Origin of the sequence: Microseira wollei NIES-4236 (assembly GCF_020521235.1) — a bacterium.
GTDB classification, from domain to species: Bacteria; Cyanobacteriota; Cyanobacteriia; order Cyanobacteriales; family Aerosakkonemataceae; genus Microseira; species Microseira wollei.
Genome location: NZ_BLAY01000051.1, coordinates 1 through 56,138, shown reverse-complemented (window position 1 = coordinate 56,138; position 56,138 = coordinate 1). Strand labels below are relative to the sequence as shown.

Sequence of the window (56,138 nt, the reverse complement as noted above, 5' to 3'; positions counted from 1 at the left end):
AATTGCGCGCCGCCGAAGACCCAGAGTTTGAAACTTTCTACACGAAAAACATTTTGTTGAATGAGGGCATCCGCGCTTGGATGTCACCTCAGGATCAACCGCACGAAAACTTTATCTTCCCTGAGGAAGTTCTGCCTCGCGGAAACGCTCTCTAATCTTTAAGGGCGGGCAATACACGCCCCCAGACTGGAAGCATCTCGTGTAAAACACAACCCCTACCAGATGGTAGGGGTCTTTTTTTTGACTTCCTCTTCTCTCCATTTTTTAATCGGTGTGTTATCTTAACTGAAGGTGTACAACACCTGAAATGGAACAGACTCCCGTTTGAGAAAAAGACCGCTCAGGCAACAAGGAGGTGATGCCCATGATAGAAAGTAGTAAACGCATGGGTCATCAGATTGAAGTTATCCGGCTGTGTGCCGGGGCTGTTCTCTAGCAGTTAGCCTTAGTTCCTTCGGGAACTAAAACGCTGCAACTGCTGGTAATAACTGAAGAGTTCCTCCCGGCAGTCAGGTTCAATCTGAAGACCCGCTAGACCGCTCTCGCGTTGTTGGTTAAATTTTCCAACCAACCCGCGAGAGCGGATAGTTTTTTGGGGATTTATGAGAAGATTTGGCAAAAAATCTTTATATTATCGCAGAAACCAGCAATCCGAAGGTTAAAAATAAGGAAAATTCTGTTAATCTATAACTTGAGTCGGCGTTGCCAAGGCAATACGCCCGGTCGCCTTGATAGAAACCAAACATAGGTCTGGTTTGGGAGGAAACCTGGGGCTAAACCCAAGGAAACGGTTCAAATCATCAAATCAAGCCAGCGATATGCCTCCCAACGCTTCGCGAACGCAGCTCAACCAAGCTCTAAACCGTTAAAAGCCTGCTTTTGGCAGCTTGGTTTGTCCAAAAGTTGGCATAAAAAAGAATATCAGGGGTTAAAAAGCGGTTAAGGTGGTAAGGAAGAAGCGATCGCTTACTTGAAAAAGCGGCGAGTCAAAAGGCAAGCGATACCGCCTGGATGATGTAGGCTGTTAAATTCCCAAAAATTAGACCTGCGGTTGTGTAAGGTTTAGTACGGAAAGCCTACCTGCCGAAGAGTACCATTGCCCTCAGGCATGGGCGTATCAAGGGTCAGTAAGATGTAGAGCGTAGTGCCTTGACCCAAAATGAGCGATCGGATCAGCGGCGCTATTGAAGCAACGGGCATTACTAATTCTTGGGCGTTCCTCAGCCCAGAAATCTCCAGCTCTATTGTGTGGTGAGTGTAAACATTCGGTGTGAGGATAAGAGGAAAATGTCTAATATTTTGTGGAAATCTCTGCTAATTAACCCAGTTTTTCTGGGAACCACGCTGGTATTCGGTACTTCAGCAATTGCAGCCGAAAACCAAGCAACCAATTTAACAGGCAGCCACAGAACCGAAATAGCTGCTCTGGCGTTAAATTCTACGCCGCTGGCAACTGATAAAGCCGCTTCAGACTTTTCAACCAATTCTACAACCGAGTTAGAAAAGCTCGCTCTTGGTAAATCAGTTAAGCCGTTAGAGGATTCTATCACCTCCGGCAAGCAGGCTGAAGTATCTGGCGCGACCGTAGCACAGGCAGTACCGAATACGAGGAATGCACCCGCTGCCAATCCTGACAGAACGTTAAATCAAATTCTGCAATATGGCAGCGAAAACTCTGCCAACAGAAATTCACAGGGTCAGGTAACCTCAGTTTCCCAGCTGACGGACGTAGACCCCACTCACTGGGCATTCCAAGCATTGCAATCTCTAGTTGAGCGCTACGGTTGCATTGAAGGATATCCGGATCGCACCTATCGCGGCAACCGGGCGCTGACGCGCTACGAATTTGCGGCTGGTTTAAATGCTTGTTTAGACCGAATCAACGAGTTAATTGCCGCAGCAGTCGCCGATTTGCCCAGCAAAGAAGATTTGGCGACTATCAGGCGTCTGCAAGAAGAATTTGCCGCAGAACTTGCCACCTTGCGAGGACGGGTAGATGCATTAGAAGCGCGCACGGCGAGGCTAGAAGCTCAGCAGTTTTCTACGACTACGAAACTGAAGGGTGAAGTAATTTTTGCGGTCACCGACGCCTTTGGCGGAGCTAGTCCAGGTGGAAACGATGACGACACCAATACCGTGTTCCAAGACCGGGTGCGTTTAGAATTCCAAACCAGTTTTTCCGGAAGGGATTTGTTACACACCCGTCTGGCGGCTGGTAATGCTGGACAATTTAACTTCCCAAGCACGAACAACAACTTCACAAGGTTGACTACAGGTGAAGGCACCCAGCAATTTAACCTTGGTAACACTGGCAACAACGATATCATTTTAGACTGGTTGGCCTATCGATTCCCCTTATTTGGCAAGTCTCAGGCGTATGTAGCCGCGTTTAATGGGATTCACAGCGATTACGCTCCCACCGTCAACCCTTACTTTGAAGACTACGACGGTGGAAATGGCGCGCTTTCTGTCTTTGCTCAAGAAAGCCCGATTTATCGGATTGGCGGCGGTGCAGGTGCAGGGGTAAACTTAGCCTTTGGCGAGGGCGGTATCCTGGGACGAAGTTCGCTCACCTTGGGTTACCTGGCAGGGCCTGGTGCTAACGATCCCAGAGATAAAAATGGCCTGTTTAATGGTGAATATGCTGCGTTGGCTCAGCTGAACTTCAATGTCAGCAATACCTTTGGCTTGGCTTTAACCTATGTCCACGGTTACCACAACGCTGGTAATGCCATCTTCGATCTTGGTGGTGGTGGCACCAGGGGTTTTGTTGGTACTGGTTTAGCTAATACGCCAGCAACTGTTGCAGGATTTCCAGGACGACCTATCGTGACTAACTCCTACGGTGCATCGGCAGCGCTTCGCATCAGCAAGAATTTCTCCATCAGCGGTTATGCTGCTTTCACCGACGCGATTATCATTGGTCGGGGACATGCCGATATTTGGACTTGGGGCGGTGGTCTTGCCTTCCCAGACTTCGGTGGGAAGGGTAATGTGTTGGGTCTGTTCGCCGGTGTGGAACCATACTTAACCGAGATCGATGCGCCAGGAAATTCTAATTTCGAGGACGATCCTCCTTACCACATCGAAGGCTTCTACAAGATCCAGGTAACGAATAATATCTCATTCACCCCCGGCGTCATCTGGCTGATGTCTCCCAACCAAGATAACGACAACGACGACATCTTTATTGGCACCCTCAGAACTACCTTCAGCTTCTAGCAGTAGGGGAATTTTTCCCAGCTAAAGCAAGCCCCCTTCCCAGGGGGCTTGTGGGCTTGAACTAACGCGCGAGCGCATTTTTATCGGGACTCAGGCAAAGAAACCGGGTTTCTATGAAAAATGGTCGGTTTGGCAACTGGAGATTCCAGCAAGAAACCCGGTTTCTAGGACTGTCCTGGGTAAGCCCTGTTTATCAATGGTCGCACCGGGCAACAAGATCGATAACCTGCAAAACTACAGTGGAAAACCGGGGTATACTGGAGGGGATCGTATAATCTTTCTGTCATCTAAACCGTGGAACTCTCGTGTAAAAGTGAATACGCGCTTTTAGCTTTATTAGAACTGGCAATTTCTTACAATGAAGGCGAGCCATTGCAAATTCGGCAGATTGCCGCTAAACAAAATATTCCTGACCGATATTTAGAACAACTGCTGGCTAGTTTGAGGCGCTGCGGTTTGGTGCGTAGCCAACGCGGGGCAAAAGGTGGCTATCTTTTGGGTCGGGACCCCTGGAAAATTACCCTACTGGAGGTGGTGTCCTGTTTGGAAGGATTAGATCCGCAATCCTCTAAACTTGATACCAAACCAAAAACAGTAGAAAGTGCCGTACTGCGAGAAATATGGCATGAAGGGATGGAAGCTGCTTATTCAGTTTTGCAAAAATACACGCTACAAGATCTGCGCGAGAAGCGAGATTCAAGGCGTCAGCTGGATATTATGTATTACATCTAATGGGTAATGGGTAATTGGTCATTGGTAATTGGTTAAAATCTTACCGATGGCAGAGCATCTCAGGACTTAGCCATGACGAACTCAGAAACCGTTTTCCTAGAAACCCGGTTTCTTGGCGTAAGTCGTGGATCTATTACCGATTACCGATTACCGATTACCGATTACCGATTATGGGAATTGCCCGCGATATTAACTCAAGTTGCTAGTTATCTCTCTTGGAGCGGCTAATGGCTAATGGCTAATGGCGAGATTGGTAAAAATCCTATATTAGCAATTAGCAATTAGCAATTAGCAACGCCCTTGTTTATCACTAGCAACTTGCCTGATTACAGAATTAGTCGGTCGGACACCGCTGGTACAATTGAACCGCATCCCTCAATCAGAAGGCTGCATGTCACGAATTGTGGTGAAATTAGAGGGAAGGAACCTGACGGCTGCGGTTAAAGACCGCATTGGTGCGAGCACGATCGATGTAGCAGAGAAAGAAGGATCGATCGCACCGGGTAAAACCGTTTTGCTAGAACGAACTTGGGGAAATACGGGTATTGCGCTGGCAATGGTGGTGGCAGCGCCTGGTTATCGCTTAATTTTAACGATGCCGGAAACCATGAGCAGCGAAACAAGGGCGATGTTGCGCGCTTATGGTGCCGAATTGGAACTGACGCTTGGTATTGAGGGCATGACTGGGGCAATAAGACGGGCGCAGGAAATTTGGGAAACGATGCCCGATGCTTATATGTTGCAGCAGTTTCGCAACCCAGCCAAAGCCAAAATTCATTGCGAGACGACCGCTGAAAGTTGATTTAATTGATTGGGTAATCGCCGTGACCGATGAGGAAGCGATCGCTTACGGGCGCCGTCTCGCCCACGCAGAAGGACTGCTCTCCGGTATCTCCAGCGGTGCTGCTTTATTTGCCGCGATTTGGGTCGCTCAACGTCCTGAAAACCAGGATAAGTTGATTGTGATGGTTCAGCCCAGTTTTGCAGAACGCTATTTAAGCACCCCCCTGTTCCAAGATCCAGAATCCAAGTTTTCCGTTTTGCCTATAAAGCTTGACAATTTATCTAAAAAATGGTATTGCCCCGTGGTTTCAAAAGCTGTGTTTGCAGACTCGTGGGAAATTTTTACAATCGAAAATGTTGTTCGCGTTTAAGGGAAGCTGCTTTAGAGGCGGCTAAACTCCCGTCGATTTGTAAGGCAGCTAAAAATGAGAGATCAAAACTACTACGAAACGCTAAAAGTTAGTCAGAAAGCGACGCAAGCAGAAATCAAGCAAGCTTATCGCCGTTTGGCGAAGCAGTTTCACCCAGATACTCAAAAGGAAACGGCAGATAGCGATCGCATCGTTGAGATCAATGCTGCTTATGAGGTGTTGGGAGATCCGACGCGGCGACAGTTTTACGATCGGCAAATATCGGGCAACTCGGCAGTTGCATCGGCAACGGCGCAAAAACAACCCCAAAAGCGGCGACCAGCTGCGCCAGACATCGACGCTCAAATTCAGCTATGGCTGGCTCAAGTGTATCAGCCGGTGAATCGCTTGCTCTCTCGCATTCTCAATCCCCTACAATCGCAGATCGACGAACTCTCTGCCGATCCGTTTGATGATGAACTTTTGGAAGCTTTTCAGGATTATCTGAACAACTGCCGCCAGTTTTTAAGCGAAGCGCAGAAAATTTTTCGTTCCATGCCTAACCCCTCCCCAGTCGCTGGTGCGGCGGCAAACCTTTACTACTGCCTCGATCGCGTCGGGGATGGAATTGACGAGTTTGAGTTTTTTACCGCCAACTACGACGATAGCTACCTGCACGCGGGTCGCGAAATGTTTAGAATAGCCGCTGGACTGCGCCGGGAAGCCCAATATGCCTTGAGAAATGTGACTTGAGGGCTTCCTCTCGCCTGCATCCATGTCAGGGTAGAGACTAGCGATACCCAATCCCAAAGAAACTTATACCCATCCCATTGAAAGGATAATGGTAATTGAGGGGATCAACCCAGCTTAAATTTGGCGGAAATTAGTTTATTCTGAAAAAAGGGCTTTATCTAACTTAACAATTCCCACCCCGCGACTTTAGCGTACTCGCTCCAGTTGTTGACCCAGGAGGACAGGTGTTCTGTCGAAACTGGTTAGCTAAATTGGACAAAAAACTCGATTTTGATTATGAAATGCATCATTAATCGTCGCGCTCAGTTTTCAGCAAGTCACAGATACTGGTTACCAGAACTGAGTGAAGCCGAGAACATTCAGCAATTTGGTGCCTGCTCTCGTGCGCCAGGACACGGACATAACTACGTCCTATTTGTCTACATGGCTGGTGAATTGGATGAGTACGGTATGGTGCTGAACTTATCTGATGTCAAGCATGTAATCAAACGGGAAGTTACTAGCCAACTGGACTTTTCCTATCTCAACGATGTCTGGTCGGAATTTCAACAAACGCTGCCAACAACCGAAAATATCGCGCGGATAATTTGGCAGCGACTGGCACCCTACTTGCCAATTGTGCGAATTCAACTGTTTGAACATCCTGAACTTTGGGCAGATTATCTAGGAGATGGAATGGAAGCTTACCTCACACTTAGCACCCACTTTAGTGCGGCGCACCGACTGGCGCGTCCCGACCTCAGCTATGAGGAAAACTGCGAAATTTACGGCAAGTGCGCTCGTCCGAACGGTCACGGTCACAACTATCATTTAGAAGTAACCGTCAAAGGCGAAATGGACGAACGCACTGGCATGATAGTCGATTTGGGCGCATTACAGAAAGAGATCGAAGATCTTGTAGTCGAGCCTTTGGATCACACTTTCTTGAATAAAGATATCCCTTACTTCGCCAACGTTGTTCCTACGGCTGAAAATATTGCTGTCTATATTGGCAACGTACTAAATCAGCCAATTCGGGAATTAGGTTCTCAATTGTACAAGGTTAAGTTGATTGAAAGCCCGAATAACTTCTGCGAAGTTTACGCGGCTGATTTAGCTGAAAATGCAATTGGTAGCAAGAGAAGCGAACCCGTTTTAGTGCGCTTGTAACTTTTTGGGTCATAGGTAATGGGTAATGGGTAATGGAAAGTCGGCGGCTGACTTGTTCGCTAATTACCAATTACCAATTACCCTTTATCAGGTATTGTTCTTCTTGTTACGGGTTAACTAATGACAGTGAAATCGGCAGATCCAATGTTGGCGACTGGCACTCCAGTCAGGGACGCTAAAATTTCCTTGGTACTAGTCAGACTAATCAATGTCGCATTATCACCTTGACTAATCAATAACTGTCCGAATTACAGACCTCCAGCTAGTGCAATTAAATCTTGACCATCCTCAAAACCAACAATTGTTTCAGTTCCGCCACTCAAGGACAAGACAAAGCGATCGCTTCCACCTCCACCTGTGAGAGTATCGTTGCCTAAATCCCCCGCAAGCGTGTCGTTACCATTGCCTCGATTGAGGGCATCGTTGTCTATACCCAGATTGCCAAAGAGCAAATCGTTGCCCACGTCGCCCATCAGGCTATCATTGCCATTGTTGCCCGTCAGGTTATCGTTGTCTTTCCCACCGTAAAGGCGATCGTTACCCTCACCACCATCTAAGGTATCGATGCCTTGGTTACCGTAGAGTAAATCGTTACCTGCTTCACAGAACTTGGCTAAACTTGCTTAAAGTTCACCATTCAACCAGAAACAGTTTCTGGAGGGTCTGCTTCCTGCTTCAACCAAGGGAGTCGGCTCCTACTTGTCCACAGGCGTCAATTCCGCACGGGGCCGAGCGTACTCGGAAGATCAAGAAAAAATTGAGGTTGTGCGAAAAAGGTTTCGCGGTCTTTGTGCCTTGGTTTTCGGCAACCCGTCTAACTTACCAAAAAAATACCCGCTCGTTGCGAGTCGGTATGGTTAAGTTTAGTTAAATTTTTGGCTATTTAGTCAAGCTCCTTTACCGTTAATCAGGTCATTGCCTTCTGCGCCTTGGTCGTACACAGGTACGGGACGGTTGCTGCGATCCCCCCAACCGTATTTAATAACTCAAGTTGCTAGTTATCGAAAAAGAGCGGCTAATGGCTAATGCCAGGAAAAATTCTATATTAGCAATTAGCAATTAGCAATTAGCAACTTACGTTATTACTCTAGGGATTTCTCAGGTTAACCAAAGGCAAAACTGGTGTTACTGAGAACGCTGACTTGCACTCCATTGACGATTGCTAAGTCTTTGCTCAAGTAACTAATGACAACGTCACCACCTTTTTGGGTGATGGTGAGGGAACTGCTGTTATTGATTCCCAAACCATTGATTCCAATCACATCAGTACCGGCTTTAAAATCGGTGATGGTGCTGGCAGCGGTGGGAAGTACGGCATTGACGATCCAAAACTGATCCTTGCCCTCGCCGCCAGTGAGGGTGTTGGAACCAGTACCAGCGTACAGGACATCGTTGCCTTTGTCGCCGAAGATGCGATCGCCCGACCCTCCAATCATGGTGTCGCTATCCTGACCGCCGTACAGCACGTTGCCCCCCGCACCTGTAGAAGCATTGATATAGTCGCTACCCTGTCCTCCATAGAGGGTACAAGCTTTGCCAGCTAACAGCAGATCGTTGCCCTTATCGCCGGATATCAAATCCTTTGTACCGCCGATAATGGTATCGTTTCCTTGCCCGCCAAACAGCGTATTATTACCCGTCCCGCCCGAAGCATCGATCGAGTCGTTACCCCCGTAACCGAAAACCAATTCGTTTCCTTTAGCAGTTAGCCGATCCGGTCCCTGCCACATTGCCATAATTAACTGACCGCCCTCGACGTGGTTGCCTTTCATCGTCTCCCGGTCTGTAATGCTATGCGCCTGTACGTCAAACAGGTAAAAGTTTCGACCCTTGCCAACTTCCACAATGCCGGAGGTTTCCCATTGACCGGGTTCGCTAGTATTATCAAATTCTTCGCCAGCGGCGCTTTCGTCGAGTTCGGCAACAAAGGTAACTTTGTCGGTGCGGATGTCGTATAGCCACATACCAGCTTCCCGCGCCCTGGTTCTCATTACTTCAGCGCCAAAGGCAGTTTCGTCTTCCTGGATCATTATCTGACCTTTGGTATCGACGACGATATTGTCATAACTGACACCCGTATCCAGGCCGCCGATGAGGATTGTTTCAAAGTTAGATATTGGCCCAGTTGGATCGGTAGGATTGAGGCTGAAACGGTACATTCTACCGTAAGGGTTTTCTGCTTCAGCCGCAGTAGTAGCTTTACCGCCGCCTGCTTTATCGTTAGTTCCCGTTGTGACAAAGTAGAAAGTGCCGGGGTTGTTGGGGTCTTCGGCAATATCTTCCGGGCGGCGGAAGTTAGTAGAACGACCGGATGCATCAACCCAGTCGCTCAGAACTTTGCCTGTTGTATCTAAAGCTACATCTTTGGGGACGGGCGTCCAAGTGGCTTTGGTTCTGATCCCTTCTGGCAGAGTTTCGTTGTCGTATCCATCGACTTTCAGCACGTACAATTGACCGTCTTTAAACCCGTTCGGGTCTTGGGCAGTTTGCTGTCCCACGAACATATAAACTTCGCCGTTGCTGAAGTCTTCTGTGCTGAATAATACGGTTCTTTCGGAATTTGTTGCCCGATACTGGGAAGCGGAAATGGTATTTTCTCTCGCAAAGCGACCAAATCCATCAAGTCCTATGGCTACGCCATCGGGCAATACCGCCCAACTACGACTGGGAGACTCACCCGTCGTACTATTGGTTGTGGTTTCTTCAGGTATGAAATAGACGGGAATTGACTGACCTTTTGCATCAACGAAGCCACTTTCTGCTAAATAGGCAGAACACAAGCGAGTTAAACTAAACTCTCTGCCGTTGGCGGGGTTGACGTAGGTTCCCTTCGAGGTGTTTAAGACAAACTCGCCAGTATTATCTACTACCCTCTCGATTAAGTTCTTACCCCCGATAGGGTTCCAGTTTTTATCAAAAACAAATAAGGAAACTCTCGCTCCTTGGATTCTCCCGGGGACGGTGGGGGAAATATCTGAAGTAATGGGATTGCCTTGTGTATTAACCGCAGCAATTTCATGGTTTAAGAAAACATAATAGTTGTCTTTGGTTTCAAATAACCCCATGCCATCTGGAATCCCCGTCATGGCAAAAGTTCTACCCGGTACGACTCTATAGTTTCCTACCGTTCCTTCAATTAAAGGAACTTGATCGCCTACGGTCAGTAGAGGGATAAAGTTGAAACCAGGATTGCCGGGAACATTTCTGATGTAGGGATTAGCGTTGCTTACCATTGCTGGGTTATGCCTCTGTTTTAATGAAAATTTTTTGCACTCCCAAATATTTTAATTTGGCAAAGTCGTTTAGTAACTTTGAATAAACGTGCAAATATTAATATCTCGCCACATAGTTAAGGCTTGAATAGGGAAATGCTATGGGAAAATTAAGAAATTGCTATGATTAAATTAACTAAAATATGTTGAATATATATAATTTTTTATAAGCATTTTTAACAAAAATTAACTAAATAAATTAAAAAAGTTATTGAATTTATGCTATGAGTAATGAGGGGTTATAGGTGATATAATCTATGGTAGATAATACCGTTCGTAGTAAGTAATAAAGTCCTCATTCTCTTGTTGGTTAAGGACTGAAGTCCTTACTAGGAACCTGAAATTGCCGATGGCAGATAAAAATTAAATGGAAAATCTGCCATCAGCAAGGGTTAAATTGCTAGAAAATGGTAGGTTGATTTGGTGTCAAAGTAGCTACGCCGGGTAGAGAAGCAATCGCATCCCCTTCCTCATTAACCATCTGATTGAGGTCAAAATTGAACGCGCCTCTGGTTGACATGCTTGCAGGATGGGAAATCGGCAGGAACGAAAGAGGCGACGATGCAGGGAAAAAGGTTTTCGGCAGGATATCGGTATCGAGAGGATGGGGTGCGTTTCCCATATCCCCAGTCAGAATATCGCCAACATTGGCGACTCGCGTGGCAGTGCGACTAATCCCGGCAATTACAGTATCGCTGCGGGCGGCAAGGTTTTGAATACGGGTATCTTGCGCTACACCCACATCGGGGATGTTAAAGGGAGTTGCGTTAAAATTCGCACTCAAAAAGTCTCGCAACGCTTCCTGTTCGCCAATTCCCGTATCGACGCGGTTGGTTGCGGGGAAACTGGGAAACGGGTATCCATCGCCACCAGATGCCAAAAAGTTTAACGTGACGATGGGGAAAGTGCGGTTGGGGTCGCCAACGACTTGACCGTTTTGAACGATTGTATCGGTTGTTCTGCCATTGCTATCTTTAAGCGCAATCGAAACAACGCGATTGTTTGCCGGTCTATTTGGATCGAAGCTAAACGCCAATCCTCCCACTTGGGGGAACCTTCCGGGCGTCCGTCCAGGTGCGGTATCTGAGACTCCATGTTCGAGGACTTGCTTTAACTGCTGGGCGGTTAAAGTTAGTAGGGTTAGCTGGTTATTAAATCTGAGACTATTTTCGATATCTAATTGGGAAATTTGACCCGCTTCTTTTCCGGCGATGGGGTTAGCAACGGGAGGAATTCTTTGTCCTGCATTTGGGTCGTTACCGCCACCACCAACAACAGCACCGATAGACTCGCGAATACCGCCGCCATTTTTGATAGAAATAACCGCACTAGGGTCATTTTTTCTACCCGCAGCTAAGCTAGCATCTGCCGTCAAGTTGCCTAAGTTTGTTTCTTCAGTGCGGACAGAGTTTCGTTCGCCGTTGAGATAGACATTTGTTCGCCCAAAAAGCTGACTATCTTTGGTGACGATTACGTTACGCAATGCTTGCGTAACTTGGACAATTTTTGGCTCTGGGGCAAAGTTGCCGGTGTCAGCGACGCCGCGATCGTCGGTGGCGTAAGCACCGTTAATTATTGGATCGAAACTGGCGGGAACAATTCTGCCTTGGCGGTCAAATTCGGCAACTAAACGCCCGACATAGCGGTAGTTTGCGGCAGTATTTACTACTGCGATTGGTTCGCCACTTGCCGATGTTCTGATAATTGGATAAACGCCTCCGGGAGTGTCTCCAACTCGCAAGCGATCGCTTTCGTCTGCTAACAGGGTATGGGAACCTCCGGCGACGATAATATCGACATTTCGCAGACGACTGGCGAGGTTGACTTCAATATCCAATTGCTGCATGTGCGCCAGCAGGATAATTTTATTAATTCCTTGTGCCGCCAGAGCATCGACTGCAGGTTGGATGCTAGCTGCTAAAGCATCTAAATCTTGCGGGTTAGAGGGTGAAACTCTCACATCGCCCGCCGAGGAAATGCTACGCAAAGTTGGCGTTGTTGCGCCTACAATACCGAATCTTTCACCGCCAAGGTTAACTACAGTACTTTTGGCGATGCTATTAGGAATGGTATTTGCTTCTCTGCCATCAGCTACGACTAAATCGCGCAAGTTGGCATCGGGACTGAAATCCAGATTCGCGCCCAGAAAGGGGAAAGCTGTACCTGTGTATTCGCGATCGCGGGCAATTAAAACCCTAACTTGGTTCGTTCCTTGGTCAAATTCGTGGTTACCAAATGCACTCGCTTGAATTCCCAATGCATTGAGAATGGCAATATCGCCGCGTCCGATATTTTCCCTGCCCAAAACAGGTCTAAGACTGGGGTCGCTACTCGCGGCAAAAAAGGGACTGGGAATATAATTATCGCCGCTAGAAAGCGTTAAAGTTTGGTTGGGATATTGGGCGCGGAGTCCGTTTAAAACTGAGGAAAAACGCGGCGCGTCGTCTAACGCGGCAACGCCTGCTTCAAAGTCCGAAGCGTGTAAAAGTTGCAGGACAAAACTGCCCGGTCTTGTTCCCGGTGCGGCGATACGACCTTGGGTTGCTCCCACTTGTACGTAGTGTTGAAATGCACTCTTGCTTCTTCCTTGTGCTATTTCTTGTCTGACATCCGGGTATAGCTCTAAATAATAGTTGGGATTGAATAGGGTACTGGGTTGACGGTTTTGAAATTGTCCAATTTCAATGAAATGTTGAAAGGCGCTTCTAAATTTACCCTCGCGGATCGCTTGCCGGACATCTGGATGGCGCTGGAGATAAAAGTTAGTGTTAAATAAAGGACTGGGGTCGCGGTTTTCAAATTGCCCGAAATCGATGAAGTGTCGAAAAGCGCTTTTAATTTTGCCATCGTTTAACGCTTGTCGGACATCAGAATGTTGCTGCAAGTAAAAGTCGCTATTAAACAAGACGCTGGGATCGCGGTTTTCAAATTGCCCCAGGTTGCGGAAGTGTTGAAAGGCACTGTTATTGTTAAGGTTAAATATTTTAGTGAACTTGGCAACCTCCTTGTGGCGCTGGAGGTAAAAACTGCTGTCAAAGAAGTCTGCTAGGTTAAAGGTCATAGGCTAATTTGGGTCAGTGGTAATGCGGCATAGCCCAAGAGCGGCACGCTTGAGTCTACCGGCTCAAGGTTAATAATAAGGGATTATTGGCTCAAGAAATGGTTAAAAAACAAAAGCAACCCGGTTTCTGTTTAGAAACCGGGTTGCTTGGCAGATCTCTAGTTCTGTTGGCACGATTTTGCAGAGAAACCCGGTTTCTGTTTAGAAACCGGGTTTCCCAATCGACGATTTTTCAGAGAAACCTTCAGAGAAACCCGGTTTCTCTAAGAAACCGGGTTTCCCAATCACCAAAGTTTGTTTAGTTTGCTTGAGCAACTATCGTGCGGTGGCGGGGACTGTTGGCGGTAATGGTAGGGGCGCTAAAACCAGCTTCTACTATTGCCTGTTCGATATCTAATGTGAAATATTCGTCCAGATATGGCTCGGTACTCTTGAGCAAGGTGAGGATGTAAGGTGGCATTGTCGCAAAAGCTGGCGACTTGGGATTCATATCCATAATTCCCAAATAGCCATTTGGACGCAGCAGACGCCTCGCCTCGCGGAAAATTTGCCCTGTTGCTGACTGGGGTAGTTCGTGGCAGACCAAAAAGATGGAAACCAAGTCAAACGAAGCGGATGGAAGTCCGGTAGACTCGGCGGCGGCATGAACCCAGTTGATCGATGCTTGACGCTGCTGGGAACTGTAATCGGCAACTGCAAGAAAATACGGAGACAAGTCAACTCCCGTTACTCTCGCTTGGGGATAGGCATCTTGCAGTGCCAAGGTACTCATCCCGACGCTGCAACCCAGATCTACAATATCTTCAGGTGCTTCTACGATTTGCGCCCTCAGGATATCGCGGTAAGATTGGCGGAGTCTGGTGTCTCCTTGGGCACCCGCGTTAGGCCAAATACCGGCGTGGACGGCTAGAGCGGCAACTTCGACTTCAAAAGCCGCTTGCCAGCTGAGATTGCCATTATCGTAGGCGTGAAACGATCGCAGGTAATAATCTGGGTAAGTTAGCTGGGGATTTGTTACCCGTTTCCAATCGGGTTCCCAGTGGCGCGATTGCAACTCCTGCACCGTCTGACGCCAAGGCACGCCAATTTTTTCTGCCCGCTGAATCATCATGTTGCGTGCTTTTTGCTTGGCAAAGTCGGCTAATGGTTTGATAGCTAGGATGCCGTTGATTAAACGGGAAACAAATCCCGGTTCTGTGTTTACAACAGTCGTCATAGATTAATCCACTCAATGGCGATAAAGTCAAGCGGTAATTTAAGGAATTTTCACGGGTTTCGAGGCTGATGTGATCGGCATCACATCTGGCAAATGTCCTAGATTGCACAAGGGAACGCAGAAAATTTGTAAAAATAAGATTTTACCATCTGCTTTTATCCGCAAAATTACTTAGGATTATCAGCCCAATGTTACAGTATGAGTTGGATGGTGGTAACAACAAACACAGAGCGTTTCAGTTACCAGGTTCTCGCCCCCACTACAGTCCGGATCGTCCGGGGCAGGTAGAGCATATCTGCCTGGATTTAGTGCTGGATATCCCTAAAAAAAGCTATCACGGCACTTGCACGATTCAATTAGTGCCGGTACGCAGCGGCATCGCGAATCTGACGCTGGATGCAGTTAGCCTGGATATCCAATCGGTACAGGTGGATGGGACATCCGTTGGGTTTGACTACGATGGGGAACAGGTGCAGATTCAGTTGCAGAAATCTACAGAGGTTGGGAAGAAAATTGAGATAGCGATCGCCTACTCCAACCAAAACCCCCAACGCGGCATCTATTTTATTAGTCCTGAAACCCACTACCCCAACAAACCCGTCCAAGTCTGGACTCAGGGGGAAGATGAAGATTCTCGCTATTGGTTCCCCTGCTTTGACTATCCAGGACAACTAGCAACAAGTGAAATTCGCGTCCAAGTTCCCAAACCGTTTGTTGCTATCTCCAACGGCGAATTACTTTACGCCAAAGATGCGGGCGACGATACCATCTACCACTGGAAGCAACAGCAAGTCCATCCCACTTATTTAATGACCCTGGCAGTGGGCGACTTTGCCCAAATTCAAGATACTTGGCAGGATGTCGGGCAAGATGCCCAACCCACAAGAGATGCCCAACCCACAAGAGATGCCCAACCCACAAGAGATGCCCAACCCACAAGAGATGCCCAACCCACAAGAGATGCCCAACCCACAAGAGATGCCCAACCCACAAGAGATGCCCAACCCAGAAGAATAGTGCCTGTCACCTACTATGTCGAAAAAGGTAGAGAAGAAGACGCGCGACGAAGCATGGGCAAGACGCCCCGCATGATCGAGTTTTTCAGCCAAAAATACGGCTATCCTTACCCCTTCCCTAAATACGCCCAAGTTTGCGTCGATGATTTTATCTTTGGGGGAATGGAGAACACCTCGACGACGCTGCTAACCGATCGATGTCTACTCGATCAGCGGGCGGCGTTGGATAATCGGATTACGGAAAACTTGGTTGCTCACGAACTCGCCCACCAGTGGTTTGGCGATTTAGTTGTAATTAAACACTGGTCCCATGCCTGGATCAAAGAAGGTATGGCTTCCTATTCGGAAGTAATCTGGACAGAACAAGAATATGGTGCAGATGACGCTGCCTATTACCGATTGTCAGAAGCTAGAAGTTATTTTAGCGAAGACTCCTCCCGCTACCGCCGTCCCCTCGTCACCCACATCTATCGGGAACCGATCGAATTATACGACCGACACCTTTATGAAAAAGGTGCTTGCGTCTACCACATGATGCGCGCCGAGTTGGGCGAGGAATTATTTTGGCGGGCAATTCATACCTTTGTCCAAGATAATGCCCACAAAACTGTTGAAACTGTTGACCTGCTGCGGGCAATAGAAAAAGCCACCGGACGCAATCTTTTATTCTTGTTTGACCAGTACGTTTATCGCGGCGGTCATCCGGAGTACAAGGTTGCCTATTCCTGGGACGCCGATAGCAAGTTGGCGAAGGTAACCGTCACCCAATCTCAAGACGAAGATTTATTCGACCTGAAACTCCCCATCGCTTTCGGTTATACCCAACAATCAGCAGCAGAGGAGCAGAGGAGCAGAGGAGCAGAGGCGAGTGCAGAACCATCTCCCCTGCCCCCCTGCCCCCCTGCCCCCCCGCCTTCTTCTGTCCCCAGTTTGAAGACGTTTACTGTCAGAGTACACGAACGGGAACAAAGCTTTTACTTCCCGTTAGAAGAAAAACCCCAGTTTGTCAGTTTTGAGGTGGGGAATCATTACCTCAAGACCGTAACTTTGGAATACCCGCTACCGGAACTCAAAGCGCAACTGCAATGCGACCCCGACCCCGTGTCGCGCATTTACGCGGCGGAGGCGTTGGCGAAGAAAGGGGGACTCGAAGCAGTCAAGGCACTTGCCGATGCCTTACAAAATGACCCCTTCTGGGGAGTAAGGGTAGAAGTGGCGAAACAACTGGCTGAAGTTAAACTCGACTTTGCAGGCAGCGCTTTGGTAGTAGGGTTAAACGATGAAAGTGCTTATGTCCGCCGCGCCGTCGCAGAAGCGTTGGGCGATATCAAAACCCCCGAAAGCTACGATGCGCTGAAACAGTTAGTGGAAAAAGGCGACCCCAGTTACTACGTCGAGGCGGCAGCTGTCCGTTCCTTGGGCGGACTGGTGACATCGGCGACGCTTAAAACTATGGAAGAAGACGTTATCGATCTGCTGACCGATGTACTTAAACAAAGGGCGGGATGGAATGAGGTGGTGCGAATTGGTGCGCTCGCTGGTCTAAGTCAGATAAAAACATCACCCGTAGCGCTCAACTTAGTTGTGCAAACTACCTCCCCAGGTATCCCGCAAGCTTTGCGATTAGCTGCTATTCGCGCTTTAGGCACAATTTCTACTGGTCAAACACCCAACAATGTCGAGTTAATTTTGCAACAATTGCAAGATTTATCTAAGGAAACTTTCTTCTTAACTCAAGTCGCCGTCGTTGTAGCTTTGGGACAAATGGAAACACCGAAAGCGATTCCCATTTTACGTTCCTTAGCCGATCAAACACACGATGGTCGAGTCCGCCGCATCGCTGAGGAAGCAATTCCCAAGGTGCAGCAAAATTCCGGTTCCGATCTCGCCGTCAAGCAACTGCGGGAAGAATTTGACCAACTGAAAAAGGAAAATCAAGAGTTGAAGAGTCGCCTGGAAAATCTAGAAGCTAAGTCGAAACAATAGCACCAATCGGGAAAACCTGTACTCGCTACTTCTAGCCTTGGCGAGCGCTTAACTCTCCCCCTACAACCCAGGTTTTCCCGATTCTACTCGCTGGCAATTTAACCGATAAAATAATCAGTATAGCCAAACGCGATCGCAATCTCGACGCACCTCTGATAAATTTTTTTAACTGAGTTTTATTAAAATTTTAATATTTGTTTGTAGTTATATATACTATAATTAAGAAAAAGATAAGAAATAAATGCTCCAAGCAGTTAAAATCCACGATTGGACAGCTGCGAAGGGTTAACATGGGCATTTTTTGTAAAGAATCAGCAACAATTATTTTGCTGAAACCGGATAACAAGTCGCTGTAGACAATTACATAGATAGAGAGGCAGAAACGAGGCGTGAGTCAGCAACCTATTGCACAGTCGAGGCGTTACGATCCGATAGAGATCGCGCAGTACTACAAATACCGTCCCTGGCGAGCCATCTGGCGGGCAATAACGATAGTATCTTTATTTGCCTGGTTTGTAATTGGACTCAAGTGGGACTCTTGGCGCCAGCGAGAGGAAGAAAATAAGTTAAAACGCGCTGCCCAGTTGCGGGAAATGCTCACCCACCTGGGGCCGACATTTATTAAAGTAGGACAAGCGCTATCGACGCGCCCGGATTTGGTGCGGAAAGACTTTCTGGAAGAGTTGGTGAAGCTGCAAGACCAACTACCGCCGTTTGATAATGCGATCGCTTTCGCCAGAATAGAACAAGAATTGGGTCGTCCCATCGCCCAAATGTACGGGGAAATTTCGCCAAATCCCGTCGCCGCCGCCAGTTTGGGACAAGTATATCGGGCGAGATTGAAAACCGGCGAAGAAGTCGCAGTCAAAGTCCAAAGACCCAACTTGCGCCCGATTATTACCTTAGACCTTTACCTGATGCGGTGGGCAGCGAGTTGGTTAGCGCCGTGGCTTCCCCTGAATCTAGGTCACGACCTGACGCTGATTGTAGATGAATTCGGGACGAAGTTATTTGAAGAAATAGATTACCTCAACGAAGGACGAAACGCGGAAAAATTCGCCAGCAACTTCCAAAACGACCCCCGCGTCAAAGTTCCGGCAATATATTGGCGCTATTGTTCCAGCCGCGTCCTCACCCTAGAATGGATTAACGGCTTCAAACTCACCGATACAAAAGCAGTTAAAGCCGCCGGACTCGACACCGACACCCTAATTGAAATTGGCGTGACATCGGGACTGCAACAGTTATTAGAATACGGCTTTTTCCACGCCGACCCCCATCCGGGGAATTTATTCGCCATGCCCGATGGTCGCATGGCATACATCGACTTCGGTATGATGGATCAGCTGGAACAAAGTACCAAAGAAACCCTGGTCGATGCCGTAGTCCATTTAATTAATAAAGACTACGACGACCTAGCGGTTGACTTTGTTAATTTAGGCTTTCTAACGCCCCAAACCGATATCAAACCGATTGTACCGGCCTTAGAAGCGGTTTTGGGAGATGCCATCGGTCAAAACGTCGGGGACTTTAACTTTAAGACGATAACCGATAAGTTTTCGGAACTGATGTACGACTATCCGTTCCGCGTCCCCGCCAAGTTTGCTTTAATTATTCGTTCCCTCGTGACCCAGGAAGGGTTGGCGCTGTCGCTCAATCCTCAGTTTAAGATAGTCGAAGTCGCCTATCCTTACGTCGCGAAACGGTTATTAACTGGGGAAACGCCCCAACTGCGGCGACGGTTGATCGAAGTGCTGTTTAAAGATGGTAAATTCAAGTGGCAGCGATTGGAAAATATGATTGCGATCGCGCGTACCGACAACAACTTCGACCTCCTACCCACCGCCCAACTCGGATTGCAGTATCTTTTATCCCAAGAAGGTAGTTTTCTGCGACGCCAGTTGCTGTTAGCGTTAACAGAAGACGACCGACTCCACACCGCAGAAGTTCGCCGTCTTTGGGATTTGGTGAAAGATGACCTCAAACCCGCACAACTGTTTAACGTTGCTTTAAGCGTCGTAGCAGGTAACATCCTAGACGAAAGGGCAGCACTTTTTTAGCCGCATTCGCCTGTTTAGCAGCGTTTCAACCCCCGAATGAAGCGGGTAAGCGATTAATGTGGGAGCGGATTTTACCAATCATACCAAATCCGCTGCCATCACCCCCTCATATCATGTCCGGTTCTTCACCCATAGTGAAGAATGACACCCAGACACGGTGAAACGGTGACGGGTCGAGATTTTTATTCAGGGTAATTAGGCGGACATCATATCACCCCCCCACCCTTAAGGGTGGGGCGTGACAAACAAAGCCCGCCTGCGCGGGCTATAACTAATAATTAGCAATTAGCAATTAGCAATTAGCAATTACCAATTAGCAATTACCAATTACCCCATCCTGGTAATATTGAACATCAGGCTGTCAATCCTAAGGAGTTTTTGTGTATTTCTATTCCAACCCGCCCTATTTTTGGCTGTTAGCTGGGTTACTGATAGGGGCGACATCTGGTGCGGCTTTCGAGGCGACTCTCAAACAACTTGTCCGGGAATGGTCTAAAACTCGATCTACGCGCGCAATCGCTTATTTACAAGGAATGCCTTTACAGCTACCTTTCTGTGGTATTTGTGTAGGCATTTGTGTTTTTCTAGGTTCTGGTCTAGAAATTTTTGGCTTTCCTTCTGCGCTTTCCTATCTGATTTCCGTCCCGCTTACGGTGTTTATTGGTTGGTTAGTTTGGTCGCAACTCGGTAACCTGTTAATTCAACTGCAACGCGGCGGTTCTAAAGCACTAGATTTGGATTCATTCGGTTAGGCTAATTGCTAATGGCTAATTGCTAATGGTCAGGACTAGCAATTATATCTGTTTGTAGTGGGGACTTCAGTTTTCATAGGCGAGGATGAGGACTCTTGTCCTCACTACAAACTGACTCAGGACTTACGCAAGGGCGTTCCTATCACCAAAGTTTCTTGTTGCGATAGAAACCCGGTTTCTTTGCGTAAGTCCTGTTACTCTTTTTCCGCCCGAAGAATACTTATTGCGCTTCGCGTCTTCTAGAAGAGTAGGACGCTTTCCTCTAGCAATTAGCCATTAGCAATTAGCCATTAGCAATTAGCCATTAGCAATTAGCCATTAGCAATTAGCCATTAGCAATTAGCCATTAGCAATTAGCCATTGACTTTATCAATAATTCGTTGCCAAATGCTTTTACGAGTTTTAGTCTGAGGTGCTTGGGGCGGTTTTTCGGAGTTGAGATAGCGATAATGTTCCCAAATATCCCAATAGGGACAACCGGGTTCGATGCGAATGCCTGCCCAGTGCAAGTATTGTAATGGTTGGTTGACTTTGGGGTCAATGAGTCGGTAGCCATCGTATTTAAAATGCTTGCTTCCTGCCCAACTTCCAGGTCCTTTACCGGGTCGGCGGACGATGTTAAATCGGCGCTTAATTCGCTTCAAGATCATGTAGTTAATAATCGGTTGATCTGAAGTTTTTTGCGAAAAATCAAAATATTCGGGATGGGCGGCACATTCGGTAAAGGTTTCGTAGAGGTCGTTTTCTGAGAGAAAGTTCTTTTTAGAAGCCCAGAAACCGCCGTTAAACATATCTTTCAATTCGGTTTCTGTAAACACATTTTCTTCTAAAACTTTAGGGCTGAAGACATTCTTAATACCACCAGCATGTTGATAGTCGCAGCACAGGAAGTCGGAATCTGAAAAATAATTGAGGTTGTCGATTATTTTTTCAAATACGACGATATCGGTGTCGATGTACAAAAACTCATCAAAGGGACCAAACCAACAAGCTTGCTTGCGAAATTGATTCGGTCTGGCGAAGAATTGTTCGCCAAAGGTTTGCTGTAGTTTCTTTGAGAGACGGTCGATAAATTCTAAATCTTCGTAAACTTGAACGCCGTATTTTTCCTTCAACAAACTGGCGATTTGCTGGTAATTATCGTCATAGGGAATCATGACGATGGGGGTTTCGGTATCGTAGGCGCGAATGCTATTGAGTAGAGCGATCGCTTGTTCTGTAACTTTATCATTTGCTGTAATATAAATGCCGCGTTTCATGCTATAATCCTCAAGGATTTATTCCCAATTTTCGCAATACTTTTGTAGCCAAACTCACCGGGGGGTTATATGGGCGAGGTTTGGTGGTAAATTTAGGTCTGTTTTCTGGTTCGTGTAAATAGCGATAGTGCAAAAACAAATCTCGGTAGGGAAAGTCTATATTTTCTCCGGCGCAAACTTGGGCAAATAATTTAGAACTTAGACCGATGTAGTGAATATAAGTTAATCGGTTCCCTTTATCGTAAAGAAAGTGTTCTCTTTCCTCAAAATGGGGAGAAGTGACGCAGCACCCGGTTTTCTGATTTGGGGGCAAATGTAACGCCAAATTATAATTAGAAATGCCCGAACGCATGACCATGTAATTGAGGATTGTTTGGTCAGGTGCCATTGAGTATAGCACTTCTGCTTCTCCCTCGCGGAGTTTGGCTAAAAGCCAATCTCGTCTATCCCAATCAAATATCCCTTTTTTAGACCCATAAAATCCGGAACAAAATATTTCTGATTGGATGCGTTCTGGGGGAAATAATTCCGTTAGTTTGGGCGAAGATAATTCATAAACGTGGCTTGGATCGGTATACTGAAAATCGTAAACCACCCAATCATTGTGATTTAATCGCTCAAAAATCGGTGAAACTGGCCCCATTAATAGTGTATCCGCATCCATATAAATAAAGCGGTCAAACGGGCCGTCAAACGCACCATAGCGGCGATGAGTGCCAACGCGGTGGTAGGGTTCGTTAGTTACTTTACTCCATCGCTGGCGTGCCGTGGGGTGGGTATCCCAAACGTTGCGGACGAATTCATCCCATCGCTGAATCGACTCTTGATCTTGGTAGAGTTGGACGTTGGGACGCTTGGCAATTGCGGCGGCAATTTTTTCGGTTTTATCGTCGTAGGGATAAATGCAAACGGGCATGTCTGGCCCTAAAATAGCCTCAATGCTGTTGAGTAAAGCAATGAGTTGGTCGTAGACGTAATCGTTAGCGAGGGTACAAATTCCATCCATTGGAAATAGGGTTCTTACGAATGTTTTTCCACGAATTCAGACAGCCAGTTGAGTAAGTTTAGCTTGTGTAGGATAATTTGACGAGCTTCTGCAATCGCATCCTTCGCCGCATACCAAGCATCCGGTGTAGACGTCACTTCTTGAATATAGGCTAATCCTTTTTCATCCAAGCTGGGTAACCTGAGAAAGCTACCGGGAGGTAGCAGCTTGTCAGCCGCAGGGCCGCCGTAGTAAATTGGCAAACACCAGGCTAGTAAGGCATCCCATAATTTCTCGCTGACGTACCAGTTGTTTTCGGCGTAATTCTCAATCGATAGATTGTAATAGTAGGGCGCCATCGCGTACCATTTATTGAACAGTTGCCCATTTGTTTTCGCCCAATTGGGTAAGCCCCGACCGTATAAATCAAACTTCACTTCATTATTTTGCAGCAACCTGACAAATTCTAACCGCTGACGGTGATTCGCGGTACGGCTAATTCCAGAAGTAATCCAACTGCAAGTTTTTTCCTTGGGAGGGGATGGCAGTTCATTTAAATCGCTAAACGAGTTGTTGTGATACCAAATTGCTGGCATATAATCTGGCGTAGGTGCGAAGTCATCCGGGCCGGAAATATAGCCGCAATATTGTTTAGCTTTTTCGTAAACAGCTTGATTTATATGAATAATTTCCTCTAAAGGCGGTTCTCGCATTAAATAAATAATCCGTTCTTGACTCACGCCGCGAAATTGCGGTCTAAAATCTTCCTCTTGGGGGGGTTGAAACTTTTTCAGCAGTTTCTTCCAACCCTTTTCTTGGGTAGGCTTTGGTGCAAAATCGAACTGATACAGCAGCAAGAAATCTGGCTGATTTGCCGTCGCCTGCATTTCGATATTTCCCCATACTCCAAAAAAATTGGGGGTTTGTTGCCACAACCAATCAACTGGACCGGGATTTAACCCCACATAACTGCTAACCATTCCCACAATTTTTCTGCCCATGATCGTGATTAAACTAAGGTTGGACGCATCGAATCTTCTACATAACTAAGGATTTTCGCCAGTCTATTTTCGCAGGAAAATTGATTGACAAATTCCATACTATCTGCATAGCCTTCGGTTTTTCTGGGATGGGTTTGTAAAACTTGTTGCAAGCATTGAGCAAATTGATTTGGATCGTCTGGTTCGCACCACCCCGCTACTGCTTTGGTCGATTCAAATTCTTTCAACGGAGGTATTTTTGAAGATACAATTGGCGTTCCGGAAGCCATGTAATCAAACAGTTTTAAAGGCGAGGTAAACGTTGCCGCTTCTCCTGAAAGATGGGGATGGGCTAAAATATCGGCTGCTTGTAATAAGCTGGCTAGTTTATCTTGGGTTAAATGGCCTAAAAAGGCGATGTTTTCTACTGCTTTTTCCCGTGCTAATTTTTGGTAGCTTTGTACCTGGTCTTCGTTTCCACCTGCGAGGGCAAATTGAATCTCCGGTAATTCTTTTGCCACATCAATCAGTAAGTTTACGCCTTTAAATTCATGCAAAGCTCCCGAATAGACTACCAAATGTTGCCGGAGATTCCCCAACAGTTTTTGCCGCCATTCTGCGGCTTTTTCTGGTTGCCGTTCTAAAAATAAATGGTTAAATCCGTTATGCAGTTTAATAACTTTTTCTGGCGGCATCCCGTTTTGGATCATCGTTGAGCGAATTGTATCTGCGACGGTTACGGAAATTTGAAATAACGGGCTTTTAACGATTTCGGGTTCAAATTTTTTTTCTTCGTGGTGGTGGTGTTCGTAAATTGCGGGAATGCCTTGAGCGATCGCTGCCTTAACAAAGTTCCAGTCCCTTGTATGGACAATTTTAGTTTTGGGAAGGATATGCAGGGGAAAATAGTATTTTGTGGCGAGGGTGCTAGAATTTGCCAGCTTATTATTCACAAAGTCTATCGGCCAAGGCATGGGCAGGGGCGCTACTTTTAACTTATCCTGAATATTGTAAAATTTTGCCAGTTCTTCGTCTGGCTTGCGAGGGCGAAACGGGAAGATTAAATCGATGGGATTTAAAGCTTTTAATCCCTTTTGTAGGTAAACTAAAACCGCTGGGTAACCCAGGTTCGCTGCCGCGTTAGCCGTATGTGCGACTTGAACGAGGTGCGCTTGGGGTTGGGGTAAAACATTGCGGGTAAAAAAAATATAGTACTTGGTCATAGGATGGGATTTTAGTTACTTTCAACCTTGGCCTTTTCCTCAGCTTTGCGCGTATCTTCAAACAATTCCAGGGTATTGAGCAAGCCGATCGCCGAACTGTAGGATAGTTCCAGCAATTCGCTTTGCTCTTCGGGGGTGTCTATCATATCGTCAGCGAGTAAGCGCAACGAACCGATCATCGTATTTAAACGGCTGCGAAATTCGTAGGAAAAACGAGTTTTCAACGTGCCGTTGCCCTTGGCATTATTTTGGGGATTGTCGCTAAATTGCATCGAGTAAAGCCGAGCATAGTAGCCGCCTTTGCGTAACAATTCTGAGTGGGTTCCCACTTCTACGACCCTGCCTTGATCGAGGACGGCAATTTGATGCGCTTTTTGGACGGTGGAGAGGCGGTGAGCAATTACTAGAGTAGTGCGATCGCGACTCAGTTCTTCGATCGCTTGTTGTACCAGACGTTCGGAAACCGTATCTAAGGCGCTGGTAGCTTCATCCAGAATTAAGATATCCGGATCTTGTACCAGGGCGCGCGCGATCGCTAGCCGCTGTCGCTGTCCCCCGGATAATAATACGCCGCGATCGCCAATCAAGGTATCAAACCCCTTCGGCAGTCGCATAATAAACTCATAAGCATTGGCTCGCTTCGCCGCGTCGATTATTTCTTCCTCTGTCGCTTCGGGACGCCCATAGGAAATATTATTGCGAACCGTATTATTGAACAAAAACGTATCTTGGCTGACAATTCCCATTGACTTCCGCAGGGTTGTGAAATCGAATTGACGCAGATCGATTCCGTCTATGGTAATGCAACCACTCTTTGGGTCGTAAAATCGGGGTAACAAATCTGCCAAGGTAGATTTACCCGCACCCGAACCTCCCACCAACGCCAAGGTTGTGCCGCGCGGCAGGTACAAACTAATGTCCTTTAAAACCAATTCCTGACGATTGGGATAGGCGAAGCTGATGTTATTAAAATGAATCCCTTCGCACAATTGTTGATAAGGTAATGTCCCCCTACTCATGAAGGGTTTGTTATCCCGACGCAAGAAGTCGTATAAAATTTCTAAACTGGCATCGGTATTGGCTAAAGTGCTTCTGGCACTGTTTAACTGGTAAACAAATGGCAGTAAGCGGAACAGCAATAATAAGTAAGTCAGCAGTACCGTCGAGAGCGCCTCTAACTCGTTGCCAAAAAACGTGCGACCGAGAAACACAATCCCCATTAAACCAATAATGCCAGTTACCTCGCTCACAGGTCCGATCGCCCCCGCATTTGCCTGGGACTGAAAATCGGCTTTTTCCCGATCGCGGATCAATTTTTGCAGTCGGTGATATTCTCTCCCTTCGTTTCCCGTTGCCTTTACCAGTCGAATGCCGCTGAGGGTTTCCAATACCCCAATCGAATAAGCTTTAGACAAGTCTGAAAGTTGTTTGCCAAAATCTTTGGATCTGACTACCCAGTATTGATTGACTAGGGCGACTAAACCCAATAAAACCGTTGAAGCTACTGTTAGTTGCCAGGAAATTGCCAGCAGCAAACCGACAAACACCAAAACAGTTATGCCGATAATAATTAGCCGCAGCAGCGTCCCCATTGCCGTCGCTGTCCGACCTAATTCTCCACCCAAGCGGTTGATCACGTCTCCCACTTTTGTTTGGGTATAAAATCCCAAGTCCACTTCTAACAGCAACCGCAGTCCGGCGTCTCGCAGATCGGTTGTCAATCTCCGCGTCAGCGAACTCGCTACTAAACCTGCGATATATCCGGTCAGGTTCTTCAAAAAAATGATTGCTATAATTGCCCCTGCCATCACCAGCAGACGCGACGCTGGCGGAACGCTATCAAAGGGCGCCATAATACTTTTGAGAATTGGCGGGCCATCTTTTAACGTGACGTTTTGACCCAAAAAATTTAAAATAATTGGGACCATTAGGGCTGTACTGACGCCGTTAAACAAGCCCCCCGAAAAGCCCAAAATAATCGTTACTACAATCCAAAGTGGATATTTGCGAATAAAAGCTTGAAACAGCAGCTTACTGTAAGACATGCAGGACTTCCGGCTTAAAGTACTTGGATTTTAGTTGATGCGAGCGCCCTTCAATGAAAGACGGCTAAATCAATCATTTTAACCAAACTTCTTTTCAGAAGTCAGTCAAAATTTTAACATTTTTTCTTAGAGACTGGAAATCACCTCTGATAATATCCGTGACATCGCATCTATACTATAATACGATACGCATCTGTCCCTGGCTTGTTTGCCTTGCTGCAAGGCTGACTCAAAATTCTGGAAAATCGATTGAATTTGCTGGGCAATTTGCTCTGGACTACTCGGATCGACTAAATAACCAGTACCGCCTAAAATTTCTGGGATATCACCGACTCTTGTCGCCAAAATTGGCTTTGCCATAGCCATCCCGTCGGTTAGTTTCAGGGGAAACTGAGCTACGGCTGCGGGGATATCGCGCTGGGGAACAACTACAATATGGGCAGCCGCGACGACTTCCGGCATGGTAGTAACGGGTAACTTTGGCAGTTTGACTATCCAACGTCCCCATTGTTGAACCAGTTGCTCGTCATAGTCATCGTAAGGACTCCCACCTACAATAACGAGTCGTAAATCGGGTTCGGATAGCCGATCTAAAGCGATTAAAACATCTTCGATGCCCTTGTAGGGACGCGGCGCGCCTGGAAACATTAATATACGATATCCAGAAAGGCCGTAACGCTCTCGACTTTTTTCTGGATCGTACCGCGTCGGATCGAACAGGGAAGTATCTTTGCCGTTGGGGATGCAAACGCCGCCAAACCGCTTTTGCAGAAACTGGGTATGAACGGTAATGGCATCGGCACTTTTTACCCAACTTTCCATCCATTTTAAATAAAGAGGATGATCGGGAAATCTCAGCGCTCCATTTTGCTTTAAAATATCCCTCGCTAGTTGTTTAAACGAGGGGCGATATTGCAATTGGTCGCCTCCGAACCAGCCTACTTCCCAGTCGTCGATATCTAATATTACCGGACGACTGCGATTTAACTTTTTAATCAAAGGCAGACCAAAGCTTGTCGGCTTCGGTCTCATCGCATAAATAATATCTCCATCGAGTTTATCTAAAAGTTGCTTAGCCGAACTCAAAAACTTGGGATAGCCTTGAGCTGGAATGCAAGTTATGGGGATTTCGCTATTAAAATTTGCCTCTTGGTCTTTATCGAAAACAAATCCCACGATTTCCACATCGTAGTCTATTTTTCCCAGTGCTTGCGCCAGCAAAAACGAACGAACGCCGCCGCCTTCCCACCTGCCAGCACCGCTTTTTGATAGATCGCTAACAACCAAAGATACTTTTCTTTTCATGTTATAGTTCCCGCTTTAGCGTCGCCGCCAAGGATTTTCAACTTGATTGGGTAGAAACCATTTAGCCAAGCGATCGAAAATTCTCGTGTACAGCGATCGCGTAATATTTTTAGCATATTGGGGTCGATAGGGATAGGTACAGTGCAGCACTTTGATTTGTTCGTTGATGTTGTAACTTCCCTTCCATTTATCCAGGAAATTATAGGTTGGTGGCAAAACTTTCAAACTCGGTTTAACCGTTTCCATCGCCGCCGCAAATGCGCCTTGGTCTTTCAGCAGCAGCACATCTTGATTTTTTAGTATCACTGACTCAAAATAACTCCTCCACTTGCCAAACAATTCTTCATTTTTGGCACTTTTTCTATACCCCAAAACCCCCGTATTATATTGAATGGTTTTTTCTGTTACCGGCAATCCAACTTTTTGCAGCGTTGGCAGTATTTCTTCTTTGCCTCTCAGCAAATTAGAAGCTTTTGTGATGTCACGCTGAACATCTTCGGTGACTAAAAAATCTACTTCATCTAATGCTGCAAAAAGTTCCTCAATTTTATCTAACAAGCAAATATCGCAATCGAGGAATATTGTTTTTTCAAAAGGGGATGCTTCATACAAGGCAACCTTTGCCAGTCGAGAAGCTAAAACCGGATTTTCATTAGCCGGTGCTGGTTTAAGGATGACATTGGGAAAAGCTTTGAGCAAAGTTTGCAGATAAAAAGGAACCCGGTCGATTAAAATGACAATCGGTTCAGTATGGAACTTCCTGATTGCTGCTAAAAAATGCACGCAGTCTTGGAACGAGTAAAGACCTGTCAAAATTGTGATAAATCCTTTTGATTCTTTCATTCTTTCCCCCTTTTTTTTAACTTACAAAAAAATTATACTCTTCTAATTCCCAAAATCCTTCTGGCAATTCCACTTGTTTCCGTACTACTCTCTTTCCCTTATATGTGTACATTGATTCGCTGATTTTCCTCAGCTTGGGAATTTTATTTATTTGCAACTTTAGCGCGCTCTTTCTAGTCAAGCTGGGTGACCAATTTAGTTTTTCTCGCATCGCAGCTAGTGACTTTTCAGATTCTGTCACGTACTTCTTATAGTTTTGACTATTTCGCGAGTTAAATTGACGACGAAATCCACTGATTGGTGACTTTGTTCCATATAAATCTGCGTGGAAAAAAAAGCGCGCCCACAGGTCAAAATCGCCCGCGAGTGAATATTCGGTGCGAATGTGGCCTCCTACTTTTTCCCACAAACTCCGCTTCCAGAAGGTAGACTCCTGCTGTATCCAACCGAATGCTTTCCCACCCGAAGGTAAGTAACAACCATCCAGAAATGCCTCTTTTGAGTAGCCAGGTATTGACCGCAGTCCCTTAAAAAAGCCATGATAATCCCAAGCACCTGGATAGAGGGTTGTTAACCATTCAATTTGAGGAAATGCAGACATAATGCTGGATACAGTTTTAAAAGCCCAAGGATAGTACATGTCATCGCTGTTTATCCAAGCAAGGATTTCGCCAGTAGCACGAGCAAATCCTTTATTAATTGCATCATATTGACCCTGGTCTGGTTCGCTACACCAGTAATGCAGATACTTGTCGTATTTTTTAATAATTTCCAAACTCCCGTCTGTAGAACCCCCATCAATAATTATATATTCAAGGTTAGGATATTCCTGTGACAATACGCTCTTGATGGTTGCCTCAAGAAAATTAGCTTGGTTGAAAGAAGGAGTTATTACTGAAATTTTGTTGAAATGTTTATCCATTGCACCCGGTTTTCACTAATCTTGTTTCTTTTTTTACTTGAAAACATTAATCAATTATAAATGTTTTCGCTAATTTTTTTATTTCATCTGAATAATCCCCCGCAAATACATGCCCCCGACTCCCACTTCTGCCTATGATGTCGTACTTTGTCTCCATTGAAGTAAAATATTTGCCAATTAAATCATCATAATATGCGTGTTCAAGATAATAACCATATCGATCGTTAACTCGCTTGTACGAATTCATCATATTTTTTTTAAAAAAAGCCACATTTGACTTAAAGAAGGCTGCATTTACATAAACAGGGTTATGTGGCGCTTTAAAACCTCTTGTTTTCAGGGAAAATAAGTAGGCTTTAAAATCCTTATAAAGGCTTATCCTTGATTCAAATACCTTTTTTTTTGCAGCACTCTGGTGGATTTTGAATACATTAGAAAATTGAGCATACTGCTGCTGTATTTGAAAAAAATCCGGGACAAACAATCTTCCTGTAATTTTATAAAAGTTAAGAGCGTCATTTAGATGATAGCTTTGCTCGATCGCATATTTAATTATTTTTCCTTCTCCATACCCTTTCCCATACCGTTGAGACTCCCGATTGCCATCGAAAACTAATACTTCCAAAGTTTTTCCTTCATCTTTGGCAAATTGCTGAATTTTGTGAAAATCATAATCTGTCTGACTGTTTTCACAAAATATAATTGGATTAACTGGAGTCAGCTTGATCCATGAAATCAGAGCGCACAAGTATTCTAACAACCTTTCCTCTGAATTATTTATTTTAACGTAAGGAGTATTTCCAACGTTAATGGTTGCTGTCATTACCAGAGGTTCTACCGAGGGTAGCGTTTCCATGTTTAGTTCTCCGCGCGAGCTTTAATATTTGGTATTTAGTGAGTCCATTCCCAATAGCTTTGGCTCCAATCTTCCCGGTAATGGAAAGTACCTTGCCACTCATAAAAACGTACAAAGTCATTCAGGTTTGGAGTTTTGTTTAGATCTCTGATCATGTAAAGCGGTTTATCCCCGTAAAAAGATGCCCACATCGTATAACTGCTGGGAGGCCCCATAATATAGTCGCATTCCGCTAAGGAGTACATGTCTTCAATAATTTGGTTGTTGCCAAAATAGTAATCAAACTGAGCTAATAATTTTTGATCTTGCTTGGCGTTATAACATATTAAAATTTTGACCTTTTTATCGGCAAACAACTGTTTAACTGAGGCCATGACTTTGACATAGTCCTCGCTTTGGTAAAAGTATCTACCGTTTTGATGCTGCTGGTAATCTCCCTGACGGATATGGATTCCAATCAGGATATCAGCATCGTTCCTCCTCATAGTGGAAATTAACTTATCTACATTTTGTCTATACTTTTCTAAAGGTTTGAAGTATTCTCTAATTGCCTCCCTATGTTTGCGTAAATTTGCTAGATCTTGCACAAACCATCCATCTCTCAAGAGCCACCCTTGCATAAAGGCGATCGAGTTGGCTTTAACCTGTTCGGTTACTTTAGAGTCGCTCCAGTTAAATGGCTTTTCTCTGGTGATGTCGATTAATTTGAACAGTTTGCTTTCAGCCAAATAGCGATTAAATTGATAGTATTTTATGCGTAACCAACGGTTGCCTTTGATTTTGAGAGGGGGCGGTGGATAGGCACAAAATAGATCGTTGGCTGTGGCTTGGAAATATTCAGCATATTCATCAAAGGCCGGATTCAGCAACCACAGGTTATTCTCCCTTGCAAAAGCAATATAATGAGCAAAAAGTAGTAGTCTGTTACCTAGTTGTCCGGATTTAGCAGCTATTACCAACATTGATGCACTCCTCAAAGTCATTTACTGGAAACTAACGGAGGGGTAGAATCAGACCGTCAGGTTCTTCTGACAGTCCGATCGTTTTTAACACCTTAACCGTGACGTTTTTGATGCCACTGCCAAGCATGGGATAGGATATCTTTGATGTCTGGGTATTGCGGTTTCCAGCCCAAGATTGTCCGAGCTTTGTCGCTGCTACCGACTAAGGCGGGGGGATCGCCGGGGCGGCGATCGCTGACTTCTACCTTAATCTCTCGTCCGGTTATTTCCCTTGCAGCATCAATCACTTCTTTTACCGAGAAACCCAAGCCGTTACCTAAGTTAAACGCATCGCTGTTACCGCCTTGTAAAAGATATTCCAAGCCCAAAATGTGGGCATCTGCCAAATCGGAGACGTGGATGTAATCTCGAATACAAGTCCCATCTGGTGTAGGATAGTCCGTGCCGAAAATAGAAATAGAATCGCGCTTACCCAAAGCAGTCATCAGCACTAGGGGAATTAAGTGAGTTTCCGGATCGTGATCCTCACCCAACAACCCTTGGGGATCTGCACCGGCGGCGTTGAAGTAGCGGAAGCAAACCGACTTAAAGTCATATGCTGGAGCGAAATCGGCGAGAATTCGTTCCACCATTAATTTAGTAGCACCATAGGGATTGATCGGATCTTGGGGATGATCTTCGGGAATCGGCACGATTTTGGGCACGCCGTAGGTGGCACAAGTGGAAGAAAAGACAAATTTCTTCACAGATGCTGCCATCATAGCCTCTAGGAGCGTCAGAGTACCTATGACGTTATTACGGTAGTATTTAGCGGGATCGGTTACCGACTCGCCTACGTAAGCATAGGCGCTAAAGTGCATCACGGCGTCAATATGGTGAGTCGAGAAGAGGCGATCTAGGAATGGGCGATCGCTTGTATCTCCCACTACCAACTCCGCCTTTAACACATCAAGGACGATGTCGCGATGTCCGTAGACCAAGTTATCCAGAACGACGACGCCGTAACCTGTCTGTTGAAGTGCTTTAACCGCATGAGAGCCAATATAACCTGCGCCCCCGGTAACGAGAATGGTTGGTTTATCCTGTGACACTTTTAAACCTTCCTGCTGTGCTATGTTTTACGAACTTGGCGCTTGTTTGGCGCGAAGTCTACATTACTTCCAAGGCTATTGGGGGGCATCTATCCTGCTTCATAACTTCGATAATGCGTTACTAACCTAACACCGTGGAACCGTCGTCAGTCAACGATCTTCAGGCGACCGGTTTGAATGTAGTCAAATATACGATTAATTTGGCGGCGGTCTTCGTCGGTGAGCTCGTAGTCAGAGAGAACCGCAGATATGAGCTTGAGGTGATCCTGACGGCTGATTTGTTTGGCTGAAAAGATCTGCTCTATCATTTGCTTGACGGTTAAGTTGGATTTACGGGGAGCGCCTTTGGTCATCAGCAGTGGTTTCCTAATCGGCTTATATATTTTTCCCAGTCGATCGTCTTTCTTTATCATTCCGGATCCTATTTGGATTTAAGTATTATTTAGGTACGCCCAGGCAAAGCTCGGATCGGGAAACTTTAAACATTCGCTCTCAAGTATCCCCCTCTGCCTCAATACGCAAAGGAGACAGTTTACATGCAGGTTTACCGGCTTCAAGCCCTTTGGGACAATTACGTGTTTTTGCTGCACGATCCGGAACAAAATATCGCCGCTGCGGTCGATCCGGCAGAAGCTGAGCCTGTATTGCGGCAACTTCAAGCCTTGAAGGCGGAATTAGTCGCGATTTTCAATACCCACCATCACGGGGACCACGTCGGCGGCAATCAGCAGCTAATGCAGCATTTTCCCCAGGTTCGCGTTTATGGGGGAGCAGAGGATGCTGGTAGAATTCCGGGACAGCAGGTATTTTTGACCGAAGGCTCCCAGGTCGAGTTCGCTGGCAAAGTGGCTCTCGTGTTCTTCGTTCCCGGACATACCCGCGCCCATATCGCTTACTATTTTCCGCCAGATGCCCCCGATCAACCAGGGGATCTATTCTGCGGCGACACGTTGTTTGCGGGTGGGTGCGGCAGATTGTTTGAAGGCACCCCCGCCCAAATGGTTGCTTCCCTCACCAAATTGCGCGCTCTCCCAGATAATACTAGGGTATGGTGTGCCCACGAATACACGATGAAAAATCTGGAATTTGCCCTGACGGTGGATGGTGCAAACCCTGACTTACAAAAAAGATACGCCGAGGTTAAGCAAGCGCGCAGTCGGTTAGAAGCGACCGTACCATCGATGTTGGGGGTAGAAAAACGCACAAATCCCTTTTTGCGGTGGGATGTTCCGGAGTTACAAGCGGCGGCGAAAAGCAGCGATCCCGTGCAGACCTTTGGGCGAATACGGGGAATGAAGGATCAATTTTGAGGCAGACTTACCCGGTTGCGATCGCTCTCGGTATTTCGATACGATTGTATGTTTGGGCTGGGTACTCATTACCCACTAGAGGACAAGTCATGCCGAAACGCATTCAATTAGTTTTAACTCAGGATGTCAGCAAGCTGGGAAGATCCGGCGACCTGGTAGAAGTAGCTCCTGGCTACGCTCGCAATTATCTATTGCCGAGAGGGCTTGGGGTCAATGCAACTCCAGCCATTCTCAAGCAAGTAGAACGGCGTAGAGAGCAAGAAAAGCAACGCCTGTTGGAAGAAAAGAAAGTTGCCATTGAGCGCAAAGCTGCGATTGAAGCAGCCGGTAGCTTCACCATCAGCAAGCAGGTGGGGAAAGAAGATGCCATCTTCGGTACCGTCACCGAACAGGAACTGGCAGAGGCGATTGGCGCACGCACGGGTCAGGAAATCGATCGGCGCGGTATTACCATACCGGATATTCGCAAAGTTGGTACTTACAAAGCCGACATCAAGCTGCATCCCGAAGTTACCGCAACGGTAGAAGTTCAAGTAGTGGCAGGCTAGTTGCTAATTGCTAATTGCTAATTGCTAATTGTTCAGAACTTTTGATCGTTAGCCATTAGCCATTAGCCATTAGCTATTTTCAATTATGGCTGACGAATTAAATTTACCAGGGGCGAGCGATCGCTTACCTCCCCAAAATGTCGAAGCGGAGGAAGCGATCTTAGGCGGCATTCTCCTAGATCCAGAAGCGATCGGGCGCATTTGCGACCATCTGAGTGCTGAAGCCTTTTCCTTAGAAGCTCATAGAATTATTTATCGAGCCGCAACTACCCTCCACAGTCAAGGCAAGCCAACAGATTTAATGAGCGTTACCACCTGGCTTGCCGATCGTAATTGTTTGGAAAAAGTCGGCGGGACTAATAAATTAGTGCAATTGGTCGATCGCACGGTATCCGCAGTCAATATCGACCAGTATGCGGCACTGGTAATCGATAAATATCTGCGCCGCAAATTAATTAATGCCGGTTATAAAATTACCGATCTGGGTTTCAAAACAGCCGTCGAATTACCGATTATTCTCGACCAGGCAGAACAGGAAGTTTTTAGCATTACTCAAGAACGACCCGCCCAAGGTTTAGTTCCGATTTCCGAGACGCTGATTCATACATTTCAAGATATTGAAAATCGCCAAGAAGGCCAAGTGTTACCGGGTCTGTTGTGCGATTTTTACGATTTAGATGCGATGACGGGCGGTTTTCAGCGTTCCGATCTAATTATTGTCGCTGGCAGACCGTCAATGGGAAAATGCTGCTCCCTAGATACTGAAATTGTCCTTTCAGATGGTAGCGTAGCAACTATTCAAGAAATCTATAACCGCCGTCGAGCCGAATTACTAACTCTAGGAAATGATTGGAAATTTCACACCGCGAAAGCTTCGGCTTTTGTGGATGATGGGATCAAACCAGTATTCCGCGTTACGACCCGCTTGGGAAGATTTGTTGAAACAACAATTACCCATCCTTACTTAACAATTAATGGCTGGAAGCGTTTAGCAGAGCTTAAACCAGGGGAGAAAATTGCTATCCCTCGAAGAATAAATATTTTTGGGACAGAAACCCTGGGCGAGTGTGAAGTTAAATTATTGGCGGATTTGACTGATAAAGAAACTATACCAGAGATTATTTTTAAGCTAACTCGTACCCAAGTAGCGTTATTTTTAAATCGCCTCTTTTCTAAGGATGGATGGGCGACAGTATTGGCTAGCGGTCAAGCACAATTAGGTTATGGGACTGTGAGTGAGAAGCTAGCCAGACAAATTCAACATCTGTTATTAAGATTTGGGATTATTGCCGCGCTGAAAAAACGCTCGTTTAAATACAAAGATGCTAGACGACAAGCTTGGCAACTGGATATTACGGATGCAAAATCGCTCAAAAATTTTATTTCAGAAATTGGTATATTTGGTAAAGAAGAGGCGCTGCATAAGGTACAGTCAGCCTTGGCAAAGAAAAAATACCAAACCAATCGCGACCTGATTCCAGTTGAAATATGGGACAAAATAGCAGTAGCAAAAGGTAGCGAACCTTGGGCAACTTTAGCGAGACGTGCCGGAATTAAGGGACATAGTAATATTCATGTGGGCAAGCGATCGCTAACCAGAGATCGACTGATGATTCTGGCATCAGCACTAGATAATTTGCCGCTGCAACAGTTAGCGATGAGCGATGTTTATTGGGATGAAATTGTTTCTATCGAATCAGTTGGCTCCAAGCAAGTGTATGACTTGACTATCCCAGAGACACACAATTTTGTAGCCAATGATATTTGCGTTCACAATACTGCGATCTGCTTAAGTATTGCTCACAATATCGCTAATCGCTATCGACTACCCATTGCTATTTTTAGCTTAGAAATGTCAAAAGAGCAATTGGTACAGCGACTTCTAGCAAGTGAAGCCGGTATTGAAAGTAATTATTTGCGCTCGGGAAGAATTAGTCAAAATCAGTGGGAATCTTTGAGTCGCGCCATCGGCAATTTATCGGAATTGCCTATTTTTATTGATGATTCTGCAAATATTAGCGTCACAGAAATGCGGAGTCAAGCGCGTCGCCTCCAAGCAGAAAACGGTGGAGAATTGGGATTAGTTTTAATCGATTACTTGCAATTAATGGAAGGCGGCGGTAGCGATAACCGGGTGCAAGAACTGTCAAAAATTACCCGCAGTCTTAAAGGTTTAGCGCGCGAACTCAACGTACCCGTTATTGGTTTATCTCAGCTAAGTCGGAGTGTAGAAGCACGCACTAACAAGCGTCCGATGATGTCCGATCTAAGAGAATCGGGTTGCTTGACTGGTGATAGCCTTGTGACTTTAGCAGATAGTGGAGTACAAGTGCCGATTCGCGAATTGGTAGGAAAATCGGGTTTTGCAGTTTGGGCGCTAAATGAAGTCACCATGAAGTTAGAAAGGGCTATTGTCAGCAATGCCTTTGCGACGGGTGTAAAACCTGTGTGGCGGCTAACAACTCGCCTTGGACGTACTATTAGGGCGACTGGTAATCACAAGTTTCTCACTATTGACGGCTGGAAGCGTCTGGATGAGATGAGGGAAGGTTCGCGCATTGCTTTACCTCGGTGCTTACCAAGTCCATCTTTTCAATCGATGAGCAATGCTGAATTAGGGTTACTTGGTCATTTAATAGGAGACGGTTGTACTCTTCCTCGACACGCAATTCAATACACGACTAGAGAGCCAGATTTAGCTCAAATTGTTTCATCTTTAGCTGTCGAAGTTTTTGGCGATCGGGTTACACCTCGTATTGTTAAAGAGCGAGACTGGTATCAGGTCTATCTTGCTGCAAGTTATCGATTAACCCATAACGTCAGAAATCCAGTCGTTAAATGGCTAGATTCTAAACGAGCTTCAAAATTAGCTCTGGTTGTTAAATCAGATGAAATTGAGCGATTGGCTAATAGTGATGTTTACTGGGATGAAATTGTTTCAATAGAGCCTGATGGTGAAGCTGAAGTTTATGATTTAACAGTTCCTAAACTACACAACTTTATTGCGAATAATATAATTCTGCATAATTCTCTAGAGCAGGACGCCGACGTAGTTATCATGTTATATCGGGAAGAATATTATATGCCCGATACTCCTGACCGAGGAATTGCAGAAGTGATTATTTCTAAACATAGAAATGGCCCGACGGGGACGGTTAAGTTATTATTTGATTCCCAGTTTACGCGATTCCGAAATTTGGCTTCTCCCAAACGTTAATCTTCTTGGGAGAAACCAGAAAATTGCTATTTAACGCAAGTTGCTAGTTATAAACCCAGGCGTTGCTAATTGCTAATTGCTAATGGCTAATTGCTAATAAAGTATTTTTACTGATATTAGCCTTTAGCCATTAGGCGCTATCTATGAGGTAACTAGCAACTTGAGTTATTTAACGTAAGTAGGGGCGGATTTTACCAACAATTAAGTGGAACCAAGGAATATCTCGTTAAAGTGTGCTGCTACTGGTAATGGGTAAAGGGTAATCGGTAATTTTAACGATTCCACCACCAATTACCAATTACCAATTACCAATTACCTATTAACGCAAGTTGCTAGTTATAAACAAGGGCGTTGCTAATTGCAAGCTTGCTAATTGCTAATATAGGATTTTTACCAATCTCGCCATTAGCCATTAGCCATTAGCTGTTTTTTGAGAGATAACTAGCAACTTGAGTTATTATCAATCTCACAACTTATAACTAGGAACTGGCGTTATTTAACTTCTAGCAGTTCCACATCGAATATGAGAGTCGCATTGGGGGGAATGACTCCACCCGCACCGCGAGCGCCGTAACCCAAATCTGGGGGGATAATTAACTGACGCCGTCCGCCGACTTTCATCGTACCGACGCCTTCATCCCAACCTTTAATTACTTGTCCGACACCAATAGTGAAATCGAAGGGACGCTTGCGATCGCGCGAACTATCAAACTTGGTACCATCTTCCAAAGTGCCGGTATAGTGTACCCTCACCGTCTGACCTCTGTTTGGCGTCGCCCCAGTTCCTGCCTCGATCTCGATATACTTCAGTCCAGAAGGCGTGGTGATGACGGCACCCGCAGTTTCCTCATTCATAGTATTGCTCGCAATTAGGGTATTCTCGTTCGTCGCTTCGGCGATCGTCGGTTGAGTCAAAGGCGATGCGGTAGCGAAGTCAGCTGGCGTGTTAGACACTTGCGATCCGATCGCACCTTTAGGCCCCCCGCCAAGTTGAGCCACCACGATGACCAGAAAACAGACTACCACGACCCCAAAGCTAATTAAAATTCCTCTCATCTGTTTGCCCTCAGATCGGACGCCGTTAAACATATCACGCTTGGGAGTCGGATAGTCTATTTAAGATCGAGTTTTAACGCCAGAGTTTGTTTTCCAAGTCGCGTACTTGACGTTCTAGACGGTCTATGCGTCCCCGCAATTCATCTACTTCAGACTGGCGGGGAACCCCCAGATCCTGCAACATATTACGCATCTGGCGCTGCATCTGAGCTTCAAAGTTACCCTTATCCGACCCCAACTGATGCATCATATCATCTACGAATGCCTTAGCTTGGTCGGGATTGATTTTACCCTCTTTAACCCATTCATCGCTGACTTCGCGGATTTTATCGGCGACCAAGGTCGTCGTGCCAATACCAATCATCATTAATTGTTTCATCCAGTTGTTGTTATCCATGCTGCGTTCCTGTTATTTGGTGAAAAAGGCGGCGTCACCGATGCCATCAAATCATGCTCGCGCGCGATCGCATTCTGGCATCCAGTATCATTGTATGAACTCCTCAGTCCTGCTGTGTGAGGTGGATTTCCGCACCGGGTGGGAAAATGTTTAGGCTGTTTAGGATCTGCGTGCGATCGCTAGCTTGCTGTCCCCGCTTCATCTATCCGTTTTCGGTTCAACTTCGACCGCCGTATTTTTACGTATATTTGTTAAATTTTCACGCTATTTATCTTGGGTCAGGTTAACTTAGTATCATCGTCGAAAAATAAAAACAAAGTCTTTAACTCAAGCTGCAAACCTCGTAAACTTACCTAATTTTTTCCGGTTTCCCTATTTGGGTAATTGTTACAGCAATAGGGATTCAAACCTGTCTGAGATTGGTTGGTTGTTAGGTTCGTTTGTCTAGGCGAAATTGACTCAACATCAAACTGTTTGTAGACTCAGATATTGCACCGGATCATTAACCCGCCAGAGAATAAATTCACGGGCTTTTAGCTCAAGTCCTCTTTAGAGGACTAAACACTTATTCAAAAGGAATTTCAGTCCATTTTAATGGACTTGAGCTGTTAGCCCGGAAATTTATTTCCGGGCGGTTCGGTGGAAAGGTGCAACAGCTGAGTAGAGATACCTTGAATGGGTGAAACCTGACTCATTCAACGCTTGTTTAACTGTAAATAGCTCGATAGATATTGGCTCTGTAAACGGCTAATCGTGGCATTTTTAGCCGTAGGGTTCATCTATTTAACGCAAGTTGCTAGTTAGATCCAAGCGTACTGGTAATGGGTAATGGGTAATTGCCAATAGCAGACACCCTATAAATCCAATTAACAATTAGCAATTAGCAATTAGCAAGGGATATTTAATTGTTTTCGCAACCTGTTGAGGTGGGTTATTATGTCTAGTGGAAATTTGCTCGATAGCTTGAATAAATCTGAGGAAAGTGCCGACAAATTATTAACCGAATTTGCGGCAGATGAAGAGTTTGGGAAAAAAATAGCTCGCGCCTTCGGTAACGACTTCGACAACGCCGGAATAGAAGCATTCCGTCAGCTATGGATAACGGGCGATTTTACAGGATTGCCAGCAGTTGAAATTCGTTCAGCAGCCGATATCAATGGCGCGAATGGGGCTTTTTCTGTTGATACTAACAAGATTTATTTATCTGAGGAATACTTGGCACGGAATGGAGGGGATGGGGATGCGAGCGCGGATGTTTTATTAGAGGAAATCGGACATTTTGTCGATGCGCGAATTAACGTATTTGATTCTCCTGGAGACGAAGGAGCGATATTTTCAGCTTTAGTGCAAGGCAAATATTTAGATACACCAACACTGCAAGGATTAAAAGCAGAAAACGATACCGCAGTTCTCACGATTGATGGGAAAATTATTCAAATCGAAAAAGCTGACAGCTACACGGGCAATAATCTGAATGCTGTAATTGGCGGATTAGAAAATCTCCTAACTACAATTCAGTCTACTATCAACACCCAAGTTTTTAGCAAAAATTTACCAATTTTTGGCAACCAACTCAACAACGCTTTAGGAATACAGGACTTGTGGAAATCAAATGTCCTGAATGGAGTTACTTTAACGCTTGATAATATCGCGCAGAAACTCTCGGAAGCAACTGGAGGGTTAGTCAACATTGTCTCGCAAACAGCCGAGGAAATTAAGTTTAAATTGAATTTAAACAATCCGAAAAATTTACCCGCCAGCCAAATTGCTGCTAACTTTGGTATTCCCAACATTGGTTTAGAGGTTCAAGGCAGTGCCACGGCTAATCTTAACCTAAACTTCGGTTTAGATTTTGGTTTAAAAAAAGATAGCGGATTTTTTTTAGATACCTCAAACACAGATGAATTTAAAGTTGGCTTAAATTCATCTGTGACATCTTTAGATACGTCAGCAAATTTGGGCTTATTAAAGCTGAATGTCCAGAATAACAACACTCAATTTAACGGTAACTTTGCTTTAGATCTGCAAGACCAAAACTCCGACGGGCAAATTGCGGCTGCGGAGATTTTACCGAAGTTGAATGGCAATGCTAATATTGGCCTTAAAGCTAAAACAACTCTGGTTGACTCAGTTGTTTTGCCATCTTTTAACTTCAATTTTAACTTGGGTGTGCCGGATGTTTTTGCGAGTAATATTCAGCCGCAAGTAAGTTTTACCGATGTAAATGTGGGGCTGGGTTCGTTTTTTCAAAACTTTACCAAACCCGTTTTGCAAAACGTTGATAAGGTGATTGCACCGATTCGACCCGTGCTTCAAGGTCTAACGACTAACATTGCTTTTCTGACGGATGATATACCGAGTGGTTTGGGTCTTAAAAGTGTACTGGATGTTGAGCAAGTCGCCACGCCTGGTGATGTAACGATACTAGATATTCTCAAGTTTGTAGACACAGTTAAACCCATTCCTGGTTTAGATCAAAGCCTACAATTTATCAAATCGGCTCGCGATATCACTCAACTTTTGGACATTGCTTCAAGTATTGCTACTAGCAATCAAATTAATTTGGGTAGCTTTGAGTTCAATACAGGGAACCCTCAGAACGCTACTTTAAATCCAACTAACACTGATGTCATCAAGTCCCAACTCGCTAGTTTTGCCCCAAACTTTAGTAGTTCTCTGCAACAATTTGGTGGGCTTCAATTCCCGGTTATAACCAGTCCTCAAGAAGCTTTTAACTTGTTACAGCAAGCAGCATTGCCAGATATTGCCGCTATAAATCTGTTGCTGAAGCGACCGAGTAACCTGTTTATATACGACATGCCAGCATTGGAGTTTGACTTCGATCCGCCAGATATACCGATACCGATTTTGCCACCATTGTTTGCCAAAATTGGGATCGATAATATTAAAGCCAAAATGGATTTTGCTTTTGGCTACGATACAGCAGGAATTGCGGCGCTGGGTGGAAGCGGGAATGTTTTTAATGGTTTTTACGTGAGCGATCGCGCCAACCCAGACGGCACGGGCGAGGATATTCCGGAAGTCACGTTTGCTGGAGATATTGCTGCCAAACTCAGTCTAGATGTAGGGGTTTTAGACCTCTCTGGAGGTGGTTTTGTCAGGAACAAAGTTGGTTTTAATCTCGCCGATCCAAACGGTGATGGTAAAACTCGCATCAATGAAATTGAATCTCAAATTTTCGATCAAGTTGATGGCAGAATTTCCGCCGGTCTTGCAGCTCAAGTTACCATGCCAGTCGGTGCTGCGATCGTCAAAAAAGTTTTAACCGATCCGGTTTATTGGGTCAATCCTGTTTATGGCGTGTTCAAAGACTTAGCGAAGGAAGCTGGGTGGCTCGATGAGGCTGGAGAATTTATCGGTCGGGCAACTAAGGTGGTAGAGGATGTCATTGAAGAAATTCCGATTATTGGCTCTCTCTTCGGGGCAGTTAAAAAGATAGTCAAAAAAGTAGTCAAAATTGTTGATGACCCCAGTAAACCCCCAGATGTTCTGTTCAGATTAGAAAGTCCTGAAGTCATTCTCTGGGATTTTCAATTGGGTGCAGGCAGTGGTATTCCTCCCAAAACGGGATCTCTTACAGGTGATGACGGAAACAACCTCTTAAATGGCAGTGCCACTGATGACGAAATTTTTGGTCGCGGTGGTAACGATACGCTCAACGGTAACGACGGCAAAGACAAGCTCTACGGGGAAGCTGGAGACGATCTGCTCAATGGCGGTAACGGCGATGATTTCCTCGACGGTGGGGAAGGGAACGATACGCTCAATGGAGAAGCGGGAAACGATGCTCTCAACGGGGGTAATGGCAACGACCTGCTATCGGGCGGTGAAGGCAATGACCTACTCAATGGCAACGAGGGGAACGACCAGTTGTCTGGAGAGGCAGGTAACGATAACCTTTCCGGTGGCGCTGGGGAAGACAGTCTCAGCGGCGGTGACGGCAACGATAGCTTAGCGGGCGAAGCGGGGAACGACACCCTCGATGGAGGTGCGGGTAAAGACTTGTTAACTGGTGGAGATGGCAACGACTTGCTATCTGGTGGCAGCGAAAACGATGCGCTACAGGGTGATGGGGGTAACGATACCCTCAACGGTGGCGATGGTAACGACCTGCTTAACGGTGGTGACGGCAATGACCTACTGGCTGGCGAAGCGGGAGACGATATCCTTGACGGTGAGGCAAATAACGATCTCCTGCAAGGCGGCGACGGCAAAGATATTCTGTACGGACGCACCGGCGATGACACGCTGGTGGGCGAAAACGGTGACGACGTACTCTATGGCGGGGAAGGTAGCGACAGGCTCAAGGGTGACGACGGTAGCGATCGCTTATTTGGTGATGCGGGAAATGACATCCTAGATGGAGGTGCTGGTGCTGACCAATTAAACGGTGGGGATGGAGAAGACTCGCTTGTTGGCGGCATTGGTAGTGATGACCTGTACGGTGACGCCGGAAACGACAGCCTGTTTGGCGGCACCGACAACGACCAGCTAGTTGGCGGCGATGGCAACGACCTCCTGAATGGAGAAGCGGGAGATGATAACCTGTTTGGCGAAGCTGGTAACGACACCCTAGTAGGTGCAGATGGGAACGATAACCTGCTGGGCGGCGACGGTAGCGACCAGTTATCTGGGGATGCAGGTAACGATTTCTTAGCTGGGGGAGAAGGCGACGATACCCTGGCTGGTGGCGATGGTAACGATGAGTTATTCGGAGAAACAGGAAGCGATCGCATCGACGGCGGTTCTGGAAATGACCTGATCGGCGGCTTTGATGGCAACGATCAGCTTGCCGGTGGTTCTGGAGAAGACACAATTTATGGCGAGGCTGGGGATGATGAAATCGTTGGAGATGCTGGCAATGATTTGCTAATCGGGGCGGCTGGTAATGACTCGATTGATGGTGGACTCGATATCGATACCGTTAGTTATGACAATTCTCCTGAAGGCGTTGTTGTCAATATCGATGAAACCCAAAGTTACGGTAATAATGCCCTCGATTCGATCGATTTAGAACCGACGTTTACAATTAGCGGCGGTACTGCTTTAGATGGTTTTGGCAATACCGATAAACTGACCAATTTAGAAAATATCATCGGCTCAAACTTCGATGATATTCTGATTGGCAACAGCGTTGATAACCAAATCAAAGGGTTAGCAAAAAATGACCTGCTAATTGGCAATGCAGGCAACGATACCATTGATGGTGGTGAAGATACCGATACTGTCAGCTATCGCCGCGATCCAAGTAGCGTCATTGTCAACCTTGAACAGAACTTCGCTCAAGATGGTTTTGGCAATAACGACCAAATCTTTAACGTTGAAAATGTCATCGGTTCCGCCTTCAACGACAACATTACCGGCGATGCCAAAGCGAATATTATTACCTCCGGAGATGGCAACGATACGATTGCAGCAAGAGATGGAAACGATTCGCTTTATGGGGAAAACGGCAACGATGTCCTGATGGCAGAAGCAGGCGATGACTTGATTGTGGGCGGAAAAGGGGCAGATACCCTTGATGGCGGTACTGGCAACGATACTGCTTCCTATTTCAATTCCGCAACGGGCGTTGCTGTGAGTTTGAAAACGGGTAAAGGTTGGGCAGGAGATGCCAACGGCGATATTCTCACATTAATTGAAAACCTGATTGGTTCGGAATTCATCGATACTTTAATTGGCGATGATGGCAATAATTTTATCGATGGGTTAGGTGGCAACGACTTTATCGATAGCGGTGCTGGGGATGATACCGTCGAAGGAGGAGAAGGACGCGATCGGATTATCGGTTCTGCTGGCAACGACTCGTTAGCGGGTGAAGCGGGAATTGACTACATCACCGGCGGCGACGGCAACGACTATCTCAACGGCGGCACCGATAACGACCAACTCTATGGCGAAGCGGGTAATGACTCCCTTGACGGTGGCGAAGGCAACGACTACCTCGAAGGCGGCGAAGGCAATGACTCTCTCGCTGGTAGCGGCGGTAACGACCAACTTTACGGTCAACTCGGCAACGATATCCTTGATGGCGGCACTGGCAACGACTACCTCGAAGGCGGCGACGGCGATGACTCGTTAGTTGGTAACGATGGCAACGATTATCTATACGGTCAAATAGGCAACGATACCCTCGATGGCAGCGCTGGTAACGATAACCTCGATGGCGGTGCTGGCAACGACCTAATGTTCGGCGGCGAGGGCAACGACCGACTAGACGGTCAAGCGGGTAGCGACACGTTACAAGGCGGCGAGGGCAACGACCAACTCAATGGCGGCGACGATGCCGATCTTCTCTTGGGACAAGCGGGAGTAGACCTCCTGGAAGGCGGCAACGGCAACGACTCCCTCGATGGCGGCGATGACGATGACCGACTCTACGGTAACCAAGGTACTGACACCCTCGATGGCGGCAACGGCAACGACTTGCTTGATGGTGACAAAGGCGACGACCTTCTCAATGGCAATGCGGGCGATGACCGACTCTTCGGTCAAATTGGCAACGACACCCTGTTTGGCGGTACTGGCAACGATTTCCTCGATGGTGGCAACGATGGCGATACGCTTTCCGGGCAAGCGGGTGACGACACCCTGTTTGGCAACAACGGCGACGACTCGCTTACGGGTGGCGATGGCAACGACTCCCTTGTAGGTGGGAATGGCGATGACCTGCTAACCGGCGACGCGGGGAATGACGAAATCTACGGCAGTGCCGGACGAGACTCCCTCGATGGCGGTACTGGCAATGACTCCCTCGATGGCGGTACTGGGGACGACGAATTGTATGGTCGCACTGGTAATGATTCTCTCGTGGGCGGCGACGGCAATGACTACCTGGATGGCGGTGCAGATGCCGATACCTTATTCGGGCAAGCGGGGAATGATTACCTCGATGGCGGCGACGCTAACGACCAATTATCGGGTGGCGATGGCAACGACCAATTGTTCGGTCAAGCGGGAAACGATACCCTGGCAGGCGATGGGGGAAATGACTACCTGGAAGGCGGTAGCGGCGATGACTCCCTAACAGGCGGCAATGCCAACGACCAACTCTACGGTCAAGTTGGTAATGACGTCATCGATGGTGGAGTGGGCGACGATTACCTGGAAGGCGGAGATGGCAATGACTCCTTGACAGGTGGAGATGGTCGCGATCAACTCTACGGTCAAGCTGGTAATGATAGCCTCAATGGTGGTGCTAGCGATGACTATCTGGAAGGCGGGGATGGCAACGACACCCTGTTTGGTGGCAATCACAACGACCAACTTTACGGTCAAGCTGGCGACGATTACCTCGATGGCGGCGATGGCATTGACTTACTCGCTGGTGGAGAAGGTAACGATACCTTGATTGGGCAAGCAGGAGATGATTCTGTTTCAGGGAATGCCGGAAATGACTTGCTCAACGGTGGTGCTGGCAATGATATCGTCGAAGGTGGAGAGGGTGATGATGTGCTGTTTGGCGGTGCGGGGTTTGATAGTCTTTATGGCGGTAGCGGTCAAGACCGATTCGCTTTAGTTGCCGGGGCGGGTGCGGATGTTATCTTCAACTTTATCAAGGGGAGCGATCGCTTGGGCTTAACCAACTCTCTCACCTTCGCTCAGCTTAAAATTGTCCAAGGCACCGGCAATAACGCTAGCAATACTTTGATTCTGTGGCAAAACAACAACGAACTCTTAGCTACCATTTTGGGAGTACCAGCAAATACCCTGACCAACGCTGATTTTGCCCTCTTATAAACTATTGCAGGGTGCGTTAGCCACTAGCCATAATGCACCCTAGAAATAGCGGATTGCAGCCATAAAAAAAGGTATACCTTTGTTTGTATAGCGGCAGCATTAATGCTGCCGCTATACAAACGAAGCCTTTTGGCTGTACTTCACAGGTAAAGCAATCCGCTGTAAGTGCGATCGCGCAGCGTGCGGTCGGCATATTGCTCCTTAAATATCCCTCATAATCAATGCCAAATTGCCCCCGTTGTCACCAACCCGTTAAATCCCAAGCAATCATCTGTCCCCATTGCCAGATGGAGTTAAAAGCCTACGGTCATCCCGGTATTACTTTACACCGGACGACTGGGGAAGAAGCCTCTTTATGCGACAGTTGCACCTACCACGAAGACGATACCTGTACTTTCCCCAAACGCCCCTATGCTAAGGAGTGTACCCTTTACCAAAACCGCGCTTTAAAAGATTTGTATCAAAAGCCGCAGCAAAAATCCAGCCCGTCGATTAGGCTGTGGTTGCAGCGAAACCTGATTTGGCTTGTCCTGGTAGGTCTAATCGTTGTCAGTTTTATCCTGGCCTTGATGCGGTAGGCTCAAGCACGCTCACTGTTGATGAATGGGTTGCGTCCGATGGATGATCCAGGTGGGTCGGTTTTTCTTGAAATACTGCCAGGTCAAACCAGAAAGTTGTACCAACGCCCACTTCGCTGACTAGGTGAATTTTAGTGTGATGCTTATCGATGATATTTCTGACAATTGAAAGTCCTAGTCCAGTTCCTTCCTTGGTATGAACCCGGTTTTCTACGCGGAAAAAACGATCGAAAATTGCCTGTTGATCCTCTAGCGCAATGCCAATCCCCGTATCCGAAACTTCCAGGCGCACTGGCCCGATTTTTGGTTCGATAGTATAAGCCCGAATTGCTACTCGTCCCCCTGCTTCGGTGAACTTCAGTGCATTTCCTACTAAATTGGTTAGTACTTGCAGCAACAAATCGTAGTTACCCAAAACTAGGGGCAAATTGGCGTCAATTTCTTGAATTAGCTCAATGCCTTGATCTCTGGCATTCAACTGATAGGTTCGCAGGGTTTGGTCAACGATTTGAGCGATATCTAACCCATCAAAATGATAAATTCGGCAGGAAGTTTCCAGTCGCGATAAATCCAGCACGTCATTGACGAGGCGGGTGAGGCGGTCTGTTTCGCGATTGGCTGTTTGGAGAAAGTCGCGGCGTTGGTCTTCGTTGAGGTCTTCGCCGTACTCGTGCAGGGTTTCGATGAAGGATTTGATATTAAATAACGGGGTTCTAAGTTCGTGGGAAACGTTGCTGATAAATTGACTTTTGGCTTCGTTTAGTTCTACTTCGCGAGTGATATCTTGTACCGTCATGGCAATGCCTTTGATGCTATCTCGGTATTGGTCGAGGACGGTAGTCAGGAGAATGCGGACGGTGCGGTTTGTCGGGTGGGTGAGGGTGATGCGAAACTCGGCTTCGCGATCGCCTTCCCCTGCGGTCATTTTATACAACGGTCGCGTCAACTCTGCCGAAACGGGCGCTGGCAGGCTATACAGCAAGTTCGACCCCACCAAATCGCTGCTTTCCCAACCAAACATCTGCCGCGCTGTGGTATTGACTAAAATCACCTGCAAGTTAGTATCCAGCAGCACTGCCCCATCGGCAATCGTCGAAACCAGGGTTTCCAGCTTGGCTTTTTCCGCCGTTAATTCTTCTATATTTTGCTCTTCATAACGCTCTAGCTTTTCCGCCATTTCGTTGAAGCTTTCGATCAACTCGCCGAGTTCGCCGCCGTGAGGGAGGTCTATTCGCTGCTTGAAGTTCCCCGTAGCGATATTTTTCACCCCCGTCACGAGTTCTTTAATCGGTCTAGTGATTGTCAAGGCGTTAATCACGCCGCCCAAAATCACCATTGCCCAGATCGAGATAAAAACGGCAATTGTGACATCCCGCGTTAGGTTTGAGGAAGTGACGACGGTGGGATTGGGATTAATTCCAATTGCCAGAATGCCCAGATACTTTCCTTCGTGATAGACGGGAACAAACACATCGGTGACTTCGCCGTCGGGGGTGCGATGCTGCCGCACCATTGGCAAGTCGGCATTGGTCGCGTAATCTGCTGGTAGTTGAATGCGACGCTCGAGGGTAAGTGAGGTTTGCACTTCCGATTCCGTAAACGGAATCCCAAAGAAAATTTTCCCTTCACTGTCGGCGTAAAGCATGTAGCGCACGCTGGAGGTGCTGGCGTAGAAGCGTTGGGAAAAGCGGGCGACTAGAGTCAGATCGTTTTCTGCAATCAAAGGCGCAACGTTCGTCGCCAGCAGGATACCCAGGTCGCGACCGAACCGGGTATCGTTAAGACGCGCATCTTGCTGAATTGAGTTGACTGCCCAGAAGGTGAGGCCACTCATAAATAGGGAAACAACTAAAGTCGCCGCTGCCATTAGCCTTGTCTGGAGGGTAAATTCAGACCACCAATGGGCGATCGCATCTCGGATTGTTTTCAAGAGGGCCAGCATTTGGGGGATCTTTGGGTTTTGGTTTGCTGTGAAGTACGATAGCGCGTAACAGGTATTTGTGCTGTTACATTAATCATTACCAGTTTGGACAAATTCAGCAAGGAACCATCGATAAAGATTCCCGATAACGAGGTCAGCTTATCCCTTGATGCGCCAGCCAATATCGCGCCGATAGTACTTGCCTTCAAACTCGATACAATCTACGCCAGCGTAAGCTTGTGCGATCGCTTGCTCAAAATTGGCGGCAACAGCTGTCACCCCCAGCACTCGTCCCCCATCGGTTAATATCTGGTTCTGCCGCAATTGCGTTCCGGCGTGAAACACAATCGCTCCCTTTGCTTCGGCAGGTTCTATCCCGGTAATAACTTTCCCTTTTTCGTAGTCTCCCGGATAACCCCCACTCGCCATCACCACGGACACGCAAGCTCCCTGCTTCCAGCATATTGGTGGCATTTTGTCAAGTCTTTGTTCGACACAAGCCAGCATTAATTCTTCCAGGGGAGTTTCGAGCAAGGGTAGAATGGCTTGGGTTTCCGGATCGCCAAAGCGACAGTTAAATTCCAGGACTTTGGGTTCGCCTTGGGGGGTAATCATTAATCCGGCGTAGAGGACGCCGCGATAGTCGATCTTGCGCTTTTGGAGATGGGCGATCGCATTCTGCAAAACTTCCTGCTCAATCCGTGCCATCAACTGGGGCGTCACCAGGGGGGCAGGGGCATAAGCGCCCATGCCGCCGGTATTTGGGCCCGTATCCCCCTCCCCGATGCGCTTGTGATCCTGGGCGGGTAACAAGGGGCGAATCGTCACGCCATCGGTTAAAGCTAAAACCGAGACTTCTTCACCCGTCAAACATTCTTCAATCACCACTATGCCGAAAGAACTGTTAAACACCTCCTCAATCGCAGCTTGAGCTTCCGCAACAGTTTGCGCCACGGTTACCCCCTTCCCAGCCGCCAAACCATCGGCTTTGATCACGATCGGGGCACCCTGCGCCTTGACGTAGGCTTTTGCCGACGAGGCATCGGCAAACACAACCGCTTTCGCCGTGGGCATTTTAGCTTCTTGCATCAAAGCTTTTGCCCAAGCTTTACTCGCTTCAATTTGGGCACCCGCTTTCGTGGGGCCAAAAACGGGGATGTGTTGCGAGCGCAGATAATCTGTAATTCCCCTGGACAGAGGCAGTTCTGGCCCTACCACCACCAGAGAAATATCATTTTCGCTAGCAAAGCGTGCCATTCCCTCAAAATCATCTACCCGCAGCGGGAGATTCTGACAGCGCTGCATTACCGCCGTACCGCCATTACCCGGAACGCAGAACACCTGTTGAATTGCCTCGGATTGTAGGAGTTTCCAAGCTAAGGCGTGTTCCCGTCCCCCATTCCCAACAACCAAAACCTTCACGTTATCTTCGCACTCCAGCTATCGAATTTTTAAGGATAAAATGTTACTCTTCAGTCCAGGTATCGCTCTTCAGTATAGAAAGTTTATGGCTAAAAGTATCGTTACAGGGGTCGCCGGTTTTATTGGTTCTCACTTGGTGGAAGCCCTGTTAAACCAAGGGGAACAGGTGATCGGGGTCGATCAGTTCAACGATTATTATGACCCAGCCCTGAAACGCCAGAATATTTCCAGCTTTGAAAATCACCCTAATTTTAAATTAATCGAAGCAGATATCCAGTCTCTCGATTGGGCGGCACTGTTGGCTGATGTGGAAATAGTTTATCACCTAGCGGCGCAAGCGGGAGTCCGTGCTAGCTGGGGCGATGGCTTCCGCGCTTATACAGAAAGGAATATCAACGCCACGCAAATTATGCTGGAAGCGGCGAAGGACGCCAAACACCTGAAGCGGTTTGTTTATGCTTCAACTTCTTCTGTCTACGGCAATGCCGAAACTTTACCGACTTCTGAATCTATTTGTCCTGTCCCCGTATCTCCTTACGGCATTACCAAGCTGGCAGCTGAGCGTTTATGTGGATTGTATTACAAAAACTTCAAAGTTCCGTTTACGGCATTGCGATATTTTAGCGTCTACGGCCCCCGCCAACGCCCGGATATGGCATTTCATAAGTTTTTTAAGTCGGTTTTAATCGAGCAACCAATTCCTATTTACGGGGATGGACAGCAAACGCGAGATTTCACCTTTGTCGGCGATGTTGTTGCTGCGAATTTAGCCGCTGCTCTAGTGCCAGAAGCGGTGGGAGAAATTTTTAATATTGGCGGCGGGAGTCGGGTGGGATTAATGCAAATTATCGACACGATGGAACAAATTGTCTCTCGTCCCATTCGCAAAAATTATCTCGCAGCAGCGATGGGAGATGCGCGTCACACGGCGGCAGATGTGTCAAAAGCAAGGAAAATCCTGGGTTATGAGCCTAAAGTATCGCTCCGGGAGGGTTTAACCCAGGAGTGGAATTGGATTCAGTCTTTGTACGGTTAATTGCAAGGCCATCACCTTTGTTTCTTCCTAGCTCTCCAGTTGAGAAACCAACGATTTTTTATATAAACAAAGGTGATTTGCCGCCATCACCTTTGTTTCTTCCTAGCTCTCCAGTTGAGAAAGCAACGATTTTTTATATAAACAAAGGTGATTTGCGTAATATCGTTGACCGTTGCATCGGAATTACGACCTGTAGGGAAAATTAGCAATTAGCAATTAGCAATTAGCAATTGGCAAGAAAGGCCGATCATTCCGATGCAACCGGATTTGATATAAGTCCTGAATTCTTTCAATATTCGTTAGCATCAAACTCCCAAAGTTCGTGGTCGGCAGGATAGGGAGTTTGTACTCTTTTTCCTAGTAGTTTTTCCCACCAGCGAAAGGGATGAGGCAGCGTGGCTACTTGGATGCTAGGACAGCCTACAAGCCACGCTCCTAGTATGTCTGTGTGGCGGCTGTCTCCAATCGCTACAACTTGTTTGGGTTTCAGTTGCATGTAATTTAAGGCTTTAATAAAGGCAAAAGGAAAGGGTTTCCTGGCTGGATTTATGGCTGTAATTCCTAGCCGATGCTCCCAAAATTTCACCCGATATCGCCGCTTACCATTTGAGAGGATATAAAATTTAAACCCTTCTAATTTTGCTTGTTTGAGCCATGCTTCAGCCCCTGGAGATAAGTAACGATCATCTTCAGAAACAATCGTGTTATCGAGGTCGAGTATTACTCCCCGAATTCCAGATTTTTTCAGTTCATCAATCTCTATAGAAGCGAGTCGATAAGCTTGATGAGGAAAATATCGAAACATTTTGTTTGACATAGGAAAATATCGCGCTGGTTGAGCAACTGGTTTCAAAGAATATCGATTGGAAAATCTATTGGATTAAACCCTGAGATTTAAGCCAGAGAATGCCAAAGCTTGCGATCGCCCAAGCAATCACAGTCATCAGGAGTGGAAAATCCTTTAATAAAACTTCTTCAGGTCGCTCAGTTTGTCCTCCTTTCTCAATACTGGCGTCACTTTTACGAGCGATTTCTTGGGGGTCGCTGAGTAATTGATAGCGAAAAATGCCGTATAAAACAAAGGGCAATGTTAACATCATCCAGGGGGTTGATGCTCCATTGAGTTGAGGGCCGGAACTCCAAAGGGCATAAGTTAAAACGGCTCCCGTTGTGACTGTACTTTCCATGCGGATTAATAGAGGCAAGGAGTAGCGTTTGAGGACGGCGCGAGTTTTACCGCCTTTAATTTGTAACCACCGCAGTTCCGCTTTGCGTTTCTCAATGCCCAAAAACAGAGCCAGCATGGCAGTACACAGCAAAAACCAGGGAGATAGAACAATTCCAGTTGCTGCGGCGCCTGCAAAAGCGCGCAAAATAAATCCCGTTGCGATCGCCACTACATCCAAAATTACCGTGCGCTTTAGTCGCAAATTATACGCAACTTGCAGTATGCCGTAGGCGATGATAGTTACTCCCAAGTTGGGACTTCGCCACCAACCGACGCCTATGGCACCACCCAACAAAACTATTGCCATCAATATCGCGACTGGGATAGCGATCTCTCCCGCTGCAATCGGGCGCTTGCATTTGACCGGATGTTGCCGGTCTGATTCTACATCGGCAATATCGTTGAATAAATAAAAACTACTGGAAGCGCAACAAAACAAAACAAATGCTAGCAAGCTCCCCAGCCAAGATTGCCCATTAAGACTAAAAGCAAACAAAGGGGCGGCAAACACAATCAAGTTTTTTGTCCACTGGCGAGGTCTGAGCGCCTGCAAATAAGCCGCTGCTTTATTACCAACTTTTTCTGGTTGCAAAGTTGTATTGCCTTTGAATTCAGTTTTTTTCGGTCTAAACATATGTTCCAATTTTATCAACTGCGATCGCTAGTATTTTGGAGATTTTCCGAAACGCGGAAGCTGCCCACAAAAGGGGTGGAAGCCTCAGTCGGGCGCTGCTGCATCTGCTTGATTACTTGCTTGGGGGGCTGTGCTTGACTATTCATCACCTCTTTTGCTTTGAGCAATTGCAAACCATTATTTACACCCGCAGTCAACACCAACATCCCTGCCAATACCAAGGCGATGGACCGTGCAGGCGTCTGGGTGCTGAATGCTGCCAAAACTATTAACAACGGCAAGAAATGTAACGAGTAAAGAAATGTTTCCTCGCCGTATACGGTGTGAAGTGCTAGCTGTCCCAAGATACTAAAACCAAGAACAATGCGGAGTTGGCGATGCTGTTTGGCAGCGAAAAATCCCCATATTCCTAAAGCTAATAGTGCCATCCACAAGATGACGGCAACGGTTCCCCAGACGCTGGCAGAACCGGGTATGGCGCGCTGTGTCAGCACCCTTAATAGCTCCAACTTTTTCCAATGAGGAATTACTCGCATATCCGGCATTACCATTGTGTGAGCCACAAAAGACTGGAGGACGTGCCAAAAACCTCCAGATGCTTGCCGCAACATGTAATTTTTTTCTTCGCTATCGTTGATAACGATAAAAAATCCAGCACTGGGAAAGATAGACTTCTGTACGCCCCATAGCAGAACTGTCAGACACAATGCATCGAGGGTAATCTTCCATGCCCACTTGCGGCGATATTTTGCCAAGGTTGCCAGAATTCCCACCATCCAGTTGGTGGTCGTGATGCTCAATGTCGCGGCACTTACAACGGCATACCATTGTGCCGACAGCTTGCGATATTGGGCGATGGCGACAAGACATAGTCCCGCCAGAATGCTTAAGGCTCCAAATGGGTAGGTTTCTGGCACGACAAACCAAAACATCGCGGCGGCGCTAGTTGCCCCAAGGATGCTAAATAGAGCCGCGTCAAATCGTCGGCAACCCATCAGTCTCAGTAAAATGAACAGCGCCATTATACATAGCGCTGCTACCGCAGCGATCGCTAGTCTTACCGCAGTCAGAGCTTCTTGACCCAATACTTTTTGCATTAAAAATACGGGTGGGAATGCTATCAGCGAAAATATTGGGTGTACTTTAGTGCGGGAATGGTTGCTGAATCGGTCGGTCATGTTGGCAAACACGCGGGGAATATCGGCTGAAAACCACAGATCGGCACCTCTATCGGTAAGTAGCCAGGGGTCAATCAGCTGCGACCCAAGATAGGATGCAATACCTGCAATAGCCGCGAGCGCAACTACCAGCAGAATCTCGCGCCAGTTTTCGCGAGCTTGGTTATTGAGCGCAGCTATTCTACTTTTAATCGATTGGGCGGCTACAGGCAATTTCCCTGCTTTGGCTGTTATACCAAGCCAGCCTTTTTTCATAGATCAAATCTCTCCCAATTCCATTAGTTTCGCGTTTCTTTCTGTTAAGCGAATCAGGTTAAATGCGAAAGCTTCGCGTCCGGTCGGCATATCGCACCATTGACTCTCGACTTGATCGGCATCCCCGATATTTGCCGATTACTCCTTATAGCTGCTTTTATCACCGATCGTACCTCCAACAACCTGTCGGACTTTGTCGCCCATTATACCCCCTGGCTACGGGGTGGGGAATGCCGAGCAATAAATAAATTGAGCCACAGCGAATCATTATTTTTGAAACTTATATTCGTAGGATTACTTACGTCTTTCAACAAATGTTGGTAAGGTTTGCCTAGCCTTTGATATCTCGGCTTTTTAGGTTCAACACACTGTTTGTAAACCCGTACTTACTGTTTAATGCTGAACAACAGTAGCTCAAACTGGCTTCATGCTGGTGGCTAGACAAGTATTTGTAGGTGTTATGACCGAGATATCGATTACCCGATGAATTGCCTTTTATCAAGGGAAGCTGGTCAACGTAGGACTCTTTCTTGCCCCCGCTATACCTTTAGGGGTTAGCGGCGGGTCGTTGACGGAAGTTCTAAGTATTCTTCGGAATACTTGAAAAGCCTACATCTAGCCGTTAGGGAGGTGTACGATCGTCACTTTTTTTATCTTCTGGGGGGTTCGGGGGGCGATAAGACCCGCGCTCAACCCAGAGGGTGAGCGACGGGATACATGGACACCCCGCGCTTGTCGAGTGGGGTTCGATGCCCCCGAGACAAGCATTTACTA

At 46.7% G+C, this 56,138-nt stretch carries 38 protein-coding genes and 3 pseudogenes; 17 read left to right on the top strand and 24 right to left on the bottom strand.

Features of this window, described 5'->3' with window-relative positions:
- From MiSe_RS18100 to MiSe_RS18070, 7 genes and pseudogenes are all read left to right on the top strand, one after another.
- A pseudogene (locus MiSe_RS18100) lies at positions 1 to 155 on the top strand (photosystem II D2 protein (photosystem q(a) protein)); the annotation flags it as partial.
- Positions 156 to 1,287: 1,132 nt separating this feature from the next.
- On the top strand, positions 1,288 to 3,222 hold the full coding sequence (locus MiSe_RS18095) for an iron uptake porin (protein WP_226583002.1): 1,935 nt from the start codon (positions 1,288 to 1,290) through the stop codon (positions 3,220 to 3,222).
- A gap of 294 nt (positions 3,223 to 3,516) precedes the next feature.
- The gene (locus tag MiSe_RS18090; RefSeq protein ID WP_226583000.1) at positions 3,517 to 3,954 is read left to right on the top strand and encodes an RrF2 family transcriptional regulator; all 438 of its coding nucleotides are present in this window, start codon (positions 3,517 to 3,519) and stop codon (positions 3,952 to 3,954) included.
- A gap of 72 nt (positions 3,955 to 4,026) precedes the next feature.
- A complete protein-coding gene (locus MiSe_RS18085; protein WP_226582997.1) occupies positions 4,027 to 4,182 on the top strand; it encodes a hypothetical protein in 156 nt (51 codons plus the stop codon).
- Between the two features lie 94 nt (positions 4,183 to 4,276).
- Positions 4,277 to 4,985 (top strand): annotated as a pseudogene (locus tag MiSe_RS18080) (pyridoxal-phosphate dependent enzyme); the annotation flags it as partial.
- A gap of 177 nt (positions 4,986 to 5,162) precedes the next feature.
- Positions 5,163 to 5,840 (top strand): J domain-containing protein, encoded by a 678-nt coding sequence (locus tag MiSe_RS18075; RefSeq protein ID WP_226582994.1) that lies wholly within the window; start codon positions 5,163 to 5,165, stop codon positions 5,838 to 5,840.
- 276 nt (positions 5,841 to 6,116) lie between these two features.
- A complete protein-coding gene (locus tag MiSe_RS18070) occupies positions 6,117 to 6,989 on the top strand; it encodes a 6-carboxytetrahydropterin synthase (protein WP_226582991.1) in 873 nt (290 codons plus the stop codon).
- A gap of 248 nt (positions 6,990 to 7,237) precedes the next feature.
- Here the strand turns inward: MiSe_RS18070 and MiSe_RS18065 are convergent, their stop codons facing one another.
- The 5 genes and pseudogenes from MiSe_RS18065 to MiSe_RS18045 form a co-directional block, all read right to left on the bottom strand.
- Positions 7,238 to 7,453: a calcium-binding protein gene (locus tag MiSe_RS18065; RefSeq protein WP_373872811.1), complete on the bottom strand. Its 216-nt coding sequence runs from the start codon at positions 7,451 to 7,453 to the stop codon at positions 7,238 to 7,240.
- Positions 7,427 to 7,576: pseudogene (locus MiSe_RS52740) on the bottom strand (calcium-binding protein); the annotation flags it as partial. The pseudogene MiSe_RS52740 and the gene MiSe_RS18065, both read right to left, overlap by 27 nt.
- A gap of 516 nt (positions 7,577 to 8,092) precedes the next feature.
- Complete coding sequence (locus tag MiSe_RS18060) at positions 8,093 to 10,222, bottom strand: alkaline phosphatase PhoX (RefSeq protein WP_226582988.1); 2,130 nt, start codon at positions 10,220 to 10,222, stop codon at positions 8,093 to 8,095.
- A 439-nt stretch (positions 10,223 to 10,661) separates the two neighbouring features.
- Positions 10,662 to 13,322, bottom strand: coding sequence for a bifunctional metallophosphatase/5'-nucleotidase (locus tag MiSe_RS18050; protein WP_226582985.1), 2,661 nt, complete (start codon positions 13,320 to 13,322; stop codon positions 10,662 to 10,664).
- A gap of 298 nt (positions 13,323 to 13,620) precedes the next feature.
- The gene (locus MiSe_RS18045; RefSeq protein ID WP_226582983.1) at positions 13,621 to 14,538 is read right to left on the bottom strand and encodes a class I SAM-dependent methyltransferase; all 918 of its coding nucleotides are present in this window, start codon (positions 14,536 to 14,538) and stop codon (positions 13,621 to 13,623) included.
- Positions 14,539 to 14,726: 188 nt separating this feature from the next.
- Here MiSe_RS18045 and MiSe_RS18040 point away from each other — a divergent pair, with 188 nt between their 5' ends.
- The 3 genes from MiSe_RS18040 to MiSe_RS18030 all read left to right on the top strand — a co-directional run bounded on the left by MiSe_RS18040 (position 14,727) and on the right by MiSe_RS18030 (position 20,352).
- Positions 14,727 to 17,540 carry a M1 family metallopeptidase gene (locus MiSe_RS18040; RefSeq protein WP_226582980.1) on the top strand — a complete coding sequence of 938 codons (2,814 nt, stop codon included), beginning with the start codon at positions 14,727 to 14,729 and terminating at the stop codon, positions 17,538 to 17,540.
- A gap of 389 nt (positions 17,541 to 17,929) precedes the next feature.
- The gene (locus MiSe_RS18035; protein WP_226582978.1) at positions 17,930 to 19,600 is read left to right on the top strand and encodes an ABC1 kinase family protein; all 1,671 of its coding nucleotides are present in this window, start codon (positions 17,930 to 17,932) and stop codon (positions 19,598 to 19,600) included.
- Positions 19,601 to 19,980: 380 nt separating this feature from the next.
- Positions 19,981 to 20,352 (top strand): hypothetical protein, encoded by a 372-nt coding sequence (locus MiSe_RS18030; RefSeq protein WP_226582975.1) that lies wholly within the window; start codon positions 19,981 to 19,983, stop codon positions 20,350 to 20,352.
- Between the two features lie 353 nt (positions 20,353 to 20,705).
- Here the strand turns inward: MiSe_RS18030 and MiSe_RS18025 are convergent, their stop codons facing one another.
- The 12 genes from MiSe_RS18025 to MiSe_RS17970 form a co-directional block, all read right to left on the bottom strand.
- Positions 20,706 to 21,611, bottom strand: coding sequence for an Npun_R2821/Npun_R2822 family protein (locus tag MiSe_RS18025; protein ID WP_226582972.1), 906 nt, complete (start codon positions 21,609 to 21,611; stop codon positions 20,706 to 20,708).
- 10 nt (positions 21,612 to 21,621) lie between these two features.
- A complete protein-coding gene (locus tag MiSe_RS18020; RefSeq protein ID WP_226582969.1) occupies positions 21,622 to 22,617 on the bottom strand; it encodes an Npun_R2821/Npun_R2822 family protein in 996 nt (331 codons plus the stop codon).
- Between the two features lie 14 nt (positions 22,618 to 22,631).
- Positions 22,632 to 23,597 (bottom strand): glycosyltransferase family 10 domain-containing protein, encoded by a 966-nt coding sequence (locus MiSe_RS18015; RefSeq protein WP_226582966.1) that lies wholly within the window; start codon positions 23,595 to 23,597, stop codon positions 22,632 to 22,634.
- Between the two features lie 8 nt (positions 23,598 to 23,605).
- Positions 23,606 to 24,799: a glycosyltransferase family 4 protein gene (locus MiSe_RS18010; protein ID WP_226582963.1), complete on the bottom strand. Its 1,194-nt coding sequence runs from the start codon at positions 24,797 to 24,799 to the stop codon at positions 23,606 to 23,608.
- A gap of 11 nt (positions 24,800 to 24,810) precedes the next feature.
- Positions 24,811 to 26,844, bottom strand: a complete 2,034-nt coding sequence (locus MiSe_RS18005; protein WP_226582961.1) for an ABC transporter ATP-binding protein — start codon at positions 26,842 to 26,844, stop codon at positions 24,811 to 24,813.
- A gap of 126 nt (positions 26,845 to 26,970) precedes the next feature.
- Positions 26,971 to 28,149 carry a glycosyltransferase family 4 protein gene (locus MiSe_RS18000; protein ID WP_226582958.1) on the bottom strand — a complete coding sequence of 393 codons (1,179 nt, stop codon included), beginning with the start codon at positions 28,147 to 28,149 and terminating at the stop codon, positions 26,971 to 26,973.
- A gap of 15 nt (positions 28,150 to 28,164) precedes the next feature.
- The gene (locus MiSe_RS17995; protein ID WP_226582955.1) at positions 28,165 to 28,992 is read right to left on the bottom strand and encodes a glycosyltransferase family protein; all 828 of its coding nucleotides are present in this window, start codon (positions 28,990 to 28,992) and stop codon (positions 28,165 to 28,167) included.
- Positions 28,993 to 29,008: 16 nt separating this feature from the next.
- Complete coding sequence (locus MiSe_RS17990; RefSeq protein ID WP_226582952.1) at positions 29,009 to 29,914, bottom strand: glycosyltransferase family 2 protein; 906 nt, start codon at positions 29,912 to 29,914, stop codon at positions 29,009 to 29,011.
- Between the two features lie 46 nt (positions 29,915 to 29,960).
- Complete coding sequence (locus MiSe_RS17985) at positions 29,961 to 30,770, bottom strand: hypothetical protein (protein ID WP_226582949.1); 810 nt, start codon at positions 30,768 to 30,770, stop codon at positions 29,961 to 29,963.
- 35 nt (positions 30,771 to 30,805) lie between these two features.
- Complete coding sequence (locus tag MiSe_RS17980; protein WP_226582946.1) at positions 30,806 to 31,732, bottom strand: alpha-1,2-fucosyltransferase; 927 nt, start codon at positions 31,730 to 31,732, stop codon at positions 30,806 to 30,808.
- 92 nt (positions 31,733 to 31,824) lie between these two features.
- On the bottom strand, positions 31,825 to 32,823 hold the full coding sequence (gene galE, locus MiSe_RS17975; RefSeq protein WP_226582942.1) for a UDP-glucose 4-epimerase GalE: 999 nt from the start codon (positions 32,821 to 32,823) through the stop codon (positions 31,825 to 31,827).
- 146 nt (positions 32,824 to 32,969) lie between these two features.
- Entirely contained in the window at positions 32,970 to 33,236 is a 267-nt protein-coding gene (locus MiSe_RS17970; RefSeq protein WP_226582939.1) for a hypothetical protein, read from the bottom strand.
- Between the two features lie 123 nt (positions 33,237 to 33,359).
- Between MiSe_RS17970 and gloB the strand changes: the two genes are divergently transcribed.
- From gloB to dnaB, 3 genes are all read left to right on the top strand, one after another.
- A complete protein-coding gene (gene gloB / locus MiSe_RS17965) occupies positions 33,360 to 34,133 on the top strand; it encodes a hydroxyacylglutathione hydrolase (RefSeq protein ID WP_226582936.1) in 774 nt (257 codons plus the stop codon).
- Between the two features lie 89 nt (positions 34,134 to 34,222).
- The gene (gene rplI, locus MiSe_RS17960) at positions 34,223 to 34,681 is read left to right on the top strand and encodes a 50S ribosomal protein L9 (protein ID WP_226583005.1); all 459 of its coding nucleotides are present in this window, start codon (positions 34,223 to 34,225) and stop codon (positions 34,679 to 34,681) included.
- Between the two features lie 85 nt (positions 34,682 to 34,766).
- The gene (gene dnaB, locus MiSe_RS17955) at positions 34,767 to 37,898 is read left to right on the top strand and encodes a replicative DNA helicase (protein ID WP_226582933.1); all 3,132 of its coding nucleotides are present in this window, start codon (positions 34,767 to 34,769) and stop codon (positions 37,896 to 37,898) included.
- A 492-nt stretch (positions 37,899 to 38,390) separates the two neighbouring features.
- On the opposite strand, the gene MiSe_RS17950 is transcribed toward dnaB, so the two are convergent.
- Together MiSe_RS17950 and MiSe_RS17945 are read right to left on the bottom strand one after the other, a co-directional pair.
- Entirely contained in the window at positions 38,391 to 38,954 is a 564-nt protein-coding gene (locus MiSe_RS17950) for an FKBP-type peptidyl-prolyl cis-trans isomerase (RefSeq protein ID WP_226582930.1), read from the bottom strand.
- 73 nt (positions 38,955 to 39,027) lie between these two features.
- Positions 39,028 to 39,351 (bottom strand): phasin family protein, encoded by a 324-nt coding sequence (locus MiSe_RS17945; protein WP_226582928.1) that lies wholly within the window; start codon positions 39,349 to 39,351, stop codon positions 39,028 to 39,030.
- Here MiSe_RS17945 and MiSe_RS17940 point away from each other — a divergent pair.
- The 3 genes from MiSe_RS17940 to MiSe_RS17930 all read left to right on the top strand — a co-directional run bounded on the left by MiSe_RS17940 (position 39,350) and on the right by MiSe_RS17930 (position 47,690).
- A complete protein-coding gene (locus MiSe_RS17940; RefSeq protein ID WP_226582925.1) occupies positions 39,350 to 39,505 on the top strand; it encodes a hypothetical protein in 156 nt (51 codons plus the stop codon). The genes MiSe_RS17945 and MiSe_RS17940 overlap by 2 nt on opposite strands.
- A gap of 782 nt (positions 39,506 to 40,287) precedes the next feature.
- Complete coding sequence (locus tag MiSe_RS17935) at positions 40,288 to 47,112, top strand: hypothetical protein (protein ID WP_226582922.1); 6,825 nt, start codon at positions 40,288 to 40,290, stop codon at positions 47,110 to 47,112.
- A gap of 221 nt (positions 47,113 to 47,333) precedes the next feature.
- Positions 47,334 to 47,690 carry a zinc ribbon domain-containing protein gene (locus tag MiSe_RS17930; protein ID WP_226582919.1) on the top strand — a complete coding sequence of 119 codons (357 nt, stop codon included), beginning with the start codon at positions 47,334 to 47,336 and terminating at the stop codon, positions 47,688 to 47,690.
- Here the strand turns inward: MiSe_RS17930 and nblS are convergent.
- Positions 47,668 to 49,632, bottom strand: coding sequence for a two-component system sensor histidine kinase NblS (gene nblS, locus MiSe_RS17925; RefSeq protein WP_226582916.1), 1,965 nt, complete (start codon positions 49,630 to 49,632; stop codon positions 47,668 to 47,670). The genes MiSe_RS17930 and nblS overlap by 23 nt on opposite strands.
- 138 nt (positions 49,633 to 49,770) lie before the next feature.
- Positions 49,771 to 51,033, bottom strand: a complete 1,263-nt coding sequence (gene purD, locus MiSe_RS17920; protein ID WP_226582913.1) for a phosphoribosylamine--glycine ligase — start codon at positions 51,031 to 51,033, stop codon at positions 49,771 to 49,773.
- 85 nt (positions 51,034 to 51,118) lie between these two features.
- Between purD and MiSe_RS17915 the strand changes: the two genes are divergently transcribed.
- Positions 51,119 to 52,069 (top strand): NAD-dependent epimerase/dehydratase family protein, encoded by a 951-nt coding sequence (locus MiSe_RS17915; RefSeq protein WP_226582910.1) that lies wholly within the window; start codon positions 51,119 to 51,121, stop codon positions 52,067 to 52,069.
- A 289-nt stretch (positions 52,070 to 52,358) separates the two neighbouring features.
- On the opposite strand, the gene MiSe_RS17910 is transcribed toward MiSe_RS17915, so the two are convergent.
- Genes MiSe_RS17910 through MiSe_RS17900 form a run of 3 tightly spaced genes read right to left on the bottom strand, consistent with a single transcriptional unit; the run spans position 52,359 to position 55,364 of the window.
- A complete protein-coding gene (locus tag MiSe_RS17910) occupies positions 52,359 to 52,886 on the bottom strand; it encodes a YqeG family HAD IIIA-type phosphatase (protein WP_226582907.1) in 528 nt (175 codons plus the stop codon).
- A gap of 55 nt (positions 52,887 to 52,941) precedes the next feature.
- Positions 52,942 to 53,931 (bottom strand): decaprenyl-phosphate phosphoribosyltransferase, encoded by a 990-nt coding sequence (locus MiSe_RS17905; protein WP_226582903.1) that lies wholly within the window; start codon positions 53,929 to 53,931, stop codon positions 52,942 to 52,944.
- 14 nt (positions 53,932 to 53,945) lie between these two features.
- Positions 53,946 to 55,364 (bottom strand): hypothetical protein, encoded by a 1,419-nt coding sequence (locus MiSe_RS17900; RefSeq protein WP_226582888.1) that lies wholly within the window; start codon positions 55,362 to 55,364, stop codon positions 53,946 to 53,948.
- Positions 55,365 to 56,138: the final 774 nt, after the last annotated feature.

Bases quoted from the DNA above. Each gene is read 5' to 3' on its own strand.
- MiSe_RS18045 (WP_226582983.1), bottom strand. From the start codon at position 14,538: ATGACGACTGTTGTAAACACAGAACCGGGATTTGTTTCCCGTTTAATC.
- MiSe_RS18070 (WP_226582991.1), top strand. From the start codon at position 6,117: ATGAAATGCATCATTAATCGTCGCGCTCAGTTTTCAGCAAGTCACAGA.
- MiSe_RS17985 (WP_226582949.1), bottom strand. From the start codon at position 30,770: ATGGAAACGCTACCCTCGGTAGAACCTCTGGTAATGACAGCAACCATT.
- MiSe_RS17950 (WP_226582930.1), bottom strand. From the start codon at position 38,954: ATGAGAGGAATTTTAATTAGCTTTGGGGTCGTGGTAGTCTGTTTTCTG.
- MiSe_RS18025 (WP_226582972.1), bottom strand. From the start codon at position 21,611: ATGAAACGCGGCATTTATATTACAGCAAATGATAAAGTTACAGAACAA.
- MiSe_RS18010 (WP_226582963.1), bottom strand. From the start codon at position 24,799: ATGACCAAGTACTATATTTTTTTTACCCGCAATGTTTTACCCCAACCC.
- MiSe_RS17930 (WP_226582919.1), top strand. From the start codon at position 47,334: ATGCCAAATTGCCCCCGTTGTCACCAACCCGTTAAATCCCAAGCAATC.
- MiSe_RS17995 (WP_226582955.1), bottom strand. From the start codon at position 28,992: ATGAAAGAATCAAAAGGATTTATCACAATTTTGACAGGTCTTTACTCG.
- MiSe_RS17915 (WP_226582910.1), top strand. From the start codon at position 51,119: ATGGCTAAAAGTATCGTTACAGGGGTCGCCGGTTTTATTGGTTCTCAC.
- MiSe_RS17980 (WP_226582946.1), bottom strand. From the start codon at position 31,732: ATGTTGGTAATAGCTGCTAAATCCGGACAACTAGGTAACAGACTACTA.
- MiSe_RS18050 (WP_226582985.1), bottom strand. From the start codon at position 13,322: ATGACCTTTAACCTAGCAGACTTCTTTGACAGCAGTTTTTACCTCCAG.
- MiSe_RS18040 (WP_226582980.1), top strand. From the start codon at position 14,727: ATGTTACAGTATGAGTTGGATGGTGGTAACAACAAACACAGAGCGTTT.
- MiSe_RS18000 (WP_226582958.1), bottom strand. From the start codon at position 28,149: ATGAAAAGAAAAGTATCTTTGGTTGTTAGCGATCTATCAAAAAGCGGT.
- rplI (WP_226583005.1), top strand. From the start codon at position 34,223: ATGCCGAAACGCATTCAATTAGTTTTAACTCAGGATGTCAGCAAGCTG.
- MiSe_RS17945 (WP_226582928.1), bottom strand. From the start codon at position 39,351: ATGGATAACAACAACTGGATGAAACAATTAATGATGATTGGTATTGGC.
- MiSe_RS17990 (WP_226582952.1), bottom strand. From the start codon at position 29,914: ATGGATAAACATTTCAACAAAATTTCAGTAATAACTCCTTCTTTCAAC.
- MiSe_RS17940 (WP_226582925.1), top strand. From the start codon at position 39,350: ATGCTGCGTTCCTGTTATTTGGTGAAAAAGGCGGCGTCACCGATGCCA.
- MiSe_RS18015 (WP_226582966.1), bottom strand. From the start codon at position 23,597: ATGGGCAGAAAAATTGTGGGAATGGTTAGCAGTTATGTGGGGTTAAAT.
- MiSe_RS18060 (WP_226582988.1), bottom strand. From the start codon at position 10,222: ATGGTAAGCAACGCTAATCCCTACATCAGAAATGTTCCCGGCAATCCT.
- gloB (WP_226582936.1), top strand. From the start codon at position 33,360: ATGCAGGTTTACCGGCTTCAAGCCCTTTGGGACAATTACGTGTTTTTG.
- MiSe_RS18075 (WP_226582994.1), top strand. From the start codon at position 5,163: ATGAGAGATCAAAACTACTACGAAACGCTAAAAGTTAGTCAGAAAGCG.
- dnaB (WP_226582933.1), top strand. From the start codon at position 34,767: ATGGCTGACGAATTAAATTTACCAGGGGCGAGCGATCGCTTACCTCCC.
- MiSe_RS18020 (WP_226582969.1), bottom strand. From the start codon at position 22,617: ATGGATGGAATTTGTACCCTCGCTAACGATTACGTCTACGACCAACTC.
- MiSe_RS17970 (WP_226582939.1), bottom strand. From the start codon at position 33,236: ATGATAAAGAAAGACGATCGACTGGGAAAAATATATAAGCCGATTAGG.
- MiSe_RS18095 (WP_226583002.1), top strand. From the start codon at position 1,288: ATGTCTAATATTTTGTGGAAATCTCTGCTAATTAACCCAGTTTTTCTG.
- nblS (WP_226582916.1), bottom strand. From the start codon at position 49,632: ATGCTGGCCCTCTTGAAAACAATCCGAGATGCGATCGCCCATTGGTGG.
- MiSe_RS17935 (WP_226582922.1), top strand. From the start codon at position 40,288: ATGTCTAGTGGAAATTTGCTCGATAGCTTGAATAAATCTGAGGAAAGT.
- MiSe_RS17900 (WP_226582888.1), bottom strand. From the start codon at position 55,364: ATGAAAAAAGGCTGGCTTGGTATAACAGCCAAAGCAGGGAAATTGCCT.
- MiSe_RS17905 (WP_226582903.1), bottom strand. From the start codon at position 53,931: ATGTTTAGACCGAAAAAAACTGAATTCAAAGGCAATACAACTTTGCAA.
- MiSe_RS18005 (WP_226582961.1), bottom strand. From the start codon at position 26,844: ATGTCTTACAGTAAGCTGCTGTTTCAAGCTTTTATTCGCAAATATCCA.
- MiSe_RS18085 (WP_226582997.1), top strand. From the start codon at position 4,027: ATGACGAACTCAGAAACCGTTTTCCTAGAAACCCGGTTTCTTGGCGTA.
- MiSe_RS17910 (WP_226582907.1), bottom strand. From the start codon at position 52,886: ATGTCAAACAAAATGTTTCGATATTTTCCTCATCAAGCTTATCGACTC.